The following is a 46,492-nucleotide window of genomic DNA, read 5'->3' as shown; positions in this document are numbered from 1 at the left end:
CGGACCAGCTACAAAGCCACCATCAGCATCGACATCCTCACCACAGACCCTTGACCCACAGCCAAGACTCTTAACTACACGGCATTGGATCTAGATCAGATGCTCTCTTGGTCTTCGTGGGCTATGTGCATGAGTTGCCGCCACAACAGCACCACGAACACTGCGGAGCCGGCGAAGGCGAACCAGAACGGTGCCGCGACGCCGAAGCGGGTGGCCAGGACGCCCCCGATCACCGAGCCGACCACCAGGCCGGCGTAGACGCAGATGGTGTTGACGCTGCCCACCCGGCCCTGTAGTTCGCGCGGGACCGCGCGCTGGCGGACGGTGACCGAGGTCGTGCCCCAGATGAACGCGTGCGCGCCGAAGATCAGGAAGATGCTCCCGGCGACCCATGGCGAATGGGTCAGGGCCAGCCCCAGGTGGGTGAACGTTTCGATGACGAGCCCGATCCGCATCAAGGCGCCGAGGCTCACCCTGCGGGTGATGGCTCCGTACAGGCCGGTGCCGATGAGGCCGCCGATCCCGCCGATGGTGGTCATCAGGCCGAAGCCGACGGCGCCGAGGCCGAGCTGCTCCTGGGTGTAGAGGACGAGAACCGACCAGGCCGCGCCGAACGTGAAGTTGAAGATCAGGATCGTGAGCGCCAGCGTGCGGACCGCCGCGTGCCGGACGGTCCAGCTGAACCCGGCGATGAGTTCCCGTACGGTGTCGGGCCTGGGATCTTCGGCCTGCCGGCCGTGCGGCGGCAACGTGATCCGGGAGACCAGCACGATTCCCGCCATCACCAGGAGCAGTTGGCCCGCGAACGGCCAGAGGAAGCCCAGGCCGAACAGCGCCGCGCCGATCGATGGCCCGGCGAGCTGGTTGAGCGTGATGAACCCCACGCCCAGGCGGGCGTTGGCGATGACGAGATCGTCCTTGCTGACCATCATGGGGGTCAGTGTCGCCGTCGCGTTGTCGGCGAACACCTCGGCGATGGACCGAAGCGTGAGCGCCACCAGCGCCGTCACCACGGTCACGCTGCCGGTCATCATGAGCGCGACAAGTGCCGCCAGCACCACGACCCGCACCGTGTTCGCGACGAGTACGATCCTGCGCCGGTCGTGCCGATCTGACAGCACTCCCGCGTACAGGCCGAACAGCAGCGGCGGCGCCCAACCCACCAGAGCTGACAGTGAGATCATCAGCGGATCGCGGGTCAACGTCGCGATCAGCAGCGGGCCTGCGGCCCCCGCGAGCCCGTCACCGAGATTCGTCAGCCAGCTTGAGGCCAGCAGCCATCGGAACCCTCTCCCGAGCCGGTCAGGCAGGACCTTCTCCACCAGTGTGATCACGAGCGCACAACCATAGGGTTTCGATGGGGCCAGCAGCAACGCGTTTTCGCGTCGATATCGACTGCCCCGCCCCCCCTGTGCCGAGGGCGGACGTCAGCATCGACGCACGGGCACGGTCCGCCTCATGATGATCAACGATCACACCTGGATGGCACGCGCCGTTCTCAATGGGCCCGAGCGCCGAGAAGGTCCTGTCGGCGCTCACGGCCGGCATCGCTGTCGCACATCTTCCCCTCGAGGCCGCGGCGATCTACTGCGGACGGTGTTTGCTGAACACGCGCCGGGTGCACGCTGGGGGTACTGCTGCGTCCGGTCCGGGCGTTCATTTTGCCGTTCATTTTCGGCTACGGCTCATCTACCTCGCACACTACGTTTGATGAACGGAAGGCGGCCGTCATGGCGCTCATCGGCCTGATCCGGGGTCAGCACCGATAAGGGCCCTCCACAACTTCCTCGACGCCGTCCGAAGGAAGTTGCCGTGTACAGGTCAATGTGGACCCCTTCTGGCAACTTCATCCGGAAGGGACATTAAGAGCGTCCGCCAGTAGGTCAGCGGATGCGTGGTGTGCGGGGTCGTGTGTCCCATCGGTAATGGGTCCAGGCCCGTCGGATCAGGCAGCGCACAGTGATGATCACGGAGGCCAGAGCGAGGAGAAGTGGACGGTGGCTCTGTGTCTTTCAGTGCAGCGACGCAGTCTCCCGAAGTTGCTCATCCAGGAATTCGTGCGCTCGACCACCCACCTCCCGCTGGTCTGGATCGGAACCTTCGCCCCGCGTAGGACGATGCGTGCGTCGATATTCCTAACGGTCAGGTCGTCGTGGACCACGCGATAGTCGTAGCCCGCATCCAGACTCAGGCGAGGGCGCTTCGGCAGCGGACCGAGGGCTTTCTCCAGGCCGGAGTAGCGCTCGAGGGCAGCCTGCAGCAGGGTGTGGTCACGCACATTCGCCGGCGCCGGTTCGGTGACCAGCGGTATGCCCTGCGTCTCGGTCAACTGCGAGCGTTTCATGCCCTGTTTGGCCCGGTCGACCGGGCTCTTGCCGGCGCACTCGCCACCGGAAGGTGCTTTGATGATGCAGCCGTCAGCGACCAGATGGTCCGGTTCGAGGCCGATCATGCGGTCGTAGGCGGTCAGGACCAGCAGCCGGAGATGCTCCATCACGCCCAAGGCGATCCACTCATCCCTCCGGCGGCGCAGAGTCGTGGCCGAGCAGTGCTCGTCCGCGACGCGCTCGTAGCCACAGCCGAAGACCAGCACCTGGACCAGCCGGTCGAAGACCACCGCGTCCGCGATCCGCGGGTTGTGGCAGCCCAGCGGATGCCTGTCCTCCCGCACGGGCAGCAGAGCGAGGAACCGGTCCCGGACGGGGCCGAGAATGGATGACGGAACGGCAGGCACGGATTCCCAATGATCACGAAGCGTGGACAACTCCATGATCGAGGATCCGCGCCTGCAAGCGCAGCCGCCTCCTACTGACAGGCACTCTGAACGATCATGTTACGAGTTCTCAGCACACATGCCCTGTCATGGTCGTGTCCCAGCGCATGCCGGCGACCATGTGTTCCAGGTAGCCCGCGTCGCTGACGGTCACCAGAATCTCTGCGTAAGGGATCTCAGTGAAGGAGTAGTCCTCCTCCAGCTCCAGCCCATCCCATACGTCCAGCTCCTCCGGATCTTCCAGCGCTGCGGCCTCGCTCAGGTGCGGGGCGTTCCGGTAGGGGCTGATGCCGTAGGAAGTCACGATGTCGGCGGCGCATTGTGAGAACTCCTCGGCGTTTCCGGAAGTAAACACGGAATAACCAGGGCGGCTGCCCCCGCTCAGCTTGTACACGTCTTCCGCTTTGCGCCTGGGTTCGAGGATGGTCTTACCGTCGTCCGCGAGTAGGTACCCATCTTTGGTAACCCTTATCTCCTTGCCGAGGATGAGTTCGTAGAGTTTCCGGAACTCGTCCTTCAGCCGCATGCCTGCTGTGATGGCCTTGCCCTGCTCGTCGGTGAAGGGGTATCGCTCTCCGCCGCGCTCCTCATCGTCTTCGTTGTGCAGAAACCCGTTATCCAGGTGCCACCAGGCGTCCACCAGGAGAGACAGGGGGAAGACGGTCTCTTGTGGCACAAATGGGACGTCAGGGTTGATAACGTGCACCCTCCCACGGAGGGTGCAGCCTTCGACCGAGTCTACGGACACGGTGAAGATACTGGTCATGCTGGGGCGGCCCTTCAGTCGGAAGTGGTGGTCACACTTTGATCACCAGTCAGTCCGGAGAGTAGACGGTCCCACTGACACTCGTTCCCGGGGTCATACGCACCCACGCATCCGATCACCTACTGGCGGACGCTCTAACTACGGAAGAGATGCCTTGGCGTGAAGGCCTACTGAGCGGTTGATCGATAGGTGCCTTGGGGGCGTGAATTGGAGGCGTGGGGCCGGTCCAGGAGTGCGAGCGAGCGCTCTGCGTGGGGCCGCGGGCTCGGTGGGCGGCGGACCGCGGCCCGCGCGTCGGCGCGGCTTGATCGACTCAGCCTCCGTACTGCAAGGTCACTCGTCGCTGGCGGCCGCAGGACTTACGCCTGTCGACGACACGTGAAAACTGACGCCCAGGCGACGCCTGACGCGCTCCCACATAGCTGACCCGCCGAGCCTCCCCAAAGGCCGAGCTGCCCGAACTTCGAAACCGTCACCACCCAGCGTGAACGCCCAAGATTCGAGTGACGGTGATCAAGCGCGCGGCCCGCTTCCGCTGTACTCCGGTGGCACCTCATCCAGGACCGTCCAGTGCTCGACCAACTCATCGTTACGGGTTCGGGGGAGTGTCATCATCGCGGGCCGGCCACGTCATCGACGGTGGCCCCGTCAAAGCTCTTTAAACACTCCGTTCAAAACATTAAGTTGACATCGATACGTGTGCTGCGGCATCGTGAGCCCATGCCCACGAATGCCGATCACCACCCCGATCCCTTCACTCCTCCGCATCCGGAGCAGGCGCGCGCGCAACGCGTGCACGCGTCCCTGTTCCGGATCGCCGAGCGGCACGCGGCCACCGACGAGCAGCGCCGCCGGCAGGCCCATGCGTCGGCCATCGGCCCGCACGAAGCCGTCAGGCTCGTGGCGTTCCTGCTCAGCGGAGCCGCACGGCTCGATGACGGCGAGCCGGAAGTCGATCAGGCCGACATCACCGCGGCGTTGAGCCTGCTCCCGCTGGTGCGCGGGGAACTGGACGCGCTGGAGGTCGGCCTGCTACAGATGGCGCGGGGCCGCGGCATGACCTGGCAGGAGATCGCGTTCGGGCTCGGGCTCGGCACCGCACAAGCCGCCAGGCAACGCCACGAACGCCTCGCCGACCGTGCCGAAGGCCTGGACTAGCACGGGCCTGGAGTGGCACGGGCCTGGAGTGGCACGGGCCTCCAGCCTCGTCGTCCGTGCTCGCCGAGGCCGTGCCCGCCCAGCTGCTCGTCTTCGGTCGCCTTGTGGGCCTGAGCCGTCTCGTCCCAGTGGCCGTACCAGAACGGGGCAGTGGCCTGGAAAGCGTCGCCGGCGGCCCGACCGGCCGTGATCGCTTCCAGCGCCGCGAACGCTGTTGAGAACCATGGCTCGTTCTTGCGTAGCTGGGCGGTCTGCCGCCGGACGTCTTCGGTGATCGTGATGCCGACGGCCATGACGCTCGGGGCGATCAGAGCGGGCTTGCTGACGCGTTCTGAATGGCGGGCCGCATACAGCGTGGCAAGATTCGTACCCCCGGAATGGGCAAGCAGGTCCATCCGGTCGAGTCCAAGGTGCTCGCGCAGTGCTTCCACGTCAGTGACAAGCCGGTCGCAGCGGTACGCGGCGGCGTCCTTCGGCACGGCGGACTGGCCGGTGCCCCGCAGGTCCAGCATGATCAGCTGCAGGGCGCGAACGGTTCGTGGCGCCGCGACGACGTCGACGTCTCCTGCCCCGATGTGAGGGCATCGCATGGCTGGTGTGCCGGTTGATGGGCGCGACGGGCTGGGCCGTGGGTGCCGCTGGCCTCGCCGGGGAGCTCCGCGTCGACGTCAGCAAAGCGATGTCCGTTCGATTTACCGCCGTTGCTACCGAAACCCCTTCGCGACGGCGGGCGTCACCCGCAGCGGGCCGGCGGCGTAGGCGGCGCCGGTGCTGGTGGTCCGCGGTGGTCTACACCGTGATCTCGGTGCTCAACGCGACGGCCATGACGATGAACGAGCGGGCCGAGGAGATCCGGCGCCGGGCTGGTGCTGGTCTGCGCCGTGAGCGGCCTGGCTGGAGGGCTGGCCGCCACGCGCGGGGCACGGCGCGGACCCCTGCTGTCCGGTTAGCCCAGGCTCCGGAAGAACGCCCGGAGGTCGGCGATCATCAGGTCGGGGGTCTCCAGGGCCGCGAAGTGGCCACCTCGCTCGAACTCCGACCAGCGCACCACGTTGTGCGCCTGGTCGGCCAGCGGGCGGACCGAGAAGTCCGTGGGGAACACCGCGACCGCGGTCGGCACCGTCCCGCGCTCCTTCGGCGCCCACATGGTGAAGTCGTTGAACCGCTCGTAGTAGGTGTGCGCCGCCGAGCCCGCGGTGCCGGTGTGTCCACCGTGGCCCTGATCGCGTCGACCGCCTACCGTGGACTGCGATGATCCACCAGCGCTGAATCCGATGACTGCGCAGCGATGATTTCCTGGCCGCGCCCGAGTCTGATTATCGAGATGGAGGCGGACCGAGGACTGAGCCAACTCACATCATCGACACGAATCGGACGAGCAGGAGGCGATATGAGCGGCATCAGGGTGTTGGTGGCGGGGGCGAGCATCGCGGGGCCAGCGCTGGCCCACTGGCTGCGCCAGCGGGGGGCCGAGGTGACCGTGGTGGAGCGCGCCCCCGAGCTGCGCCCCGGTGGGCAGGCGGTGGACGCGCGCGGGGTGGCCAAAGAGGTCATCCGGCGGATGGGGCTGGACGCGGCGGTGCGCGCGGCCCGCACCGATACCGCTGGCGCGAACATCGTGGACGCGGACGGGAACGTGCTGGAGACCCACCGCGCGGACGACCACGGCGGCGACGGGTTCATCGCGGATATCGAGATCCTGCGCGGGGACCTGTCCCGAGTGCTCTACGACGACACCCGGGACGGTGTCGAGTACGTCTTCGGTGACCGGATCGCCGAGCTCAGCCAGGACGCGGACGGGGTTGACGTGGTCTTCGCTGGCGGCGACCGGCGGCGCTTTGACCTGGTGATCGGGGCCGACGGGCTGCACTCGCAGTTGCGAGCGATGGTCTTCGGGCCGCGCGAGCACTTCATCCGCCATCTCGGGCTCGTGCTGGCCTTCTACAGCGTGCCCAACGAGTTCGGAGTGGACCGCTGGATGATCGACTATCAGGAGGCCGGACGGTCCGCCGGCCTGCGGCCCATCCCGGACGCCACCCGGGCGATGGCCATGTTCTCCTTCCCCGCGGCCGACTTCGACGTCGATTACCGCGACGTCGCGGCGCAGAAGCGCCTGCTGTGCGAGCGGATGGACGGTTTCGGCTGGTTGACCCAGCGCATCCTCGCACACGTGGACGACACCCCGGACTTCTATCTGGACCAGGTCGCTCAGGTGGTGATGGACCGCTGGTCGAGCGGACGGGTGGGGCTGCTCGGGGACGCGGCGTTCAGCGCGTCGCCGATGTCCGGGGCGGGCACCGGGCTGGCCCTGGTCGGCGCCTACCTGCTGGCCGGAGAGCTGGCCGCCGCCGGGTGGGACCCGGAGGCCGGGTTCGCCGGCTACGAGGCTCGGATGCGCTCGTTCGTGGAGGCCAACCAGGAGATCGGCCGGTTGCACGTACACAGCCTCGAGGTCCCGGGGCCGGACGCCGAGCCGAGCCCCGATTTCGCCAGCGAATGGTTCACCGAACTGGTAGAGCGTGCGATCAACGGCGTCGAGCTGCCCGACTACGCAGGGATGCCGGACTCCGGGGCGTCGGCCGGACTACCGATGACCTCGTCGGCCAAGCCGTAGGCCACCGCCTCGGCCGCGGTGAACCAGCGGTTCCGACCGAGTCGGTGGCGACCTGCTCCACCGGCTCGGCCGGTCCTCGGCGGCGAGTTCGGCAATGCGCCGCCGAGCACCTCGAACGCCTCCACATACGCGGCAAGATCCGCGAATACCTCCCGCTGTGAGCACCGCCGTCCGAGGCCGTTGGACGGCCCGAATCGCCAAACGCTAGTTTTCGGCCCGCTGCTCCTCACGCCCCGGCTCACAGCGCCACAGGCAGCGAGAAAAGTCATGATCATCGCTACCGCTAATTTCTGCACTCATCCTCCTCGGAGGCCCATCCGCGACGGGACATGCTGACCGTCCAGGGGTCGATCGCCTCGGCCGCAACCTGCTGGAGGGTTAGATCGTCCTCAACGGCCTGTTCCAGCGCGGCGTCGCAGTCAAGGTGCTGGAGGCATCGCGGCGGGCGGGCACACCGGGCGCTCGCTGATCCTTGACTTGGCCCTGGCCCTGTCGGAGGACCGGCGCCGCGACATCGCCCGCAAGACCAAGGACGGCCTGGAGACGGCATCCGCACCATCGCCGCCGGCGTCAAGGTCTCGGTCGGCGTCATCCACAAGATCCTGGGCGAAGCCCAGCGGGAGGACCGGGACGGCTAGCTGTATGAGGCCAGGACGTGGACGACGCGACGTCGGTTACGCCTGTGCGTAGTCGCCAGGCCGGCGGTTGGCCTCCTGCTGCACCGTGCGGTCGGTGGTCGGTTCGCCGCGAGTGAGGGTGACATCTTCTGCGGCAGGCTGATGCTGCGGAATGGCGCCGTTCCGGATGGCCTTGTGCAGGCCCTCGGCGGCTCCTGCCATCTCAGGGACGAACCGCAGGGGATCGGGCATCCGCGACCGCAGATCCTCCTCTTGCTTGGTCGTCCCTGTGATGCCGGCCATGAGGGAACCTCCTCACTCGATGTGCGAACAGATCCAGGCACTATGGCTCGCAAGTTATCTTGTCTATGATTAATATCGCTATAGTGCTATGCAGCTGGAGGCGTGATGGAGTTGAACTCGCTCAGGCAGTTCCTGGTGGTGGCGCGGCTGGAACACCTCAGTGGTGCGGCCGAGGAGCTTCGCGTCGCCCAGCCGTCGTTGAGCCGTACCATCGCCCGCCTGGAGAGCGAGCTGGGCACGCCGCTGTTCGACCGGAGCGGCCGGCTCCGGCTGAACGACACGGGCAGGCTCTTCCGCGATCACGTCGAGCGCGCACTGGGCGAGCTCGATGCGGGGCGGCGAGCCGTCGACGAGGCCGCCAGCGAGGGGGTGGGCAGCGTGCGGCTGGCGTCGGAGACCTTCCTCACGCTCACCGGGCCGTTGGCGGCCTACAAGCGCGCCCACCCCACCGTCGAGGTCGAGCTCCGCTGGGCGCCGGCCGAGGACATGGCCCGCCACCTGCGCTCTCAAGACGTCGATCTGTGTGTCGCCTCGCAGCCGATCCCCGCAGAGGGCCTGGAGTCGGTGGAGTTGCTCGACGAGGCGGTGGGGTTGGCCGTGCCGCTCGACCATCCGCTGGCGGGCCGTGCCTCCGTGAGCGTCGAGGAGCTCGTCGATCAGGCCTTCGTCAGCGCCGGCAGAGGGCACTGGCAGCGGCGGCTCCTGGACCGCCTCTTCGCCGCACGAGACCTGACCCCGAAGATCGTCTGTGAGGTCGATGAGCTCAGCGCCATCGCGGCCCTGATCAGCGCGGGGCTCGGCGTCGGTCTCGTCCCCGCCTTCGCCCGGAGTAGCTCCACGCAGGTCCCCGCCGCTTGGGTCCCCGTCGACAGCCCTGACTGCCGACGCGCGGTCACCCTGTACTGGGGCGCTGACAGCCACCTGTCCACCGCCGCCCGCCTGATGCGCACCACGATCGCCAACTGGAACTGGATCACCGGCGAACCACAGGAGAAGCGCTGAGGACGGCACTTCATGATCGTCGGTTGTCGGGTGTCCTGCCGGCGGCGTCGACGATGTAAGGCATGATCCGCTCGCCGCTTCGATCGGTCGATGCGCGGTGGTGACCAGAGCGCCGTCGGTAGCCGCTCGCGGGCTCGCAGCCGAGAGATCGACCTCCAGTCCCAGCCTGTCATGCAGTCAGGTGCACGACGACGGCGAGTTCGTCATTGCCCACCGTCGGCTCCCAGCCCTCAACGAGCTCGGGGTCGGTCGGGATGAGGGTGGAGACTCCAGTGGCCAGCGTCATGCGGGTGGTGCAGCCGCGGGCGTGCACATGATCGGCACACCTGCCGTGTCCCGCCTCAAGCATTGGCCGACCGGGGCGCGCGGGGTGCTCACGCTGCCCTGGCCCGGGTGTGGCCCCTTGGCCTGCCGTACGAAATGGTCTCATGATGTGCGGCTCGGCGCGTTCGGCAGGAGGTCCGACAGGGGTGTGTCGATGTCGGCGAGTTGTTGCGGGTCGGCGGGGTGTGCGGTGGCGATGAGGGTGCGCAGGGAGTCGGTGGCGTCCCGGTTGTCGATGGTCAGGGCGGCTACGGGGATGCTGTGGTCGAGCCAGAAGGCGGTGAATCCGGGCGTGGTGTGCTCCCCGCGGGTGATGATGCGATCCCAGGTGGTGGGGAGTCCGAGGTATTCGAGGGTGGAGCCGTACTGGGTGTTGTCCCAGTGTTCGATCCGTACTGGGTTCAGGTAGCGCGGGTGCTGGTGGCGGGCGACGTCGCGGGCGGGCCACGGCGGCCGGGTGTGAGGTGTGCAGGTGCTCGTCGGTGACGATGCCGCCGTCGACGCGTAGTCCGGCCGCCTGGGCGAGTTCGGTGTTGGGGGTGGCGCCGACGGCGACGATGACGAGGTCGGCAGGGATCGTCCGGCCGGTGATGGTCTGGACGGCTTCGACCGAGCGTGTGCCGAGGATGGCTTCGACTCCGTCGCCGAGGAGCAGGTTCACGCCGTGGTCGTGGTGGCGGTGGGCGATGAGGCCGCCGATCTGGTCGCCCAGTACGTGGTAGAGCGGTGTGGGCAGGGGGTCGATGACGGTGGTGTGGTTGCCGAGGGTACGGCTGGCGGCCGCGAGTTCGGAGCCGAGCCAGCCGGCGCCGATGATGACGATGCCGGGATCGGCACCCATGGGTCATACTCCTAAGCTCGACGATGCGCTGGACCAGAGTGGCGGGGTCCCGATCCCGCTCGGTCGAACCACGGAATCGGGACACCACACGATCGGTGGATGGAGGCCTCGCGGGCTGCCCGTCCGGGTCGGGTCACTTCTGGAGAACGGCCTGGATCTCGAGGCTGATCGACACCTTGTCGCCGACCACGACGCCGCCGGCCTCCATCGGGGTAGTGATGTCGATGCCGAAGTCGCCCCGGTTGATCTCCGTGGTCGCGGAGAAGCCGGCCCGCTGTCCACCCCACTGGTCCGGGCCGAACCCGCTCACCTCGACGGCCAGCGGCACCTGCCGTGTGACGCCGTGCAACGTCAGCTCACCGTCGATGGCCCAACCATCGCCGGTCTGGCGGATGCCGGTCGAGCGGTAGCTCATCTTCGGGTACTTGTCGATCTCGAGGTAGTCGGCGCTGCGAAGGTGGTTGTCACGCATTTCGTTGCCGGTGTCGATGGACGCGAGGTCGATCGTCGCGGTCACCGACGAGCCCAGCACGTCCTCGCTCGTGACGATCGTGACGTCGTAGCCGCTGAACCGGCCACGCGCCTTGCTGATCATGAGGTGACGGACACAGAAGGCGATCTCGGAGTGCACCGGGTCGGCTTTCCAGGTGCCGACCAGATAGCCCGGGATCTCGACGGCCGCGGGGGCGGATTTCATGGCTTCCTCCATGGATGTGGCGCCGCGGCGCGGGGGAGTGGGTGGCGGGATCAGGGCTCGAGGTCGACAACTCCTTTGCCGCTGGCGATGTCGAGCGGCACCGAGACCTGGTCGTGCACGATCAACCACGTGCCGTCGATCTTCTGGAGGCAGTACGTGACTCTGACCCACATACCGCTCGTCGCCGTCCCGTTCTTCAGCGTGCCGCTGAGACGAGCGAAGGCGTGCCCGAACGCCACGTCATCGCCCACGGTGAGCGTCAGGTCGCTAACCTCATAAGTCACACGCTCGAAGAACGTGAACACGGGCGCCCAGTTCTTGAGCTTCGCCTCGATCCCCACATGCTGGAGCGGCTGCTCGACGTCGAAGGACACGATGTCCGTTGCGTAAAGCCGCTTCAGCCCCTCGAGATCCTTGCCTTGGAGCCCTTCGACGATCTTGTCGACCAGTTGGCGGATCTTGGCTTCGTCAACCTCGCGTTGCGTAGGCATCGCTACCCCAACCTTTCCCTTTGCGGTGGAATCTTGGCTTCTCACACCCTCGACGCTATGGCTTAAGCGTTATCTCGTCCAAGATGAATATTGCTATGATGTTATGTCCTGGCCGGCATGATGGAGCTGAACGCAGGGCCGGGTCGAGCGGATGGTCGGCGCGGCCGTGGCGGCGTTCGAGCGGGACTTCACCGCCCGTACCGCCGGGCGGCTCGGGCCGGAGGCCGGCTTGCGGCTGGGCGAGCTGATCGCGGTGGCCGAGCCGGACCCGGAGCACGTGGAGGTCCCGGCGGGACGTGGGGTCCTGCAGGAGTTGACGGAGGACCCCGGGCCGCTGCAGTTGGACACGCTGCTGGCCGAGATCGTGAAGCTGGAGCGGGTGCGCGCGATCGGGTTGCCGGACGGGCTCTTCGAGGGCGTCAGCGAGAAGGTCGTGGAGGGGGGCGGGCCCGCGCGACGCGGGTGTACCCCTCCGACTTCGCCGCGGCGCCCGAGCCGGTCCGGCTGGCGCTGTTGGCGGCGTTGTGCTGGGTGCGCAAGACCGAGCTGACCGACGGCCTGGTGGCGCTGCTGATCCAGCTGGTGCACAAGATCAGCGTGCGGGCCGAGCGGAAGGTCGAAGGCGAGATCAGCGCCGAGTTCCGCCGCGTGCACGGCAAGAACGGCATCCTGGTCCGGCTCGCCCAGGCCGCCCTGGACCTGCCCGAACATGTGGTGCGGGAGGCGATCTACCCGGTGGTGGGGGCGCGGACGCCGCCCGCCTGGAAAGCAGGCAGCGGGGGAGCGAACCCGAGCGGTTCCCATGTTCACTGTTGTCCGATCGACGGGTTAGGCACCCGGCTCTACCCCCGCGGCCCGTAGTCCTTCGCCGTGGCCTCCCAGCCCAGACTGTCAATACCCGACCGGGAGTTCCCCGCCCGTGATGAGGGGCGGGTGCGCACCGCTGACCAGCCCATATCCACCGGGTTGGAGCTGGCAAGAACCCCGAGTCGGCGTGGGCCGCTTCGATCCCGAGCGGAGGGCCGGTTTGCCGGGCTTCGGTACGGCTGTGGCTCACTCCTGCGCCCGAGGCGGCTCCCTCTCGCGAGGGAGCTCCAGGACCGCTCTCACCGGCGATCCCCTCGGGGCCCGCGATCTCCAGGATTGGTTCCAGCAGACAGAACCGATCTGGAGGATGACCATGAGGATTCGCCGCACCGCGCTCGCCGGACTCGCCCTCGCCGCGATCACCGCAGGGACGGCCGCCCCGGCGATGGCCCAGACGGCCCGGACGGCCCCGGCCGCCCACGCCACCGCGCGGCAGGCCCTGCCGCCGGTGAACCCGGACGCGCTGCGCCGGGCGATCGCCGGGCTTCCCGACGCCGAGGGGACTGCCGCCCAGGTCCGGGTGGGCGGCTCCGGGGGGAGCTGGCAGGGCGTGTCCGGGGTGCGGGACCTGCACACCAGGCGGCCGGTGCCCGCCAACGCCCGCTTCCGGGCGGGAAGCGTGACGAAGGTCTTCACCGCGGCCGTGGTGCTTCAGCTCGTCGCCGAAGGCAGGCTGGACCTCGACCAGACCGTCCAGCACTACCTGCCCGGCCTGCTCCCCGAGAATTACCGGCCGGTCACGGTCGGCCAGCTGCTCAACCACACCAGCGGCCTGCCCCCGGCGGACCAGAGCAAGGGACTGCCGGCCGAGGAGACGGCCGACGGGTTCACCTGGCTCTACAAGCGCCGCTTCGAGCACTGGACACCGGAGCGGATCGTGGCGCTGGCCGTACAGGACAAGATGGAGTTCGAGCCGGGCACCGCGCAGCACTATCTCAACATCAACTACACCGTCGCGGGGATGCTGATCGAGAAGATCACCGGGTCGAGCTACGAGCGGCAGGTGCGCGAGCGGATCCTGCGCCCCCTGGGACTGCGCGACACCTCTCTGCCCACCGACGACCCGTTCCTCCACGGCCCGCACACGAACGGCTACCAGGTGCTGGACGGCAAGACGATCGACGTGACCGTCTGGGGGCACTCGATCGAGTGGGCGGCTGGCAACCTCGTGTCCACGACCGCCGACCTCGAACGCTTCACCAGGGCGCTCTTCCGGGGCGACGTCGTCCCGGCGGCCCAGTTGGAGCAGATGTTCACCGTTCCGCCCAAGGAGGTCAGGATGTACGGCGACGCGAAGAAGGAGGCGAACTACAGCATGGGGCTGACCCGGCTGGATCTGCCCGGCGGGATCGTCCTGTGGGGTAAGACCGGCGGCCGGTACGGCTATCTCACGGGCATCGGCGGGCTGCGCAACCCGGCGGGCGCTGGCGAGTCGCCCCGCACGCTCGTCTACTCCTACAACTCGGTGGACGCCAAGTCCGAGAGCGTGAAGCCGAGGATGATGAACATCATCATGACGGCGTTCTCCTGACGGGCTAGGAGGGAAGGGTGAAGCCTTCGGGCGGGGAGCCTTCGACGAAGAGCAGCCCGACCCGGGCCTTGCCGTCTCGGATCTCCCTGGCCCGCCGGTACTCAGGGGAGTCGTACCACTGCCGGACGCGGTCCATGTCGGGGAACTCGATGATCAGGAGCCGGGAGGAGTCCCAGGCGCCCTCGGCCGGTTCGGGCACAGGGCCCGCGACGAGGTAACGGCCGCCGTGGTCGAGGATCGACCGCTGGGCCACGGGAGCGTAGGCCCAGCCGGCCTCCTCGTCGAGCACATCGACGTTGGCGATGACGTACGCAGGCATGGAAACTCCGTTTCATTTGGACACGGCGTGTACCTTTGACTCGGTGGAGAGTAGCGCATCCCTGTAACCTGCTCAAGGTGGGCATCGATGAGGGCGAACGCGCCGACGGCATGATGAGCCGCCGGGAGCGGCTGCGGGTGGAGACGAGCCGGGAGATCAAGGCCATCGCGCTGCGGCAGATGGCCGAAGGCGGGCCGGGAGCGATCTCGCTGCGGGGCATCGCCCGCGAGATGGGGATGACCGCGCGCGCGATCTACAGCTACTTTCCCACCCGGGACGACCTGATCACGGCACTGATCAGCGAGATCGCCGCCTCGCTCGCGGATACGTTGGAGTCCGCCAGCAACGCGGTGCCCAACACCGACCCCGGTGGCAGGTTGATGGCCTGGGGCCAGGCGCTGAGGGAGTGGGCACTGGCCCATCCGGAGAGCTTCCGGCTCTTTTACGGACATCCCGTCCCGGGCTACCAGCCGCCCGAGGACGGGCCGGTCGACCAGACGGCCCGCCGCGTGTGCCGCGAACTCACCCGCCTGGTGGCGACCACATGGCCGCATGCCCGGCACCACCAACCCGAAGACACCTCCTGGTCCGACCTCCATCCGGACTACGTGGCGAAGATCCGAGAGGAGCTCCCCGACGTGCCGCCCGCCGCGGCGGCGCTCGCGCTACGCGTCTGGGGCCGGATGCACGGCCTGGTCGCCCTGGAGATCGACGGCCACATCCACCCCGTAGCAGGCAACCCGGCCGCCCTGCACCGCGCCGAGATGCTCGACCTGGTCAGGTCGCTGGGCCTGAGCTGAGCCGCATCTGACCACGCCACAATGAGTGACGGTCGCTACGCATGGCTACTTTGGCCCTGGGGCCACGTTCGGGTACCACCGGAATACAGCAGAAACGGGCCGCCGCGTGGCATCGGCCCTGGCCCGGGGCGGCCGGATGGCAGGAGCGTGCGGCCTTCATCGAACGAGGGTCGCCTTCCGCTCTGTCCGGTCAGCGCAGGGACGTGGCCTCTTTCCGCCGTATCCCGGTGGCACCCCACGTTCGGGAGAACACCGCCATTCATGTGAGCACACCGGTCGCCTTCGTTACACAGAGCTGCTTTGGGGCCGGTGACACGGACCCGAGTCCCGGACCTTCAACCACAGCGGCCCCGACCCCTGCTGAACGACACGGGCAAGCTCTTCTGCGTCGAACGCTCCTTGGGTGAGCTCTATGTGGGGCGGCGAGCTGGATGTGGGCCATCAGCGAGGAATTATGCCTTGCGGGTTATCCGGTCATGGCAAAACCGGTCTTGGAAGGCATAAGCGCCTGTCGTCTACGGTCACAACGGGCCCCACACCACACCACCGCATCAGGAAGGTCGCACCATGAGCGCTGCGGATCTGGCCCGACTCCAGTTCGCGGCCACCACCGGCATCCACTGGCTGTTCGTGATCCTCACGATGGGCCTCGTCCCCATCGTGGCGATCATGCACACCAGGGCCGCGTTCACCCGAGATCCCGCCAAAGCGGCCGTACGGGAGCGCATGACGCGCTTCTGGGGTCAGCTCTACCTCATCAACTACGCCGTCGGCATCGCCACCGGCATCGTCATGGAGTTCCAGTTCGGGCTCAGTTGGAGCGGGCTGAGCAAGTTCGCCGGCAACGTGTTCGGCGCCCCGCTAGCCCTGGAAACCCTCATCGCCTTCTTCGCCGAATCCACCTTCCTCGGCATGTGGACCTTCGGATGGGGGCGGCTGCGCCGCGGCGTGCACGTCACGCTGATCTGGCTGGTGGCCCTGACCGCCTACGCCTCCGGCTACTGGATCCTCGTCGCCAACGGCTTCATGCAACACCCGGTCGGCCACCAAGTACGCGACGGAGCCGCCTACCTCACCGACTTCGCCGCGCTGCTGACCAACCCGAGCGCGCTGATCGCGCTGGCCCACGTCACCCTGGCCGCGCTGACGACCGGCGGGGTGTTCGTCGCCGGCGTCAGCGCCTACCACTTCGCCCGCGGCACCAAGGAGACCGACCTGTTTCGCGGCTCGCTCCGCACGGGGGTGTGGGTGGCCATGCTGGCCTCCTTCTTCGTCATCATCGTCGGCGACATGCAGTTCCCCCTGCTGCGCCGTACCCAGCCGATGAAGATCGCCGCCATGGACGACAGCGGCGTCGCCCACGTGCAGGCCCAACTCGTCCAGCAGTACGGGCCGGGCGACTACACGCTGCCGGGCGAATGGCTCCGGGTCTCGATGGACGCCATGACGATCATCGGCAACACCATCTCCACCATCACCCTGATCGCCGTCATCCTGCTGTGGAAGGACTGGCTGGTGCGCTGGCGCCCCCTGGCCTGGCTGATGACCGCGATGATCCCCTTCCCGTTCATCGCCTCGGTGGGCGGCTGGGTCTTCCGCGAGGTGGGCCGCCAGCCGTGGCTGGTCTACGGCGAGCTGAAGGTCGCCGACGCCCTGTCCCATGTCAGTACGGCTGCGCTGGCCATCTCATGCGCGACCTTCATCGCCATCTTCGTGGCGTTGGCGGTGACGAATTGGACGCTCATCACCCGCCTGGCCAGACGCGGCCCGGACGCCACCCAGCTCGGCGCCCCCGAGCCTGCGCCCGAAGACAAGCAAACGGTTCCGGCTTTCTGAGAGCGAGACGACCATGCAGACGTTCTGGCTGGCCCTGCTCGGGCTGCTGCTGTCCGGGTACTTCGTGCTGGGCGGCTACGACCTCGGCGTGCAGTTGCTGCACCCGTTCATGAAAGACCGCGATGCGGCCCTGGGTGCGATGGCGCCGTTCTTCCTGGGCAACGAGGTGTGGTTGGTGGCCTTCACCGGCGTACTGTTCGGCGCCTTCCCGCACCTGGAGGGCGGCCTACTGTCAGGGCTGTACCCGCTGGTGGTGGCGATCTTGGCCGGGCTGGTGGTGGGCAGCACCGCGGTCCAGCTGCGCCGCCGTACCCGCCGTGGCCGCCGCTGGTGGCAGGCGCTCATCGTGGCAGGCGGCGCGTTGCCGGCCGTGTGCTGGGGGCTGATGGTGGGGCTGCTGCTGCACGGGGTGCCACGCCGTGCCGACGGCAGCTTCCACATCGGGGCCGGCCAGGTGCTCACGCCGTTCGTGCTGGCCTGCGGGGTGATCCTCGCGCTGCTGTTCGCCGCGCACGGGGCGGCCTTCCTGGCGCTGCGCTCGGCCCCTGACCTGGCCGCCAGGGCCCGCCGGGCGGGCACCACCCTGGTGGGCACGGCAGGCGCCGCCGCCGTCCTGGCGCTGGTGTTGACGCTGCTGGGCATGGGCGCTTCGATGACCAACCCGCTCACCTCGGCGCTCCTGACCGGGCTGCTGGTGACGGCGTTGATGGCCGCCTGGTGGTCGCTGTCGCGCGGGCACCGCATCCGCGCCTTCGCCGCCACCTGCTGTGCAACGGTCGCGCCGGTGCTGCTGGTGGGGGCAGGGCAGTACCCGTACGTGCTGGCCACCGAAGCCGGCGCAGGCCTGAGCGTCGCCGAGGCCGCGGCCGACGGCGCCACGCTGCAGATCCTGACCGCGTTCGGAGTGGTGCTGATCCCGGTGATCCTCGCCTACCAGGCGTGGAGCTGGTGGGCCTTCCGCGCACGCACCGCCAGCAGCTACTTCTGAGCGTCGGCGGCGGAATCGAACATCCTGCTACACCCCATCGTGGAGGCCGGCAATCTGCCTCGCCTGCTCGCCGTCGTCTGGGGAGGCCTGTCACCCTTGCCCACCTCACCATCATCGGTGAGATCCACGCTGAGGTCGGCCACCGTCAAAGTCACTGTCTGAAAGATCCTGTTCTCGCCCTGCTTCGTTTCACTCCGCCAAACAGCTCAGCGCTTGCATAGCCTCGCGCTCTATACGTGAAAGATCACAGAGGACGGTGCCTGCGTGTACGAGGTACTGCGCATCGTCTGATTCACCGGCTTTTGTGATCAGTGCTGCGGCCTCCGTCCATAGGGTGGCTGCCTCGGCGTACAACCTGTGACCGGTGCGCAGGTGGCTGCTGTCGACCAGTTGGGTGCATTCGGCGAGGAAGTCGCGGTAGAGGTTACGAAACAGGGCGCCGCCGGTGCCGGCCTTCTCCATCAAGAGGGCGGCCTGCGGCAGGTCCCGTTGCGGGTTGTCAGTGCGCTGGAACCATGTGCGTAGCAACTTGCCGGCCTTCTCGATGCCTCGGTGGCCGAGGTTGGCGATGGGCGGGTTGAGGAAGGCGTCGGCGCAGGCGGTGATGGCGGGAATGACCTGGCCTTGTGGGGAGGGCGGGTTCCTTGGAGCGGTGAGGGTGAAGGACCGGTGCTTGGCGGTCATCGGGCCGCGCGCGGCCCTGGCCTGGGCGAGGCTGGTCAGGCTGGTGGACACTCTTCCGCCTTGCTGGTCGGTGTCCGCCAGGTAGGCGTCGTGGTCGTCGTAGCCGTACATGGCGACGACATGGCCGCCGAAATGCACCTTCGACCCGAAGTAGTCCAGGTAGTAGCTGTCAAGCTGCAGCCCGACGGGGTGACCGGCGTCGATGGACGCCACCACGTTCTCCCATGCCCTGCGGGGCGAGGTGGTCTCCTGGACCAGGAGCTCCAGCTTGAGTCTGGTGGCCAGGTTTCTGGTGAGGTCGAAAGGCTTGACTCGTCCCCCGAGGAAGGGAAAGTCCATGTTCTTGCCGTCCCAGTAGATGAAGGACAGACCGGAGCCGAGGCCGAAGAGCATGGGCTCGGACAGATCGAGCCCTTGGTGCCGCAGCAGCACCCCCAGAGCCGTCGTCTCGCAGTGCTGCGTAGCGCGGGCATCGATGTCTATCACCGTGGTCATGCCATGCCCTCCTGGATGGGGATGATCAGCCTGGTCATCAGTTCTTCTTGCGGGGCCTCTGCCGGTCCGACGAGATACGCCTCACGTACGGGTGCTTGCGGGCGCAGTCCGCGCTCGTGGATGGCGGCGAAGAGAGCGTTGTAGGCCAAGGGCAGCTGGGCGTAGGGCCCGATGTGCACGGTCTCGGCAACGGATCCGCCGGGCAGTACCTCGAACTCCAGGCCAGGCGCCCCTTCCCCCTGCAGCGTCTGCGCTCCGATGGCGATCTCCATCCGCTCTTCCAGATCCAGCGGGTACAGCCCCCACAGCGGCGGCTCCCATCCGATTCCCGCCTTGCCGAGCACGGGCAGCAGCCGGCCTGCGCACTCCTCGACCTTCTCCCCGATCTCCGCAGGGGTGCAGGCCGCTCGCACCACTGCCAGCCGTCGCTCCGGCTCCCTGCTCATCGTCACCTCATAGCCGGGCAGGCCGCCCTCCGCCAGCCGCTCCAGCATCTCCACCCGTGCCTGGTCCCTGCTGATCCGCTCAGCCAGCCGGTCCCGCTCGCCGCGCAGGATCTGTGCCCTGCGCTCAGGCTCGGCAGCCAGCGCCTGAGCGATCACAGACAGGGGAAGATCCATCTCACGGAGCAGGGCGATGGTCAGGGCATCACGCGCCTGTTCGGATGCGTAATAGCGGTAGCCGGAGCTGGCGTCCACGCGGATCGGAGCCAGCAGCCCCATATCGTCGTAATGCCGTAGCTGCTTGACGCTGAGCCGGCACAGGCGGGCGAAGCGCCCGATGGTGAGAAGTTCGTCTTGCACGCCACCATGGTGGACTCTCCCATGGTGGGAGAGTCCACCGCTGTCCCCATGTCGTCGTCCTTGATCTTGTGGTGTTCGACGCGGAGCTGGGCGACGGCGGCGTCGGGGGAGCGGGTGTTCCACAGGACGCCGGCGTTCAGGACGAGCCTGAGGCTGGCGAGCTCGTCTTCCGGCCCGTCGCGGTATGCCTGCCGGTCGCGACCGTCTCGGGGCGCACGCCGCCGTCGAGGTTGAGGAGGGTGTCCAGCGTGTTGAAGCTGTCGCGTGGGGTGCCGCGCACGACCATCGCCCCGACTCCAGCCGCCTGGTCGTTGACGGCGTTCTAGCGGCTCTCCGCCGACGGTGAGCGGAAGGCAAGGTTCCATCGAGGCTTGAGGCTTTCCCAGCCATCGGCCCCGCACCGTCCACGACAGGCGGCGGAGAAGTCTCCGGGGACAGTTCAACGACAGCCTTGAAGTCATGAGTTCTGACGACCACGAACAGCCCGGCGGCGCGGAGCCCGCCAACGAGACATTCGTCCCGCTGCTGCGCCGCGGACCGGCCGACGCGCAAACGGCTACCCGGCCCTGGCCCAGCGGCTCCGAACCAGGGGAGGCCCAAGGCGGCCCTCAACGACTCGTGGAGGTGAGCGCGTGAGCCTCACCCCGCCCTCCGCCCCGCCCGCGTGGCGGGAGTTGCTGGGCCGGGAGCATCTCGGCGCGGCGATCGTGCTGGCCGGCGGAGTGCTCGTCGGCGCGATCAACATCTACCTGGCGGCGAGCCTGCTGCCGACCGCGGTGGCCGAGCTCGGCGGCGCGAGTTTCTACGCCTGGAACATGACGATCTACCTCGTCGCCATGGTGATCGCGACGATGCTCACCGGCCGGTTCCCGTCCCGATGGGGGAACGTCGGCGCCTACCTCCTCGGCTTCGCCACGTTCACTGCGGGCTCGCTGGCCTGCGCGGTGAGCCCGGCGATGGCGGTGCTCCTGGTCTCCCGGGGCGTCCAGGGACTGGGCGCCGGGCTGCTGTCCGGGCTGGGGTTCGCCGTCATCCGAGCGGCGCTGCCGGCCCGGCTCTGGACACGCGGCACCGCACTGATGTCGGCGATGTACGGCGTCGGCAACTTCGCCGGACCGGCGATTGGCGGCCTGTTCGCCCAGGTCGGCTCGTGGCGGCTGGCGTTCGCGGCGATGGCGCTGATCGGGGCTGTGTGCGGCGCGATCGTGCCCCGTGTGCTGCCTCGCAGCGAACGCAGCACCAGGCGGGTGCCGATCCCGGCCGTGTCGCTGCTGCTGTTGACGGCCGCGGCTGGGGCAGTGAGCGTGGCGGGGGTCGTGGCCGGCACGCCGGCGAAGGCCGCCGGTATCGGGGTGGCGCTGCTGCTGATGGCCGGGTTCGTCGTCCATGAGCGGCGCAGCGAGCTGCGGGTCTTCCCGCGTACGACCTACCAAAGCGGGTCGTCGTTGAAGTGGGTCTACCTGACGCTCGGGCTGCTGGCCTTCGGCGTCGCGGCCGAGTCGTTTCTGCCTCTGTTCGGCCAGCAGCTGGCCGGGCTGCCACCCCTCGTGGCGGGGTTCTTCGCCGCGGCCATCTCGCTCGGCTGGTCGGTGACCCAGATCGGCAGCTCGTCGGTGACAGGGCACCGTGCGATGCGCCGGCTGCGCATGCTCGGCCCGGTGCTGCTCGCCGCCGGCCTCCTCGTTCAGGGGCTGCTGCAGCGCGAAGACACGCCGATCTGGCTGGTGCTCGTGTGGGTGCCGGTGCTGTTCGTCGCCGGGGCGGGAATCGGTCTCGCCTATCCGCACCTGTCCGTGGCCGCCATGTCCAGCACCCAGGATCCAGAGGAAGGCGGACGGGCGGCGGCGGCGATCGCCACCGTGACGAGCCTGTCGATCGCGTTCGGCACGGCGGTGGCCGGGGTCCTGGTCAACCTGGGCGGCGCCTCGATGCTCGACGCGGCCCGGAACATGCTGCTCGGACTCGCGGTCATCTGCGCGATCGGCGCCCTCAGCGCCCACGCCGCCAATCGTAGGAGCCTGAGGGAACCGGCCGATCAGGCCCCGCCGCCCCGAGGGTCGTGACCGGTTGTCCGGCTCAGGACCTCGCCCCTGTTCAGCACACGCCTGACATCGTCGCTGACCGCATTCGAGACGTGGAGATCCCTTGACTGACGCCCCATCAGAGCCGCAGCTGTTCCCCATGGCCCGTGCGCCGAAGTGCCCGTTTGATCCGGCGCCGGAGCTGGCCCGCCGGATCGAAGAAGCGCCGATCTCGCGAGTGAGACTGTGGGACGGCAGCACCCCGTGGATGGTCACCCGTTACGCGGATGCTCGCGCGGTGCTCGCCGATCCGCGCATCAGCGTCGACGTCGCACAACCTGGCTTTCCGCATACCAACGCGGTGAGCAAGGCACGCGACGCGCAGATGAAGACGCTGATGCAGATGGATCCGCCGGAGCACACCGCGCAGCGGCGGCTCCTGACCGCGGACTTCATGATCAAAAAAATGGAGGCGCTGAGGCCCAGGATCCAGCAGATCGTCGATGATCTCATCGACGAGATGCTCGCCGGCCCGAAGCCGGCCGACCTGGTAGAGGCGATCGCGCTACCGGTCCCCACGCTGGTGATCTGCGAGTTACTGGGAGTGCCCTACGCCGACCGCGCCTTCTTCCAGCGCGTGGCGGGCGCGCTCGTCATGGATGAGGGCGATCCCGCTCAGGCCATGGCCGCCAGCGAGGAGCTCAACGTCTACCTGGACGGCCTGGTGGACCGGAAGAACGCAGAGCCGGGCGACGACGTCCTCAGCAGGCTGGCCGTCGAGCAGTATCGGAGCGGCGCGATGACCCGGCGGGAGATCTCCACGATGGGTCAGCTCCTGCTGGTGGCCGGGCACGACACCACCGCGAACATGATCGCGCTGGGCACGGCCGCGTTGCTGGCGCACCCGGACCAGCTCAGGGCGGTCCGTGACGGTGACCCCGCGGTGGTGGCCAACGCCGTCGAAGAACTCCTGCGCTACCTGTCCATCACCCACACCGAGGCCCGCCGCGTCGCGCGAGAGGATCTCGAGATCGGCGGCCGGCTGATCCGCAAGGGCGAAGGTGTCATCGTCGTCAAGAGCATCGCCAACCGGGACGAGTCGGCCTTCCCCGACCCCGACGCCCTCGACGTCCGCCGCAGGGCCCGCCACCACGTCGCCTTCGGCTACGGCGCCCACCAGTGTCTGGGCCGGCCACTGGCCCGAGTTGAACTGCAGGTCGTCTACGGCACCCTCTACCGGCGCATCCCCACGCTGGCCCTGGCCGTACCGCTGCAACACCTGACTTTCAAACACCACGCCGTCTTCTACGGAGTTCGCGAACTGCCCGTCACCTGGTAAATCACAGAAGGAGAAAGCGCATGAAAGTCATCGTCGATCAAGACGCCTGCACCGGCTCGGGGCAATGCGTCCTCATCGCACCCGGCGTGTTCGACCAGCGCGACGAGGACGGCATCGTCACGCTCCTCCACGACACCCCAGAACCCGGGCTGCAAGAGGACGTCCGCGAGGCCGCCCGCATCTGCCCGGCCCTGGCGATCACGCTGACCACGTCGTGAACCGGCTCTCCCGCATCGTGGTCGTCGGCGTTTCGGTGGCGGGCCTGACCGTCGCCGAAACCCTGCGCCAGCACGGGTTCACCGATTCGTTGACTCTGGTCGGCGAGGAGCGGCGGCCCCCCTATGATCGGCCGCCGCTGTCCAAGCAGATCCTGCGCGGCACGTGGGAGCCCGACCGCGTGGCGCTGCGTAGCCACGACACCCTCAGCACGCTGGGCGCGGACTGGCTGCTGGGCATCGCCGCCATCGCCCTCGACACCAGCGCACGCAAGCTCACCCTCTCCGACGGCAGCGTGCTGGCCTACGACGGGCTGGTGATCGCCACAGGGGTCACCCCGCGTCGCCTGCCCGCCGGACACGAGCTCAGCGGCGTACATGTGGCCGCCACCGGACGGTTCGCCGGCCTGTACGGCACCGACGGCCATGTCACCGGTGCTGTGACCTGGAACCTTCCACGGCAAGCACGCAACCTCCGCCGCTACGTCGCCGAACGAACCCCCTGGCGACAAGCGCTCCAACAAGCCTCATGCGGAGGGCGTGTCGATCCGCCTTACGGCAAGAGCTTGGTGAGCAGAGTGCGAAGTTCTTGAGCGCCGTCCGGGCCGAGGACGTCGTCGACGTCGCGCTCCATGCTCTCCAGGGCTTCACGCACCACAGGGATGCGGGCGCGGCCGAGCTCGGTGAGCTGTAGGGCATAGCGGCGTCGGTCGTGCGGGTCTTGGCCGCGGGACACGATGCCGGCCTGCACCAGTTCCTCGATGAGTGATGCGGTCGCCGGTTCGGTCAGGTGCAGGTATCGGGCCAGTTGCTCTTGCGGGCAGGGGCCGAGCCGATCCAGGGCGGGCAGCAAGGCGAAGTGGCGGGTGCGCAGGCCGTACGCCGCGAGCCGATGATCCCCAAGACGGCGCAGCCGGTAGTGGGCCTGGGCGATCAAGTGTTCGATGCTGTGGATGGCGGATGGCCCGTCGTCGGCGACGAGCTTGGTCAGTAATGCGGCGAGGCGCCGCCGTTCGGGCCTGGTGAGCGCGCCGGTGAGCCGGGCGTCGCGGTCGGCGACGGCCTGGCGCATGCCGTCCAGAGCGGTACGGCCCGCCTCGGTCAGCGACAGCACGTAGGTGCGGCGGTTGGCCGGGTTGCGGGTGCGGACGACATAGCCCGCCTCCTGGAGCCGATCGAGCACCCTGACCATGATCGTGCGATTGATGCCGAGCCGGTGGGCGAGGTCCTGCTGTGAGGGGGCGTCTTCGTCGGCGAGGATGTCGAGCACCACGAACTCGCGCGACTGTGGCCCGTCCTGCACAGCATGAGTGGTGACGGCGGTGAACACGCGGCGCATCAGGTGGCCGGTGGTCGCATGCAGCGGCCCGGATTCGTCGTCGACGACGTTCCTTACCTGGTCGGGCACGGGCCTCACCTCCTGGCGTGATGCTAGCAGATTGACGGTTCTGTCGGTGACGGTTGCATCGGCATTAGTTGGAATGTTGACAGTTGGGAGAGTGTGAACCTAGAGTCCAGGCACAAGCTCAAAGAAGGGTCTAACGATCATGCAAACCGTCGCCGTCATGGACTCCTATCTCGCTTACACAGAGACCGGGCAGGGGGAGTCGCCGGTGGTGTTCCTGCACGGCAGCCCCACCTCGTCCTACATCTGGCGCAACGTCATCCCGCACGTCGCCGATCGCGCCAGGGTCCTGGCCCCGGACCTGATCGGGATGGGCGCCTCCGGAAAGCCCGACATCGGTTACCGCTTCGCCGACCACGCCCGCTACCTGGATGCGTGGTTCGAAGCCATGGGGCTGGAGGAGGCCGTCCTTGTCGGCCACGACTGGGGCGGCGCACTGGCCATGGACCGTGCCGCTCGCCACCCTGGCCAGGTGCGCGGCGTCGCCCTTCTGGAGACGTTCCTGCGGCCGCAGATGTGGGCGGAGCTGCCGCAGGACGTGATCGACCATTCTCGAGCGCTGCGCACCCCAGGGCTCGGCGAGCGGCTACTGCTGGAGGAGAATGCCGCCATCGAGTACGCCCTGCCCCACCCATTCGCCATCAAGAAGGGCCTCAGCCCGGAGGACCACAACGTCTACCGCGCGCCCTACACCGACCCGGCGTCCCGCCGTCCGCTACTCCAGTGGCCGCGCGAGATTCCCTTCGACCGCGAACCGGCCGATGTGGCCGAGCGCATGGACGCCTACGGCGTATGGCTCGCCACCAGCCCCGAGGTACCCAAACTGCTCCTCACGGTTGAGGACGGTGTCGGTATCGCCTCCTCCGAGATCGTGGACTGGGCCCGCCAGAACATCGCCGCCCTCGAAATTGAAGGGATTGGACCCGCCGGCCATCAGGCCCCCGAGGACCAGCCGCGCGCCATCGGCCAGGCCATCGCCGGCTGGCTGAACCGGCACCGCCTCCTCTCGCCGGCGTCGTCCTCCCAGGCATGACCTCAGCCCGCACTACCTCACGTGAACGATGTCGCCCTTCAGTTCTCATCATGAGGAGTGCTGACACACCCGCTGATCGTCCGGGCGGCGTCCGCTTTGTCGTTGACCGTCGTTCTCAGAACCTCGGGGCAGAGGAACCCAGGAACAGCCGTTGAGGATGTCTTGTTGATGGATGGCGTCAGCGCGAATCAGCTCTCGCGTGATGTCATGGAGGCGTTGTGCGTCATGCCAGTCGAATGCGCTGCCGTCCAGCGGCAGTCGACGCTTCTGCCGGTGCGCGGTGAAGGGCTCGGCCAGCGGATCGTCCAGGAGCACGGTCATGGGCGCTATCGCCCTCGGTGCTGATGTGGCGAACAGGGTGAAGAACGCCTTTGTCGCAGCACGTAGCGGTTGCGGCAGGCTCGCGGGCGTGCCGGTGGAGACCGCGCCGGGGTTGTAGCCGATATAGGAGACGCCGCTGCCGGCCTGCATGATGCCGAAGGCGACCCCGAGGAGGTCGTTGGCCGGGAAGGACTGCAGGCCGGCCTTGGCCCCGCTGTAGGTACGCGTCAGCTCGCTGAGGCCGTCTACGCCGGCAAGCTCGACGACATCCGCGCCACGGCACAGGCCGCGCCGGCAGGGCGGGACGCCTACGAAGCACTGAGAGCCTTCCTCGAGCATGCCTTGGAACAAGCCGCGACCGACCGCGGGCTCCGGGAGCTGATACGGCAGGGCGCGAGCGACAGCAAGCAGATCGCGCGCAGCCGGGACGGCATCATGGAGTCCTGTGGCCACCTCATCGCCCGCGCCCAGGAACAGGGCACGATGCGCGACGACATCACAGTGGACGACATCGCGCCCATCGTTGCGATGATCGACTCCGTAGTGGACCTGCCGTCCGTCGGCGCCTCACAACCATGGCGGCGCTACCTCGCGTTCATCCTCGACGGCCTACGGACCAGGCCGGACCACCGAGGCCAGCGCTCGTCATAGCGCGCGAACGTACCGGCAGACCGGCTGGGCCGCCCGCCTTGCCGGACACCGAACCCGCCCCGCAGCGGCCTGACGCCAACCGCTACTGCTCCGTCACCCCGCTACTCACTCGGCCGAGGTCTTCGCCGTTGTGGTGGGCCGGTACCGTACGTTCACGACCGACGAGGGGTCGCCTCCACCGAGCCGGTGGAGGGGGATTGGTTCACTGCCGGGGTTGTCGTACAGCCGGATGCCCTCGCCGAGCAGGATCGGTGCGATGTGCAGGTCGATCTCGTCGATCAGTCCCAGCTCGAGAAGCTGACGGCCGATGGTGGGCGAGAACACTTCGAGGTTCTTGCCGCCGGCCGCCTCCAGCCCGATCAGCACCGCCTCGGTCAGGTCACAGCTCAGGATCGTGACTCCGTCGGCGGGCGTCGCGTCCTCGGGATGGTGGGTGAGCACGAAGACCGGCCCGTTCCAGGCGCTGCCGTACACGCGGCCGGCGTCCGGGGAGTGGTCCCAGCCATCTCGACCCCCCAGCACGGCGCCCGTGGTCTTGACGTACTCGTCGATCAGGCCCGGACGGAACGAGAACCCGGTCATCCAGTCCATCGCGTGGTTCGGCCCCGCCACGAAGCCGTCCAGCGACATCGTGAAGTGCCAGAGCACCTTCCCGCCTGCGGTCTGCGGCTCAATGTCGCTCATTCGTCGCCTCCTGCGATCTGCTTGCGATGTGCAATCGGTAGTCGCACGCTAGGCCACCCGGTAGTAGATTGCAACCAGATTGGAAGCGAGGTTCGAGTTGGTGGAGTCGCCGCGTTCGGGTTGTCCGATCAATGCCGCGGTCGAGGCGTTCGGTGACAGCTGGAGCCTGCTCGTGCTGCGGGACGTGATGTTCGGGAATCGGCGCTACTTCAGGGAGCTGCTCGCCGGCTCCGAGGAGGGGATCGCCTCCAACATCCTGGCCGACCGGCTGAAGCGGCTGGTGAAGGCCGGTCTGTTGACTCGTGAGGACGCGGGGCCGGGACGGCGGGCTGCCTACAGCCTGACCGAGGCGTCGATTCAGCTGGTGCCCGTCTTCGCGCAGCTCGGCGAGTGGGGTCTGCGCCACCGGCCGACCACGAGGCGGCTGCGGGTGCGAGGAGAACTGCTCGCAGCCGGCGGGCTGGAGCTGTGGGGTGAGTTCATGGCCGAGCTGCGGACCGTCCATCTCGGCGAACCGGCCCCGGAACGGGAGGGTCCGAGCGTCATGGAACGCCTGGCCGAGGCGTACACCGCCGCGCTCTGACGTCCTACGCGGGGTCCGGGTAATGCCCCTCCGGCGAGACGCAGGCAAGGTCGAGGTGCTGGGTTGACCTGACCTACGAGCCGAGATCGAACGCCTGCGAGCCCAGGTAGCACCCGACTGCACCGCCCCCTTCCGGTCAGGCAGCCCGCATCGTCGCGGTCTTCCTACCCCTCTCGGTGCGCCGACATCGGAGGCTCGGCCGTTGACGGGAGGGCCGCGGCGATGCAGTCGAGGACGCGCTGGAGCCCGTGCCGGAACTGGTCGTCGCGGCTCAGGTGCGGCTGGCGCGCCTCCATCACGATCTTGGTGAAGATCGGGTACTCCCCGCTCTTGACCAGCCGGTCGACGTATGGGTAGCTCCGCGCCATCCACTCCGACTCACTGAGCCCGCTGCGGCGGAATTCCTTGGCCGAGCTGATCTCCTCGCGGACGGTGCCCTCGATGTAGCCGTTCAGCATGGCCATGAGGCCGAGGTTCTCGTCGATGGAGACGAAGGCGTCGAGCACTCCCATCAGCCGTTCGATCAAGAGCAGCTGGTTGGGGCCGAAGCTGGGGAGCGACCGCTGCACGGTGGCGATCCACGGGTGCCTCAGCCACATGGCCCGCAGCCCGTCGGCGTAGCGGGTCAGGTCGGCGCGCCAGTCGCCCGAGGGCATGCCCGTGACGTCGATCTCGCCCATCAGCCGGTCGGCCATGAGCTCGACCAGGTTGTCGCGGCTCGGGACGTACCGGTAGAGGGACATCGCGCCGGCGCCGATCTCGGCGGCGATCCGCCGCATGGTGGCGGCCTCCAGCCCTTCGGCGTCGGCGATCCGGACGGCCGCCTCGGTGATCTGCGCGCGGCTGTAGACCGGCTTCGGCCCGCGGGCCGGGCGCTCGGGTCGCATCCAGATGTTCACGTATTCGGCATCGGTCACCGGCTCCACCCCCTAGTTGCGTACATAGTACTCGGTGGCTTAGCCTGGCTGCCATGACCGCGTACAGCGTACCCAGTAGAGGGATCATGCCTGATCCGATCGTGGTCGCCGAGGGGCTGCACAAGTCCTTCGGCGGCACCCATGCGCTACGGGGCCTGGACCTGAGCGTCCCGAGAGGAAGGGTCTGCGGCGTGCTCGGGCCGAACGGCGCGGGGAAGACGACCGCGGTGCGCATCCTGGCGACCCTGTCTGACCCCGATGCCGGGCACGCCCGCATCGCCGGATACGACGTCGTCCGCGAGGCCGGCAAAGTGCGCGAGCAGATCGGGCTCGCGGGCCAGTACGCCGCCGTGGACGAGAAGCTCACCGGCCGTGGCAACCTGCGCATGTTCGGGCGCCTCTACCACCTACCCCGCCGCCAGGCCCACCGGCGGGCCGACGAGCTGCTGGAGCGCTTCGGCCTGATGGACGCAGCCGACCGCCCGGTTCTCGGCTACTCCGGCGGCATGCGCCGCCGACTCGACCTGATCACCTGCCTCATCCTGCGCCCCAAGGTGCTCTTCCTGGACGAGCCCACCACCGGCCTGGACCCGCGCAGCCGCGGCGAAATCTGGGACAGCGTCCGCGAGCTGGTGGCCGATGGCACCACGGTGCTGCTCACCACGCAGTACCTGGACGAGGCCGACCACCTGGCCGACGACATCGCCGTCATCGACCATGGGCAGGTGATCGCCACCGGCACGCCCGACGAGCTGAAGGCCACGATCGGGGACCGCCTCGACGTCACCCTCGAAGACCCCGCCGCGCTGCCTGCGGCGATGACCGTCCTGAACACCCTCGCCAGCACCGATCCCACGCCGACGGGCGCCGACGGGCTCAGCGTCGTCCTGCCCGTCGGCGGCCTCCGGCTCGCCGACATCGTGCGCGAGCTTGACCACGCAGGGGTCGCCGCGGCCGACGTGCGGCTGCGCCGCCCCACCCTCGACGAGGTGTTCCTGCGCCTCACCGACCGCAAGGAGCCCGTCCGATGACCGCCCTCACCTCACCACTGCGTCGCCTGGGCTGGACGTTCACCGACGGGCTGACCCTGGTCGGCCGCGAGCTGGGACGGCTGCGGCAAGAACCTGGGCAGATTGTCGCCGCGCTGGTCTTCCCGGTCATCATGGTGGTGCTGTTCGGGTACGTCTTCGGCAGCGCGATCCAGGTGCCGGACGGCGGCGACTACCGCGAGTACCTCATGCCCGGCCTGTTCGCGATGGTGACCTTCTCCGCGTGGTTGGGGGTCATGACGCGGATGGCCACCGACGCCTCCCGCGGCGTGATGGACCGGTTCCGCTCCATGCCGATGGCGCGCTTGGCGGTGCCGTTCGGGCAGACCGGCGCCGACCTGCTGACCGGCCTGCTGATGCTCGCCATCATGGTGGGCACGGGCCTGCTGGTGGGCTGGCAGCCGCACCGTGGCCTGATCCCCACGGGCCAGGCGTTCCTACTGATGATCGTGCTGCGGTACGCGCTGAGCTGGGTGGGCGTCTATGTGGGCCTGGCGGTGAAGAACGACCAGGTCGCCGACGCAATGGTGCCGCTGGGCCTGCCGTTCACGATGCTGTCGAACGCGTTCGTCCCGACCGACGGCATGCCGGGCTGGCTGCGTTTCCTGGCCGACTGGAACCCGGTGAGCGCGCTCACCGCCGCCTCACGGGAGCTGTTCGGCAACCCGGGCGCCCCGTCCGGAAACGTGGCCTGGCCACTCGCGCACCCGGGCGCCGCCGTCCTGCTCTGGTCGGGCGCGCTGCTGGTGGTGTTCGTCCCGCTGTCAGTCCGCACCTACAAGCGCAAGGGACGGTGAAGGCCCGGGCCGGTGGGTCGGACCACCGGCCGCCACTGATCAGCGAGGACGACCGCGACACGGTCGTGCAGCGCCTGCAGGGGGCGTACGCCGAAGGGCGCATCTCGCACGAGGAGACGGACGAATCGACATCGAGCTGCAACTCGGCACCGGCAGGGCCAAGATCACGGTGCCTCGCGACGCGATCGTCGACGTCGAGGGTCTGCGCGTTGTGGCCACCGGCATCAGCCCGGACAATTGTTGCCACCGCGCCCGCGCCCAGCATCGGTGTGGGCAAGGCCATGACCGTGAACGTGACCGTGCTGTCGGACGGTTACTCGTCCCCCGCGAGCCCGGTGGACGAGTTCACCGACAAGATGTGACCCCGGGCCGACGTCCGTGGTCCGTTCGGCTGGCCGTTCAGCATCTCGAACAGCAGCCGCAGTGGTGTTCGGCGGGTTCCTACGCGCCGGCGACGATTCAGCGGCAGATGCCGGGGCGCCGTTTTTTGAGGCGGGGGTTCACTGATGCCGGCGGCGGAGTGCTCGTTGCTCGGCGGCGTCGAGTGCGGGTGTGAGGGGTGCGAGAGTGGTGCGAAGGAGGTCCGGTAGCGAGCCGGACGGCACGACGAGCCCACTGGTCGTGGAGGACGAGACAGTCGTCTGCAGCCACTGCTCGAGCGCCACGCGAACTGCGGCGGCCACGCTCGCCGCGAGCACCCGTGCGGTGTGCGGGTCGCCATCGCCGAGACGTTCGGCGATCGCATCGGTGAGGGGATGTTCGATCGCGGTGGTGGTTTCGACGAATGCGTCGCGCAGCGCGGGGCGGGTGGTGATCAGCAGCAGCGCGTCCCGGCCGGATGCGTCCGGGGCGGTGTACTGATCCACGATCGCCTCGATGACGGCGTCGGCGAGGCCGACGCCGTCGGGCCGGTCGGCCACCGCCGCCGCGACTCGCGCTTCCCGTTCGCCGGCGACGGCGGCGACGATCGCCTGTTCGCGGCTGGAGAAGTAGTTGTTGTACGTCCTCGGTGAGACGCCGGCGGCCTCGGCGATGTCATCGACGCGCACGTTGTCCGGCCCACGCTCAAGAGCCAGCCGCAGGGCCGCCGCGCGCAATGCCTCTCGGGTGGCCTGCTTCTTCTGCTCGCGCAGCCCCGTCCGTCTCGTCGTCACCGTCTCAGCATAGCTTGGATGCGTGCACGCAAATTTGCGTGCACGCATTATTTTTGTCTAGCCTGGCGTCCTCACTCCATCAGGAAGGACCAGAACGATGAGGGCCAAGGGCATCAGCTATGACACCGGCTTCGTCAAGAACGGAGCGATCTCCCGGAAGCGCTTCGACCCGGACATGGTCGAGCGCGAGCTGCGCATCATCCGCGATGACCTGCACTGCACCGCGATTCGTGTCATGGGCGGCGACCCGGAGCGGATTGAGCTGGCGGCGGCGCACGCCGCCGATCTGGGCGTGGAGGTCTGGTTCTCCCCGTACCCCCTCGAACTGACCGCCGAGGAGATGCTGTCGCTGTTCGCGGACTGCGCCGAACGCGCGGAGCGGCTGAGGCGGCGGGGAGCCGAGGTGGTGTTCGTCGTCGGTGCCGAGTTGAGCCTGATGAATCCTGGGTTCCTACCCGGTGACAGCACCGACGAGCGGGTCGCGTTGCTGAGCCGGCCGGATCGCGTGCGGGAGCAGATCGGCGAGGTCAGCGCACGTGTCAACGATTTCCTCGGCACGGCCGTGGCACTGGTCCGCGAGCGCTTCGGCGGCAAGGTGACCTACGCCTCCGTGCCGCTTGAGCGCGTCGACTGGGCACTCTTCGACATCGTGTCCATTGATCTCTATCGGTCGGCCGAAATCGCCGACCGTTTCGCCGAGGGGGTCCGTGGCCTGGTCGCGCAGGAAAAGCCGGTCGCGATCACCGAGTTCGGTGCGGCCGGCTACCAGGGTGCCGGCGAGCGGGGCGCTCTCGGTTTGGAGATCGTCGAGTACGACAAGGACGGGCCTGTTCGGTTGAACGGTGAGTATGCCCGGGACGAGCCTGGTCAGGCCGCGTATGTGCGTGAGCTGCTAGAGGCATTCGAAGCCGGCGGCGTCGACAGCACGTTCGTGTTCACCTTCGCGCTGTACGACCATGTGCACCGGCCCGACGGCGATCCCCGCGACGACCTCGACCTGGCCAGTTACGGCATCGTCAAGGTCTACGAGGACCGGCTCGGAGCCACCTACCCCGACATGCCCTGGGAACCCAAGGCTGCCTTCACCACCCTCGCCGAGTACTACCGCGGCTGACCACGTCCCAAAGACCGCAACCCGAAGCGAGCCGGACCGGCACCGCCCACGACCCTGCGCTTCAGCGCTCCATCCGTCCCGCCCTATTCCGTACGAATCAAGGAGAACACGTGATCACAGATGTCGTCATCGCCGGCGGTGGCCCGAACGGGCTGATGCTGGCCTGCGAACTGAGCCTGGCAGGGGCCCGGCCGGTCGTGCTGGAGCGGCTGATTGAGCCCAGCGAGGAACCGAAAGCGAACGGATTGCTCGGCCAAGTCGTGAAAATGCTCGACCACCGGGGGCTGCATGAACGTCTCAGTGGTAGCCCACAACCTCCGCAGCCGAACTCCAGATACTTCATGTTCGGCGCGATGAGCCTAGACCTGAGCCTGCTGCAGGACAGCCCTGTCTATGCCCTGCCGGTGCCGCAGCGACGCATAGTGCAGGTCCTGCAGGAGCGCGCCATCGAACTTGGCGTGGAAATCCGGCGAGGACACGAGGTCGTCGGCCTATCGCAGGACGACGACGCGGTGACCATCGACGTCGCGAGCCCGGGCGAGGCCTACCAATTGCGGGCCCGGTACCTCATCGGCGCGGATGGAGCTCACAGCACCACGCGCAAGCTCTCCGGCATCGAATTCCCCGGCATCACCTACGACCGGATGACCGTGCGCTCAGCGCATGCGACGGTCCCGGCGGGCTGGGTCGATCCTGCGACCGGTGCGCTGAACGTGCCCGGCTACGGCGCCGTCATGCCGTTCATGCCCCACCGCACCGAGCGCGGAGGGTTCTCCTACGCGCCGATGCCTGGCCACCCGCCGCTGGTCAGCACCACAGAGTGGGACCAGCCCACGACCGACGCTCCGATGAGCCTGGAGGAGTTGCGGACGAGCATCCGCCGCGTGCTCGGCGTCGACGTGCCGCTTGGTCCGCCCGACGGCCAAGGACCGCACGCGCTGCGTCGGCTGACCGGCGGTAACACCCGGGTCGCCGAACGGTTCGCCGACGGCCGGGTTTTCCTGATCGGTGACGCCGCCCACGTGTACGCCGCCACGGGGGGCGGTCCAGGGCTCAACCTCGGCCTGCAGGACGCGGTCAATCTCGGCTGGAAACTCGCCGCCGAGATCCGGGGAAGCGCCCCGTCCGGACTGCTGAACAGTTACGAGACAGAGCGGCGATCAGCCGCCCGGCGCATGGTGCTGAACGCGCAGGCACAGGCGGCCCTGATCGCCCCCGGCAGCGATGTCACCGGGCTGCGCGAGGTGTTCACCGAACTGCTCCGCGACCCGGACACCGTGCAGCGCCTAGCCGAACTCGCTGCAGGCGCCGACGTCCGCTACGACATGGGCGGACGCGAGGCGCACCCGCTGACCGGCCGGTTCGCCCCGGACATGGACCTGCACACCCCGACCGGGCCGGTCCGGCTGGCCGAGCTGACCAGAACCGCACGTCCTCTGCTGCTCGACCTGACCGAAGAAGCATCACTGGCGGAGACGCTTGCCCTACGGCACGACCAGGTCGATATCGTCACGGCGCGCTCCCAGACCCCCGCGCCCACCGCCCTGCTCCTTCGACCGGACTGCTATGTGGCCTGGGCATCTGCATCACCCCGGCCCGATCCCATGGAGATCGAAACACTCCGGGCAGCCTTGCAGCGGTGGTTCGGAGTCATCAAACCCGCCCACACCTAAAGTCGTACGCGTTGGCTCGGGCACGTACGTGGGCAGTCCAACACTTATCTTCCTGCTCACACAGACCGAGCCGTGAGCTTGGTGGTGGTCCGCGCCGTACGCGGGCACCCCCGCCCACGTCTCCTCCCCATAGCGGCGCAGGGCCTGTCAGGGCGTCAGCCCCAGCTCGCGCAGTTGCGCCGGCCGCAGCGGCCGCGATCCGCTGGTGTCGAGCTTGGCCAGCTCCGCCTCCACGTCCATGTTCATGACACCGAAGAAGTTGATGTTGTCGCTGTGGCCGGGCGAGATGTGCGACAGGATCTCGTCGCCCACTTCCCGGCCCTGGGAGCGCAGCTCCAGCACCGCTCTGGATGTGGGTTTCGGGCTTATGTGGGCCGCCCCCACCAGGCCGACGGTGGCAACGTCGTGCGCGGTGAAGGCACCCCGCCGAGCGCTTCCGGATGCCAGCGCGCTCACCAGGGCACGGGTGTTCCGTCCCAGGAGAAGAAGCCGCCGGTGGGGCCGTCATCCGGCAGCAGGGCCAGGCGGAGGGCACCCTGGGCGGCCTCGGCCGGGTCGCCGCCGGCAGCGGCGGCCCGGAGGTTGAGGTCGGTGGCCCGCAGGCCGGGGGCGAGCGCGTTGACCTTGAAGCCCTCGGCGGCGAGCAGCCGGGCGACATGCTTGCCGATGCCCTTGTTGGCAACGGTGACCAGAGCTGTGCGTTCGTTCATGGCAACTACGGTTCCCTGGTTGTGGGCGCCCTGCCAGGGACAGCCTGTACCAGGCAGCGGGAGGAGGCGGCATGGCGGGGCAGGAGCTGGCCCACTATCGGTCGGCTACTACACGCGGCTGGAGCAGGCCCGGGGACCACGGCCATCGGCTCGGATCCTAGACGCGCTGGCCCAGGCGCTGCGGCTCACGCCGGCCGAGCGCAGCCACCTGTTCCGCCTGGCGGGATCGAGCGCACCGCCCGGCATCAGCGCCGTGCGGCGGGTACGCCCGCACGTGGCCCGGATGCTGGAGCGGCTGCCGGAGACCGGTGCCATCGTCACTGACGCGGCGTACGGCGTCGTCGCCTGGAACCCCCTGGCCCAGGCACTGCTCGGCGGCGGGACGACGAACCTGGCCCGGCGCCGCTTCCTGGGGCAAGGGCGGATGTACGAGAGCTCCAGCGCTGAGGAGTTCGGGCACATCGTGGTGGCGCGATCACCTGCCGCGCGGACCCTGCACAGGCTGGCCAGGCAGGCCGCCTGAGACAAAGGACTGGCGCAGGTCTCGCCAGTGGTCATAGAGCGTCGCAACTACATGATCACTGGGGTTTGTGCCCACCTTGTTGCCCCGGCGCGGGCTCTAAGCCGGAAACGGCTAACAGGGCTGCCAGAGCCGTTGTGGAAGAGGAGGGGGCTAGGGGCTGGACCGCTGGTCAACGGGCGTTTCAGGCTCTAGGGATCCCTCTAGGTCTAGAGGGGGCTGCCTCTAGACCTAGAGGGTGATCGGTCACGGTTGGGCGGCCCCCGGCCCCCGGCGCCGGGTCGCTACGGTGGCGCGGTGAGTGCCATCCACCAGCTCAAGGCCCTCCACCCGGGTCCGTGCGATGAGCCCCAAAGGAGGAGCGTCGTCCCAGGGCACAGCATTTTTCCCAGGTCGCGTTGCTTGCTAAGTGTCTTACGTCAAGCCCTCCGGGGATCCCGGTCACTCAGAGTTACTTTGCGGCTGGTCGCACGGACCCGAGTGGAGGGCCTTTACGCGTAGCAGTACTTGTTTTTCGACGGTACGTTGTCGAACCTGAGGGCCTTGGCGATCGCCGGCGGGAAGGCGCCTGCCGCCGCGAGAGCCGCCATGTTGATTCTCACGACGAAGCACCCCTTCCGGTTGGCGGCGGCGGTGATCTGATAAGCGGCAGAGGCGCCGACGATGGCTACGCCTGCGGCGCAGGCAGCGACACCGGCGGGATGGGGAATCTGCCCGCAGATCTGGGCTGCGGCAAGGGAGGTCATCGTGCCCCCCACGCCCATCATGTCCTTGAGGCTCCTGGTGGTCCTCCGCGACATGTACCAGGAGCAGGTGACGATCCCGCAGTTGCGCTTGACGCTGGGGCCGGCGACGAGCCCGTTGAAGTCGGACGCGCCCGAGGCGTTCTCCACAATCTGCCCGACACTGGCCGCTTGAGCGTCGGCGGCCTGCGCGGACCCAAGCGCCCCCAGCCCTAAGACGAGTGTGAGCACCGCCACCCTCTTCGAGGCATTCATTTTCCGTTACTCTCCTTCTCCGTCTCTCGCGTGATGACGAAGCGAAGGTAGGCAGGGGCGTGTTGAGGATTCGTTGAGGATTCGTTGGGGCCTCACTCACGGAGGTCCCGGTAGTAATGGCGCAGGATCCAACGGATACGTCTCTGACCTGCCCTTATGCAGAGGTCTCGGGCTGGTGGGCCAGACCTGAGCCCTGCCTATCAATGCAGGTCAGAGACGTATCCGTTGGATTCTCGGCCGAAGCTACGGGGACCATGAGACACACCCAGGCGGCTGAGCCGCGCAGCTCTACCTCGAAGCAAGCGCCGCCTGCGATCTCGCCGGCAGCTATCGCACGCTGCAACACCCCGCCTTGAGGCGCTCGTGCCGCCTGGTTCCCGACCAGCACGGCGTGTCCTCACCGACCACGACCGCGTTCCAGGTGCGGGCCGGGTCCTTCATGGCGTCGCACCTCCTCGTGAACCGCGGTCAGAATGTGGCGATCGGGTTGACCGGGCTGCCGGACGTACCGGCGAAGCGGACCGGCGCGACTGTGAGGTGGAAGTCCCACTGGCCGAGCTCGGCAGCCGTCGTCGCGCACGCCTCCAGGTCGCAGTTGTCGAGCATCCACAGACCCATAGCGACGAGGCTCACGGCGTGAACCGGCATCAACACGTCTTCGTACCCCGATGGCTGAACGTCCTGTGGGGTGTCAGCGCCGATCAGCGCGACCTCCCGTTCATGCAGCCATGGCAGGCAGGACGCGTGCCACCCGGCCTGCGTGAAACCGCTGACCGCACCGGTCTCGTGCCGGACGCGGCCATAGCCGGTCCGCAGGAGTACCGCGTCGCCGGGTCGCACCCGCACACCCTGGCGACGCTCGGCCTCCTCGAGATCGTCGGGAAACACACCCTGCCCCGGTTCCAACCACGGCACATCCCGCACGCTCGCAATGTCCAGCAGGACACCACGCGTGATGATCCCGTTCGCCGCCGCCGTGACGGACGCCCACGCCGATCCCGTTGCGGCGTCGACCAGCGAGTGCGACCGCCCGTTGTACATCGTGCCGTCCCAGAAGATGTGGCACGGCGAGTCGACGTGGGTGAGGGTGTTGCCGTGGAACGTGACGCCGAGCCGCTCGGACGAAAAGCCCCAGCGCCGGTCGTTGCGGAATCCGGGCACCGGCATGTCCTCGGCACCCGGCATGTCGGCGGCGCACGGGCACGCCGTCGTCGACCGCTCCATGTCTTCCGGTACGGCAACCTCCCATGCGCACGACACGCTCCTGCCGTGGCGCACGGCCCGCGCCGCCGCCAGCCGGACGTCGTCGGTGATGTGGTTCAGAGTGCCGAGCTCGTCGTCGTCGCCCCACCGTCCCCAGTTCGACAGCGTGTCGAAGTACTCGAGCACGTCGTCCTGTGTGGGCATCGGTCGCCCTGCCGTCATCCCAGCATCGACTCCTCCGGTCACGTGGTTCGAGGCACCGCAGGCAGGGTATCCTGCCCTCTCCTTTGATATGACCTCGCCGGGGCCGGAGAGACGGTGTGAGCAACCTCGATCCAACCCCGGCGAGGCCCATGTCAATCCCCATCCGCCTCAGCAGCTGACCAGCGATAACAACATGGGTAGATCGACGGCCTATCGGCTGCTGCATGAGGGCATCGGTCCTGGCCGCGCAGGCGCCAGATCTGCAGACCGCGCTGGAGCGCGCGGCCAAGGATGGGCTGACGCATCTCAATCTTGACGGCACACTGATCCACACCGACAGAATCTCCACCCCCGGGCCCAACGGCGCCGACCAGTACTGGTCGGGCAAGCACAAACACCACGGCGGCAACGTCCCAGGGCGTCTCCGCGCCGGACGGCTGGCCGATCTGGGTGTCGGCGGTCCGGCCGGGGCGTGAGCACGACCTGACCTGCGCCCGTACCCATGGCCTGGTGGAAGCCCTGTCGCTCGCCACCACCCAGACCGCTCTGATCACGCTCACCGACCTGGGATATGAGGGTGCCCGGGAGATGGTCAGGATGCCGTTCAAGAAGCCCAAGGGCGGCCGGCTCATCGAGCCGCAGCGCGCGTTCAACCAGCTCCTGCGAGGCATCCATGGAATCGGCGAACGGGCGAACACCCTGCTCAAGACCACATTCAAAGCCCTGCGCCGAGTCAGCCTCGACCCGAACCGGACCACCCAGATCGCCGCCGCAGCCCTCGTCCTGCTTCAACTGGAGTACGGACGGATCGTGTAAGGCAATCACGTACCGCCACGAGCAGTTACCGGGAAAGGTTCACTGACCGGCGAACTGCCGAATTGTTCTTATGGGTACCAAGCCGCACCCCGCGCCGAAGCGCGGGGTGCGGGCCCGGCGGACCGACGGCCAGGCGTGCGGCTCTCCGGCCGGTCCCGGCCGCCGCCCGCCAGGCCCGCACCCCACAGAGTGCCCGCACTCCTGGGGCATTCAGGCCCCCGTGCCCCGTTCAGGGGAACCTGTCGGGTGCCCATCGCGGCTGATCTGCCGTCCGACAAGTTGATGTGGACGGGGCTCACCCATGTTGTTCGCCTCAACCTGGCGGACGTCGTGGCGAAGCAGCCGGGCGCGGGACGGTCCTGGCAGAAGATCGCGATCAACGTGCAGCTAGTCGCTACTGGCCGTTCCGATCATCCTCACGGGCCTTTTAGGTTGCTCAGCGAAATCAGTTCGCGGGCTTGCCGAACCAGCGGGAGAGGTGGTCGTCCAGGTCCTGCTGATCGTCGCCGATCCAGGCGACGTGGCCGTCGGGGCGTAGCAGGACGCACGGAACATCCAGTACCGCAGTGGGATCCGCGAGGTAATCGACCCGGTCTGACCAGCCGCCGACGGTCAGGCGTTCGGTGCGGTCCAGCAGCAGGCCGCGGCCGCGATGCAGCAGACCGTAGAGGTGGCCCTGTTTCACGTCGATGTCGCGCAGGCGGCGGCCGAGCAGGTCGGGGCCTTCGCCGAAGTCGTAGCGGATGCCGATCGCGGTGATCTTCTCGATCAGATAGCGGTTCACCTCGTCGAAGTCCATCAGTTCGGTGAGCAGCCTGCGCACGGCCAGCGGGCCCGGTTCGGTGGACAGCAGTTCCATCTGGGCGCGGGTGTTGTCCAGCACGTCTTCGGCGACCGGATGACGTTCGGCCTGGTAGGTGTCCAGCAGTGTTTCCGGGGCCCAGCCGCGGATCTGTGCGGCCAGTTTCCAGCCGAGGTTGAATGCGTCCTGAACGCCCAGGTTGAGGCCCTGTCCGCCGATGGGTGGATGGATGTGTGCCGCATCGCCGGCCAGTAGCACCCGCCCGACCCGATAACGTTCGGCTAGCCGGGTGGCATCCCCGAAGCGGGACATCCAGCGCGGGGAGTGCACGCCGAAATCGGTTCCAGCGATGGTGCGCAACTGTTGTTTGAAATCCTCGAGGGTGGGCGGTTCCGCGCGGTTGCTGACTCCCGCGGCGGGGACTACGACGCTATAGACCCCTTCGCCGAAAGGCCGGAGCCAGAATGGCTGATGGGTCTCGCGGATCTCGGTCACCTTGGCGGCGATCTCCTCCTGCGGCACGCCCACTTCCATCTCGCCCATCAGCGTCTCGGTCCGTGAGGGCTCGCCGGGGAAGCCGACACCGAGCAGTTTGCGCACCGTACTGCGCCCGCCATCACAGCCGACGAGGTAGCGCGAACGCAGCTGTTCCCCGTCGGCCAGTTCGACGGTCACACCCTCGTCGTCCTGCTCGAAACCGGCGATCGCGCAACCGTGCCGGACCTGCGCACCCAGTTCGATCGCATGTTCTTCGAGCAGGCGTTCGATGACCGGCTGCGGGATGCCCAGCAGATAGGCGTGCGCGGAATCCAGGCCCTTGGGCGCGGGTTTGGTGATGGCGGCGAAGAAGCCGCCGGCCGGACGCTGTCTTCCATGCTGGAGAATGCGCTCCAGCAGTCCGCGCATCGCCATCAGCTCGAGACTGCGAATATGCAGACCGACTATGCGGACGAACGACTTGGGCTCGGTCTCCTTCTCCAGAACGAGTACCCGCACATCATGCAGCCGCAGTTCGGCGGCCAGCATCGCACCAGTCGGCCCGCACCCGGCAATGATCACATCGAAGATGAGGGACGCGCGATCGGCGCCGGAGGCCGGCGACCAGAGCCCGGGGACGTCGCCCACCGAGGAGTCACGCTCGCCCCTGTCGTTCGACGGCGGCTCGGCGGTGAACTGCAGAGAGTGCATAGGTGTTGCCTTTCGGGAGTGCCTTGTTGGCGAGGCGCTCCCGGCGACACCTACGTCAATCGCCCGACCGTGACGGGAAGGGGGAGCACCCACATCGATACAGCGTTCATGGGTCTCACCTCCTCGGGCGGTGTCATGGTCAACTGCAAGCTACAAGCCCGAGCATCATCCCGTCCAATCCTTTTCCCAGCCACGTGATCACGACTCCAAACGGGCCCGTGCGGTTGCCAGGCGAATCCGGCGTGGCGGCCCGGCTGGTCCCGGCCGACGGTCTGATCCTGGCTGCCCCCGAGGCGGACCGGATCTCGGAAGGGGCTGCCCTGATGAGGTTCGCTCGTGGCCACTACACGAACTGGTCGTAGGCGAGCTTGACGACCAGCGCGATGACGACGCACAGCAAGACGACCCGAATGAATCGACTTCCGCGTTTGAGCGCGAAGTGGACGCCAAGCCGGGCACCCGTGAGGTTGCATGCGGTCATACCGAGCCCGAGCAGCCACAGGACTCTGCCCTCCGCGGCCAACGCAAACGCAAGATCCGCATCCCCGAAACTTGGCCCTGAGCCCACCAACTCGCCACCTGCATCGAGCTCGGCCTCACCCTCGACCCCACCGGCTAACCCAGCCGCACCGACCCCACACCCCGAAAGACATAAGCACGTCCCGGTCCTGCCCGTTGAAGGACGAACCCCTGCCTGCTCGCATCGCTGGCCGAAGGCTATCGAGGTGTTGCGACGACCAGTTGAATCCGCCGTGCCACCAGCTCAGTCCGCATATGGTCGGCCATCGCCCAGCCGGCGATCCGCCTGGAGAACACGTCCAAGACCACAGCGAGGTAGACGAAACCCTGCCAGGTCGGCACGTACGTGATGTCGGCCGTCCAGATCCGGTTCGGCTCGTCCGCTTCGAACTTCCGCTTCACCAGGTCCGACGCGGCAGCAACCCGCCGATCCGCGATCGTCGTGCGACAGCCCTAACGCCGGGAGACACCGGCCAGCCCGGCCGCGCGCATCAGCCGGGCCACTCGCTTGCGGCCTACCTTCTCCCCGTCGATCTCGCGCAGGTCGGCGTGGATGCGCGGCGCCCCATACACCTCATCGGAGGCCGCATGGTGCCGGTGGATCTTCTCGGTCAGCTCGGCACCACGACGAGCGCGAGTGGACGCGCCGCGCTTGGCCCAGGCGTAGCAGCCCTGGCGCGACACACCCAGCACCCAGGCCAGCAGGCAGACATCGTGGTGGTCTTTCTCCGCATCGATCAGCCGGTACTTCATCTCGGCCGATCCGTCTCCCGCGCGAAGAAAACCGCGGCCTTACGCAAGATCTCCTTCTCCTCGCGGAGGATCTTATTCTCACGGCGCAGCCGGGCCAGCTCGCCCTTCTCGGCGCTGGTCAGGCCGTCTTGGCGGCGGCCGTCATCGAGGTCGGCCCGGCGCTGCGCCAAGCTCGCCGAGCAGATCGCGGCGATGCTGCCCGAGCACACCCACTACATTGAGCCGTTCTGCGGATCGCTCGCAGTTTTACTGGCCAAGCTGCCCGCCAGACTGGAGACGGTCAACGACCTGGACCGCGACCCCATAGTGTTCTGGAGTGCTGCGGGACCGCCCGGCTGAGCTGGTGCGGGCCTGCGCACTCCCGCACTCCCGCACCGCACGAGTCCACCTACGGCGACCTGTCCGGCCTTGACGATCTGGAGCGCGTGCGCCGGGTCTGGGAAGTGGGCTGCCGAGCCGGGTTTCGAGATCCGGGGTCTGGAGCGGTGCCTGCCGCTGTTCGGCCTGTAGGCGGGCAGCCCAGGCGGCGGTATTTGCCGGGCGCCATGCCGCGCTCGCGCTTGAAGGCGTTGGCGAAGGCGAACTCCGAGCCGTAGCCGACCTCGGCGGCGATCTCGCTCAGTGCGGCGTCGGAGTCGCGCAGCATGCGCGCGGCCGTGCCCAGCCGCCACCAGGTGAGATAGGTCAGCGGCGGCTGCCCGACGAACTGGGTGAACCGGCGGGAGAACGCCGCGCGGGACAGCCCGGCGCGGCGGCCGAGCGACTCGACCGTCCACGGGTGGGCAGGGTCGCGGTGGATGGCGTCGAGCGCGGCGCTGATGGCCGGATCGGCCAGCGCGGCGGCCCAGCTGTCAACCTTGCAGTCCTCCATCGAGACGTCGAACCAGGCACGCAGGATGTACAGCAGCAGCATGTCCAGCAGCGCCGACACCACCATGTCCGCGCCTGGCCGCGGGTCGTCGATCTCCTTACCGAGCAGCTCGACGGCGGCGCGCAGCTCGGTGTTATGCCCCAGCCTGGCGGGCAGGTGGATCATCTCGGGCAGCCCTCTGAGCAGCGGATGCGCCCGGCTGGAGTCGAGCTGGTAGCCGCCGCAGAGCGTCACGGTGACGGGCGTGGTGCCCTCCATAGAGGCCGAGGCGAATAGCTCGGCGTGGGCATAGGGGTCACAGTCGGGCTCAGCGATGGGGCTGGTGGGCGAGTCGGCCAGCGCGTAGCCGTGCCCGTGGGGGAAGAACAGCACGTCGCCCGTCCCGACCGGGATCGGCTCGCCCTCTGGCGGGATCGCCCAGCACGAGCCCTGCAGCACCACCTGGAAGCCCGCCGAACCAGGCGCTGACGGAAACCGCTGCCCCCACGGCGCCGGCCACTCGACACGCGCCGAGCGCGGCACGCCCATGCGCATGGAGGCGATCACGTCGCTCAGTACGTCCATGACGTAAGTCTAATGCGGGAGACGATCGCGTATGAATTACAGACAGAAGAGCATTGGATGCCTCACTAAGGGCTCCTATGGTTGACGGCATGACAAAAGTCCTGGTCAGCGGGGCGACCGGCACGATCGGCCGCCCTCTGGTGAACCAACTTGAAGACGCGGGCGCCGACGTGCGCACGGTGACGAGGGAGCTGACCGACCCGGTCGCGCTGGAGGCGGCTCTCGACGGTGTCGACGCGGTGTTCCTGCTGTGGCCGTTCGCCTCGGCTGAGGGCGCCCGCGAGGTGCTGGAGCTGATCGGGGCGCGGCGGGTGGTCTACCTGTCCTCGGCCGCCGTCCGCCCGCACGAGGTCGAGATCGAGCGCCTGATCGCTGGGACCGCCCGGGAGTGGACGGTGCTGCGCCCGCACGCGTTCGCGGCCAACACCTTGCGGTGGGCCGAGCAGGTCCGCGCGGGCGTCGTGCGGCAGCCGTACGGCGACGCGGCCTTTTCCCCCATCCACGAGCGGGACATCGCAGCCGTCGCGGTGCGCGCGCTGCTCGACGAAGGGCACCATGGTGCGGTCTACACGCTGACCGGACCCCGGCCGCTGACCCAGCGGGAGCAGGCGCGGGCGATCGGCGCCGCGATCGGCCGGCCGGTGTGCTGGGAGGAGGAGCCTCTGGAGGAGGCCAGGCTACGGCTGCTCGGGCTGGGGTGGCCCGCGCCGGCCGTGGACGGGATGCTGCGCGGTCTCGCCGAGCCCGGCCCGGCCACCGGGACCGTGGAGGAGGTCACCGGAGCGCCCGCGAGCACGTTCGAGACGTGGGCTAGCGAGCACGCCGCGGACTTCCTCGGCACCATGCGGGCCGCCCGCATCCACGAGTACGGCGACGCCTCGGTGATCTCGCTGGACGAGGTGCCGGTGCCGAAGCCTGGGCCGGGCGAGGTGCTCATCAGGGTGGCCGCGACGTCGTTCAACCCGTCGGAGGTCGGCCTACGGATGGGCCTGCTGCAGGACGTGCTCGGCGTCACGCTGCCGTACACGCTCGGCTGGGACGTCGCAGGCACCGTGGTCACCGGGGCGGGTGACCTCGCCCCGGGCGACCAAGTGATCGGGCTCATCGACGGGGCGGCGGCCGAGTTCGCGGTCGCGAAGGCGAGCGTGCTGGCCAGGGCGCCGGAGCGGATCCCGCTGGCGGACGCGGCTGCCGTGCCGGTGGCCGGGCTCACCGCGTGGCAGGCGGTCTTTGAGCATGCCCGCATCGGCCGCGGCAGCCAGGTGCTGATCAACGGGGCCGGCGGCGGCGTCGGGCTGTTTGCCGTGCAGCTGGCCAAGCATGCGGGCGCGCACGTGGTGGCGACCGCCAGCCCGCGCAGCGCCGCTGCCGTGCGGGCGCTGGGCGCCGACGAGGTCGTCGACTACACCACCGCTCCGCTGCCGGGCGGCAACGACGTGCTGATCAATCTGGTGGCCGACGTGCCCGCCTCGGTGACGCGGCTGGCCAAGGAGTTCGTTTCGATCACCCAGCGGATCGAGCATCCGCGCGCGGTCCAGTTCGTGGCCCGCAACGACCCAGGCCAGCTGACCGAGCTCGTGGCGCTGATCGACAAGGGCGTGGTGGGCGTCAAGGCGGACGCTCGCCTGCTGGAGTCCCTGGCAGACCTGCACCGCGCCGCCGAGCGCGGCGTTATCCGCGGAAAAGTCATACTAAAGGTGGAGAAATGATCAAAATTGGCATCATTGTCGGCAGTACGCGGCCGGGACGCAACGGCGAGGCCGTCGCCCGCTGGGTCCATGACCACGCGGTCAGTCGCGGCGACGCGCACTACGAGCTGGTCGACCTGAAGGACTACGACCTGCCCCACCTCGACGAACCGCTCGCCGCGGCCACCGGGGTCTACGAGCACCCGCACACCAAGGCGTGGTCCGACACCATCGCCGACTTCGACGGCTTCGTCTTCGTGACGCCCGAGTACAACCACTCGACCACCGGCGCGCTCAAAACCGCCATCGACTTCCTGTTCGCCGAGTGGCACGACAAGGCCGCAGGCGTGGTCGGCTACGGCGTCAGCGGCGGCGTGCGGGCGGCCGAGCACCTGCGCCAGGTGCTCGGCCAGGTCAAGGTGGCCGACGTCCAGGCGGCCGTGGAGCTGCTGATGCACGCCGACTTCGAGGACTTCACCACCTTCAAGCCCGCCGCGCACCAGGAGGACATGCTGAGCAAGCTGCTCGACCAGGTCGTCTCTTGGAGCAAGGCGCTGCGACCGCTCAGAATGTGAAGTGCCACAGCGCCTCGGGGTTGGCCATGGCGTCGGGGTTGGCGGCCTGCGACGTGTCCATCGTGGTGTCGCTGCCGACCGGCAAGGCGCTCACCGTCGTCGCAACCGCCGACACCTTCCATTGACGTGCTCCTCCACATGAATGTGGAGGATTCCTGTGCTGCTTACGCAGCAGCTCGCAGCGCGGGCGCGGGCGAGACTGTGGGACAGGATGCT

General features: G+C 68.2%; 52 protein-coding genes and 6 pseudogenes. 28 read left to right on the top strand and 30 right to left on the bottom strand.

Annotated elements, in window-relative coordinates; genetic code table 11:
* Window positions 1-95: 95 nt before the first annotated feature.
* The 3 genes and pseudogenes from ABZ297_RS26570 to ABZ297_RS26560 all read right to left on the bottom strand — a co-directional run bounded on the left by ABZ297_RS26570 (window position 96) and on the right by ABZ297_RS26560 (window position 3,539).
* Window positions 96-1,334, bottom strand: a complete 1,239-nt coding sequence (locus ABZ297_RS26570) for an MFS transporter (RefSeq protein WP_355351135.1) — start codon at window positions 1,332-1,334, stop codon at window positions 96-98.
* Window positions 1,335-1,883: 549 nt separating this feature from the next.
* A pseudogene (locus ABZ297_RS26565) lies at window positions 1,884-2,734 on the bottom strand (IS5 family transposase).
* A 109-nt stretch (window positions 2,735-2,843) separates the two neighbouring features.
* Window positions 2,844-3,539, bottom strand: a complete 696-nt coding sequence (locus ABZ297_RS26560; RefSeq protein WP_355351133.1) for a hypothetical protein — start codon at window positions 3,537-3,539, stop codon at window positions 2,844-2,846.
* Window positions 3,540-4,259: 720 nt separating this feature from the next.
* Between ABZ297_RS26560 and ABZ297_RS26555 the strand changes: the two genes are divergently transcribed.
* The gene (locus ABZ297_RS26555; RefSeq protein ID WP_355351131.1) at window positions 4,260-4,697 is read left to right on the top strand and encodes a DNA-binding protein; all 438 of its coding nucleotides are present in this window, start codon (window positions 4,260-4,262) and stop codon (window positions 4,695-4,697) included.
* Here ABZ297_RS26555 and ABZ297_RS26550 read toward each other — a convergent pair.
* Together ABZ297_RS26550 and ABZ297_RS26545 are read right to left on the bottom strand one after the other, a co-directional pair.
* Complete coding sequence (locus ABZ297_RS26550; RefSeq protein WP_355351129.1) at window positions 4,694-5,209, bottom strand: alpha/beta fold hydrolase; 516 nt, start codon at window positions 5,207-5,209, stop codon at window positions 4,694-4,696. The two genes, ABZ297_RS26555 and ABZ297_RS26550, sit on opposite strands and share 4 nt — an antisense overlap.
* A 434-nt stretch (window positions 5,210-5,643) precedes the next feature.
* Complete coding sequence (locus tag ABZ297_RS26545; RefSeq protein WP_355351127.1) at window positions 5,644-5,817, bottom strand: hypothetical protein; 174 nt, start codon at window positions 5,815-5,817, stop codon at window positions 5,644-5,646.
* 270 nt (window positions 5,818-6,087) lie between these two features.
* Between ABZ297_RS26545 and ABZ297_RS26540 the strand changes: the two genes are divergently transcribed.
* Entirely contained in the window at window positions 6,088-7,311 is a 1,224-nt protein-coding gene (locus ABZ297_RS26540; protein ID WP_355351125.1) for an FAD-dependent monooxygenase, read from the top strand.
* A gap of 674 nt (window positions 7,312-7,985) precedes the next feature.
* On the opposite strand, the gene ABZ297_RS26535 is transcribed toward ABZ297_RS26540, so the two are convergent.
* The gene (locus ABZ297_RS26535) at window positions 7,986-8,231 is read right to left on the bottom strand and encodes a hypothetical protein (protein WP_355351124.1); all 246 of its coding nucleotides are present in this window, start codon (window positions 8,229-8,231) and stop codon (window positions 7,986-7,988) included.
* A gap of 105 nt (window positions 8,232-8,336) precedes the next feature.
* On the opposite strand from ABZ297_RS26535, the gene ABZ297_RS26530 reads away from it, so the two are divergent.
* On the top strand, window positions 8,337-9,233 hold the full coding sequence (locus tag ABZ297_RS26530; protein WP_355351122.1) for a LysR substrate-binding domain-containing protein: 897 nt from the start codon (window positions 8,337-8,339) through the stop codon (window positions 9,231-9,233).
* 426 nt (window positions 9,234-9,659) lie between these two features.
* Here ABZ297_RS26530 and ABZ297_RS26525 read toward each other — a convergent pair whose 3' ends face one another.
* From ABZ297_RS26525 to ABZ297_RS26510, 4 genes and pseudogenes are all read right to left on the bottom strand, one after another.
* A complete protein-coding gene (locus ABZ297_RS26525; protein WP_355351141.1) occupies window positions 9,660-9,947 on the bottom strand; it encodes an oxidoreductase C-terminal domain-containing protein in 288 nt (95 codons plus the stop codon).
* Window positions 9,948-10,023: 76 nt separating this feature from the next.
* Window positions 10,024-10,398: pseudogene (locus ABZ297_RS26520) on the bottom strand (FAD-dependent oxidoreductase); the annotation flags it as partial.
* A gap of 133 nt (window positions 10,399-10,531) precedes the next feature.
* Complete coding sequence (locus ABZ297_RS26515) at window positions 10,532-11,095, bottom strand: YceI family protein (RefSeq protein WP_355351120.1); 564 nt, start codon at window positions 11,093-11,095, stop codon at window positions 10,532-10,534.
* A gap of 50 nt (window positions 11,096-11,145) precedes the next feature.
* Window positions 11,146-11,586 carry a nuclear transport factor 2 family protein gene (locus ABZ297_RS26510; RefSeq protein WP_355351119.1) on the bottom strand — a complete coding sequence of 147 codons (441 nt, stop codon included), beginning with the start codon at window positions 11,584-11,586 and terminating at the stop codon, window positions 11,146-11,148.
* Window positions 11,587-11,737: 151 nt separating this feature from the next.
* On the opposite strand from ABZ297_RS26510, the gene ABZ297_RS26505 reads away from it, so the two are divergent.
* The 3 genes from ABZ297_RS26505 (at window position 11,738) to ABZ297_RS26495 (ending at window position 13,984) form a co-directional block, all read left to right on the top strand.
* The gene (locus ABZ297_RS26505) at window positions 11,738-12,136 is read left to right on the top strand and encodes a hypothetical protein (RefSeq protein ID WP_355351117.1); all 399 of its coding nucleotides are present in this window, start codon (window positions 11,738-11,740) and stop codon (window positions 12,134-12,136) included.
* Window positions 12,118-12,447 carry a hypothetical protein gene (locus ABZ297_RS26500; protein WP_355351115.1) on the top strand — a complete coding sequence of 110 codons (330 nt, stop codon included), beginning with the start codon at window positions 12,118-12,120 and terminating at the stop codon, window positions 12,445-12,447. Before ABZ297_RS26505 ends, ABZ297_RS26500 begins: the two co-directional genes overlap by 19 nt.
* 319 nt (window positions 12,448-12,766) lie before the next feature.
* Entirely contained in the window at window positions 12,767-13,984 is a 1,218-nt protein-coding gene (locus ABZ297_RS26495; protein WP_355351113.1) for a serine hydrolase domain-containing protein, read from the top strand.
* A gap of 4 nt (window positions 13,985-13,988) precedes the next feature.
* Here the strand turns inward: ABZ297_RS26495 and ABZ297_RS26490 are convergent, their stop codons facing one another.
* Complete coding sequence (locus ABZ297_RS26490) at window positions 13,989-14,303, bottom strand: DUF1330 domain-containing protein (RefSeq protein WP_355351111.1); 315 nt, start codon at window positions 14,301-14,303, stop codon at window positions 13,989-13,991.
* A gap of 77 nt (window positions 14,304-14,380) precedes the next feature.
* Between ABZ297_RS26490 and ABZ297_RS26485 the strand changes: the two genes are divergently transcribed.
* The 3 genes from ABZ297_RS26485 (at window position 14,381) to ABZ297_RS26475 (ending at window position 17,927) form a co-directional block, all read left to right on the top strand.
* Window positions 14,381-15,103 carry a TetR/AcrR family transcriptional regulator gene (locus ABZ297_RS26485; RefSeq protein ID WP_355351109.1) on the top strand — a complete coding sequence of 241 codons (723 nt, stop codon included), beginning with the start codon at window positions 14,381-14,383 and terminating at the stop codon, window positions 15,101-15,103.
* 567 nt (window positions 15,104-15,670) lie between these two features.
* Entirely contained in the window at window positions 15,671-16,939 is a 1,269-nt protein-coding gene (locus ABZ297_RS26480; protein ID WP_355351107.1) for a cytochrome ubiquinol oxidase subunit I, read from the top strand.
* Window positions 16,940-16,952: 13 nt separating this feature from the next.
* Window positions 16,953-17,927: a cytochrome d ubiquinol oxidase subunit II gene (locus ABZ297_RS26475; protein WP_355351105.1), complete on the top strand. Its 975-nt coding sequence runs from the start codon at window positions 16,953-16,955 to the stop codon at window positions 17,925-17,927.
* A 189-nt stretch (window positions 17,928-18,116) separates the two neighbouring features.
* Here ABZ297_RS26475 and ABZ297_RS26470 read toward each other — a convergent pair whose 3' ends face one another.
* From ABZ297_RS26470 to ABZ297_RS26460, 3 genes and pseudogenes are all read right to left on the bottom strand, one after another.
* Window positions 18,117-19,106, bottom strand: coding sequence for a BtrH N-terminal domain-containing protein (locus ABZ297_RS26470; protein WP_355351103.1), 990 nt, complete (start codon window positions 19,104-19,106; stop codon window positions 18,117-18,119).
* A complete protein-coding gene (locus tag ABZ297_RS26465) occupies window positions 19,103-19,909 on the bottom strand; it encodes a MerR family transcriptional regulator (protein WP_355351101.1) in 807 nt (268 codons plus the stop codon). Before ABZ297_RS26465 ends, ABZ297_RS26470 begins: the two co-directional genes overlap by 4 nt.
* Before the next feature lie 101 nt (window positions 19,910-20,010).
* Window positions 20,011-20,274: pseudogene (locus tag ABZ297_RS26460) on the bottom strand (hypothetical protein); the annotation flags it as partial.
* 94 nt (window positions 20,275-20,368) lie between these two features.
* Here ABZ297_RS26460 and ABZ297_RS26455 point away from each other — a divergent pair.
* The 5 genes from ABZ297_RS26455 (at window position 20,369) to ABZ297_RS26435 (ending at window position 24,077) form a co-directional block, all read left to right on the top strand.
* Window positions 20,369-20,545, top strand: a complete 177-nt coding sequence (locus tag ABZ297_RS26455) for a hypothetical protein (protein ID WP_355351099.1) — start codon at window positions 20,369-20,371, stop codon at window positions 20,543-20,545.
* Window positions 20,542-21,972 (top strand): MFS transporter, encoded by a 1,431-nt coding sequence (locus ABZ297_RS26450; RefSeq protein ID WP_355351095.1) that lies wholly within the window; start codon window positions 20,542-20,544, stop codon window positions 21,970-21,972. Before ABZ297_RS26455 ends, ABZ297_RS26450 begins: the two co-directional genes overlap by 4 nt.
* Before the next feature lie 196 nt (window positions 21,973-22,168).
* The gene (locus tag ABZ297_RS26445) at window positions 22,169-23,269 is read left to right on the top strand and encodes a cytochrome P450 (protein WP_355351093.1); all 1,101 of its coding nucleotides are present in this window, start codon (window positions 22,169-22,171) and stop codon (window positions 23,267-23,269) included.
* 20 nt (window positions 23,270-23,289) lie between these two features.
* Window positions 23,290-23,487, top strand: coding sequence for a ferredoxin (locus ABZ297_RS26440; protein WP_355351091.1), 198 nt, complete (start codon window positions 23,290-23,292; stop codon window positions 23,485-23,487).
* Window positions 23,484-24,077 carry an FAD-dependent oxidoreductase gene (locus ABZ297_RS26435; protein ID WP_355351089.1) on the top strand — a complete coding sequence of 198 codons (594 nt, stop codon included), beginning with the start codon at window positions 23,484-23,486 and terminating at the stop codon, window positions 24,075-24,077. Before ABZ297_RS26440 ends, ABZ297_RS26435 begins: the two co-directional genes overlap by 4 nt.
* On the opposite strand, the gene ABZ297_RS26430 is transcribed toward ABZ297_RS26435, so the two are convergent.
* The gene (locus ABZ297_RS26430) at window positions 24,038-24,892 is read right to left on the bottom strand and encodes a MarR family transcriptional regulator (protein WP_355351087.1); all 855 of its coding nucleotides are present in this window, start codon (window positions 24,890-24,892) and stop codon (window positions 24,038-24,040) included. The genes ABZ297_RS26435 and ABZ297_RS26430 overlap by 40 nt on opposite strands.
* 139 nt (window positions 24,893-25,031) lie before the next feature.
* Between ABZ297_RS26430 and ABZ297_RS26425 the strand changes: the two genes are divergently transcribed.
* Window positions 25,032-25,922, top strand: coding sequence for a haloalkane dehalogenase (locus ABZ297_RS26425; RefSeq protein WP_355351085.1), 891 nt, complete (start codon window positions 25,032-25,034; stop codon window positions 25,920-25,922).
* Window positions 25,923-25,970: 48 nt separating this feature from the next.
* Here the strand turns inward: ABZ297_RS26425 and ABZ297_RS26420 are convergent, their stop codons facing one another.
* A complete protein-coding gene (locus ABZ297_RS26420) occupies window positions 25,971-26,582 on the bottom strand; it encodes a hypothetical protein (protein ID WP_355351083.1) in 612 nt (203 codons plus the stop codon).
* A 3-nt stretch (window positions 26,583-26,585) separates the two neighbouring features.
* Here ABZ297_RS26420 and ABZ297_RS26415 point away from each other — a divergent pair, with 3 nt between their 5' ends.
* Window positions 26,586-26,894 carry a hypothetical protein gene (locus tag ABZ297_RS26415; RefSeq protein WP_355351081.1) on the top strand — a complete coding sequence of 103 codons (309 nt, stop codon included), beginning with the start codon at window positions 26,586-26,588 and terminating at the stop codon, window positions 26,892-26,894.
* 105 nt (window positions 26,895-26,999) lie between these two features.
* Here the strand turns inward: ABZ297_RS26415 and ABZ297_RS26410 are convergent, their stop codons facing one another.
* Window positions 27,000-27,578, bottom strand: coding sequence for a dihydrofolate reductase family protein (locus ABZ297_RS26410; protein ID WP_355351079.1), 579 nt, complete (start codon window positions 27,576-27,578; stop codon window positions 27,000-27,002).
* Between the two features lie 100 nt (window positions 27,579-27,678).
* On the opposite strand from ABZ297_RS26410, the gene ABZ297_RS26405 reads away from it, so the two are divergent.
* Window positions 27,679-28,161 carry a helix-turn-helix domain-containing protein gene (locus ABZ297_RS26405; RefSeq protein WP_355351077.1) on the top strand — a complete coding sequence of 161 codons (483 nt, stop codon included), beginning with the start codon at window positions 27,679-27,681 and terminating at the stop codon, window positions 28,159-28,161.
* A 164-nt stretch (window positions 28,162-28,325) separates the two neighbouring features.
* Here ABZ297_RS26405 and ABZ297_RS26400 read toward each other — a convergent pair whose 3' ends face one another.
* Window positions 28,326-29,078: a TetR/AcrR family transcriptional regulator gene (locus ABZ297_RS26400; protein ID WP_355351075.1), complete on the bottom strand. Its 753-nt coding sequence runs from the start codon at window positions 29,076-29,078 to the stop codon at window positions 28,326-28,328.
* 86 nt (window positions 29,079-29,164) lie between these two features.
* On the opposite strand from ABZ297_RS26400, the gene ABZ297_RS26395 reads away from it, so the two are divergent.
* The 3 genes and pseudogenes from ABZ297_RS26395 to ABZ297_RS26385 form a co-directional block, all read left to right on the top strand.
* Window positions 29,165-30,109 (top strand): ATP-binding cassette domain-containing protein, encoded by a 945-nt coding sequence (locus tag ABZ297_RS26395; RefSeq protein WP_355351073.1) that lies wholly within the window; start codon window positions 29,165-29,167, stop codon window positions 30,107-30,109.
* Window positions 30,106-30,924 (top strand): ABC transporter permease, encoded by an 819-nt coding sequence (locus ABZ297_RS26390; RefSeq protein WP_355351071.1) that lies wholly within the window; start codon window positions 30,106-30,108, stop codon window positions 30,922-30,924. The genes ABZ297_RS26395 and ABZ297_RS26390 overlap by 4 nt, the downstream gene beginning before the upstream one ends.
* A pseudogene (locus ABZ297_RS26385) lies at window positions 30,921-31,061 on the top strand (DUF1707 domain-containing protein); the annotation flags it as partial. The gene ABZ297_RS26390 and the pseudogene ABZ297_RS26385, both read left to right, overlap by 4 nt.
* Before the next feature lie 363 nt (window positions 31,062-31,424).
* Here the strand turns inward: ABZ297_RS26385 and ABZ297_RS26380 are convergent.
* Window positions 31,425-32,126 (bottom strand): helix-turn-helix domain-containing protein, encoded by a 702-nt coding sequence (locus ABZ297_RS26380; protein WP_355351069.1) that lies wholly within the window; start codon window positions 32,124-32,126, stop codon window positions 31,425-31,427.
* A 49-nt stretch (window positions 32,127-32,175) separates the two neighbouring features.
* Here ABZ297_RS26380 and ABZ297_RS26375 point away from each other — a divergent pair, with 49 nt between their 5' ends.
* Together ABZ297_RS26375 and ABZ297_RS26370 are read left to right on the top strand one after the other, a co-directional pair.
* Window positions 32,176-33,192, top strand: coding sequence for a hypothetical protein (locus ABZ297_RS26375; protein WP_355351067.1), 1,017 nt, complete (start codon window positions 32,176-32,178; stop codon window positions 33,190-33,192).
* A 110-nt stretch (window positions 33,193-33,302) separates the two neighbouring features.
* The gene (locus tag ABZ297_RS26370; protein ID WP_355351065.1) at window positions 33,303-34,865 is read left to right on the top strand and encodes an FAD-dependent oxidoreductase; all 1,563 of its coding nucleotides are present in this window, start codon (window positions 33,303-33,305) and stop codon (window positions 34,863-34,865) included.
* 147 nt (window positions 34,866-35,012) lie between these two features.
* On the opposite strand, the gene ABZ297_RS26365 is transcribed toward ABZ297_RS26370, so the two are convergent.
* Together ABZ297_RS26365 and ABZ297_RS26360 are read right to left on the bottom strand one after the other, a co-directional pair.
* The gene (locus tag ABZ297_RS26365; RefSeq protein ID WP_355351063.1) at window positions 35,013-35,321 is read right to left on the bottom strand and encodes a hypothetical protein; all 309 of its coding nucleotides are present in this window, start codon (window positions 35,319-35,321) and stop codon (window positions 35,013-35,015) included.
* Window positions 35,318-35,575 (bottom strand): hypothetical protein, encoded by a 258-nt coding sequence (locus tag ABZ297_RS26360; RefSeq protein ID WP_355351061.1) that lies wholly within the window; start codon window positions 35,573-35,575, stop codon window positions 35,318-35,320. Before ABZ297_RS26360 ends, ABZ297_RS26365 begins: the two co-directional genes overlap by 4 nt.
* On the opposite strand from ABZ297_RS26360, the pseudogene ABZ297_RS26355 reads away from it, so the two are divergent.
* A pseudogene (locus ABZ297_RS26355) lies at window positions 35,532-35,774 on the top strand (helix-turn-helix transcriptional regulator); the annotation flags it as partial. The gene ABZ297_RS26360 and the pseudogene ABZ297_RS26355 overlap by 44 nt on opposite strands.
* Window positions 35,775-35,828: 54 nt before the next feature.
* Complete coding sequence (locus ABZ297_RS26350; RefSeq protein ID WP_355351139.1) at window positions 35,829-36,098, top strand: hypothetical protein; 270 nt, start codon at window positions 35,829-35,831, stop codon at window positions 36,096-36,098.
* Between the two features lie 488 nt (window positions 36,099-36,586).
* On the opposite strand, the gene ABZ297_RS26345 is transcribed toward ABZ297_RS26350, so the two are convergent.
* Together ABZ297_RS26345 and ABZ297_RS26340 are read right to left on the bottom strand one after the other, a co-directional pair.
* Window positions 36,587-37,093, bottom strand: a complete 507-nt coding sequence (locus ABZ297_RS26345) for a hypothetical protein (RefSeq protein WP_355351059.1) — start codon at window positions 37,091-37,093, stop codon at window positions 36,587-36,589.
* A 468-nt stretch (window positions 37,094-37,561) separates the two neighbouring features.
* Window positions 37,562-38,482 carry a cyclase family protein gene (locus ABZ297_RS26340; protein WP_355351057.1) on the bottom strand — a complete coding sequence of 307 codons (921 nt, stop codon included), beginning with the start codon at window positions 38,480-38,482 and terminating at the stop codon, window positions 37,562-37,564.
* Window positions 38,483-38,672: 190 nt separating this feature from the next.
* Here ABZ297_RS26340 and ABZ297_RS26335 point away from each other — a divergent pair.
* A pseudogene (locus ABZ297_RS26335) lies at window positions 38,673-39,316 on the top strand (transposase family protein); the annotation flags it as partial.
* A gap of 445 nt (window positions 39,317-39,761) precedes the next feature.
* Here ABZ297_RS26335 and rox read toward each other — a convergent pair.
* The 5 genes from rox to ABZ297_RS26310 form a co-directional block, all read right to left on the bottom strand.
* A complete protein-coding gene (gene rox, locus ABZ297_RS26330) occupies window positions 39,762-41,186 on the bottom strand; it encodes a rifampin monooxygenase (protein WP_355351137.1) in 1,425 nt (474 codons plus the stop codon).
* Between the two features lie 463 nt (window positions 41,187-41,649).
* Window positions 41,650-41,787 (bottom strand): hypothetical protein, encoded by a 138-nt coding sequence (locus tag ABZ297_RS26325; protein ID WP_355351055.1) that lies wholly within the window; start codon window positions 41,785-41,787, stop codon window positions 41,650-41,652.
* A gap of 236 nt (window positions 41,788-42,023) precedes the next feature.
* Complete coding sequence (locus ABZ297_RS26320) at window positions 42,024-42,227, bottom strand: DDE-type integrase/transposase/recombinase (protein ID WP_355351054.1); 204 nt, start codon at window positions 42,225-42,227, stop codon at window positions 42,024-42,026.
* Window positions 42,228-42,278: 51 nt separating this feature from the next.
* Window positions 42,279-42,578: an IS3 family transposase gene (locus tag ABZ297_RS26315; protein ID WP_355351052.1), complete on the bottom strand. Its 300-nt coding sequence runs from the start codon at window positions 42,576-42,578 to the stop codon at window positions 42,279-42,281.
* Entirely contained in the window at window positions 42,575-42,748 is a 174-nt protein-coding gene (locus ABZ297_RS26310; RefSeq protein ID WP_355351050.1) for a hypothetical protein, read from the bottom strand. Before ABZ297_RS26310 ends, ABZ297_RS26315 begins: the two co-directional genes overlap by 4 nt.
* A 22-nt stretch (window positions 42,749-42,770) precedes the next feature.
* On the opposite strand from ABZ297_RS26310, the gene ABZ297_RS26305 reads away from it, so the two are divergent.
* Window positions 42,771-42,917, top strand: coding sequence for a hypothetical protein (locus ABZ297_RS26305; protein ID WP_355351048.1), 147 nt, complete (start codon window positions 42,771-42,773; stop codon window positions 42,915-42,917).
* A gap of 49 nt (window positions 42,918-42,966) precedes the next feature.
* Here the strand turns inward: ABZ297_RS26305 and ABZ297_RS26300 are convergent, their stop codons facing one another.
* Window positions 42,967-44,013 carry an AraC family transcriptional regulator gene (locus ABZ297_RS26300; protein ID WP_355351046.1) on the bottom strand — a complete coding sequence of 349 codons (1,047 nt, stop codon included), beginning with the start codon at window positions 44,011-44,013 and terminating at the stop codon, window positions 42,967-42,969.
* A gap of 89 nt (window positions 44,014-44,102) precedes the next feature.
* On the opposite strand from ABZ297_RS26300, the gene ABZ297_RS26295 reads away from it, so the two are divergent.
* Together ABZ297_RS26295 and ABZ297_RS26290 are read left to right on the top strand one after the other, a co-directional pair.
* On the top strand, window positions 44,103-45,722 hold the full coding sequence (locus tag ABZ297_RS26295; RefSeq protein WP_355351044.1) for a zinc-binding dehydrogenase: 1,620 nt from the start codon (window positions 44,103-44,105) through the stop codon (window positions 45,720-45,722).
* Window positions 45,719-46,276: an NAD(P)H-dependent oxidoreductase gene (locus ABZ297_RS26290; RefSeq protein ID WP_355351042.1), complete on the top strand. Its 558-nt coding sequence runs from the start codon at window positions 45,719-45,721 to the stop codon at window positions 46,274-46,276. The genes ABZ297_RS26295 and ABZ297_RS26290 overlap by 4 nt, the downstream gene beginning before the upstream one ends.
* Here the strand turns inward: ABZ297_RS26290 and ABZ297_RS26285 are convergent.
* Window positions 46,266-46,391 (bottom strand): hypothetical protein, encoded by a 126-nt coding sequence (locus ABZ297_RS26285; protein WP_355351040.1) that lies wholly within the window; start codon window positions 46,389-46,391, stop codon window positions 46,266-46,268. The two genes, ABZ297_RS26290 and ABZ297_RS26285, sit on opposite strands and share 11 nt — an antisense overlap.
* Window positions 46,392-46,492 lie beyond the last annotated feature (101 nt).

This window comes from Nonomuraea sp. NPDC005983, from assembly GCF_040614375.1.
Lineage (GTDB): Bacteria > Actinomycetota > Actinomycetes > Streptosporangiales > Streptosporangiaceae > Nonomuraea.
This window is presented reverse-complemented; position numbering and strand designations above follow the sequence as displayed.

Bases quoted from the DNA above. Each gene is read 5' to 3' on its own strand.
- ABZ297_RS26560 (WP_355351133.1), bottom strand. From the start codon at position 3,539: ATGACCAGTATCTTCACCGTGTCCGTAGACTCGGTCGAAGGCTGCACC.
- ABZ297_RS26555 (WP_355351131.1), top strand. From the start codon at position 4,260: ATGCCCACGAATGCCGATCACCACCCCGATCCCTTCACTCCTCCGCAT.
- ABZ297_RS26550 (WP_355351129.1), bottom strand. From the start codon at position 5,209: ATGCTGGACCTGCGGGGCACCGGCCAGTCCGCCGTGCCGAAGGACGCC.
- ABZ297_RS26540 (WP_355351125.1), top strand. From the start codon at position 6,088: ATGAGCGGCATCAGGGTGTTGGTGGCGGGGGCGAGCATCGCGGGGCCA.
- ABZ297_RS26535 (WP_355351124.1), bottom strand. From the start codon at position 8,231: ATGGCCGGCATCACAGGGACGACCAAGCAAGAGGAGGATCTGCGGTCG.
- ABZ297_RS26530 (WP_355351122.1), top strand. From the start codon at position 8,337: ATGGAGTTGAACTCGCTCAGGCAGTTCCTGGTGGTGGCGCGGCTGGAA.
- ABZ297_RS26515 (WP_355351120.1), bottom strand. From the start codon at position 11,095: ATGAAATCCGCCCCCGCGGCCGTCGAGATCCCGGGCTATCTGGTCGGC.
- ABZ297_RS26510 (WP_355351119.1), bottom strand. From the start codon at position 11,586: ATGCCTACGCAACGCGAGGTTGACGAAGCCAAGATCCGCCAACTGGTC.
- ABZ297_RS26505 (WP_355351117.1), top strand. From the start codon at position 11,738: ATGGTCGGCGCGGCCGTGGCGGCGTTCGAGCGGGACTTCACCGCCCGT.
- ABZ297_RS26495 (WP_355351113.1), top strand. From the start codon at position 12,767: ATGAGGATTCGCCGCACCGCGCTCGCCGGACTCGCCCTCGCCGCGATC.
- ABZ297_RS26490 (WP_355351111.1), bottom strand. From the start codon at position 14,303: ATGCCTGCGTACGTCATCGCCAACGTCGATGTGCTCGACGAGGAGGCC.
- ABZ297_RS26480 (WP_355351107.1), top strand. From the start codon at position 15,671: ATGAGCGCTGCGGATCTGGCCCGACTCCAGTTCGCGGCCACCACCGGC.
- ABZ297_RS26475 (WP_355351105.1), top strand. From the start codon at position 16,953: ATGCAGACGTTCTGGCTGGCCCTGCTCGGGCTGCTGCTGTCCGGGTAC.
- ABZ297_RS26470 (WP_355351103.1), bottom strand. From the start codon at position 19,106: ATGACCACGGTGATAGACATCGATGCCCGCGCTACGCAGCACTGCGAG.
- ABZ297_RS26455 (WP_355351099.1), top strand. From the start codon at position 20,369: ATGAGTTCTGACGACCACGAACAGCCCGGCGGCGCGGAGCCCGCCAAC.
- ABZ297_RS26440 (WP_355351091.1), top strand. From the start codon at position 23,290: ATGAAAGTCATCGTCGATCAAGACGCCTGCACCGGCTCGGGGCAATGC.
- ABZ297_RS26425 (WP_355351085.1), top strand. From the start codon at position 25,032: ATGCAAACCGTCGCCGTCATGGACTCCTATCTCGCTTACACAGAGACC.
- ABZ297_RS26420 (WP_355351083.1), bottom strand. From the start codon at position 26,582: ATGCTCGAGGAAGGCTCTCAGTGCTTCGTAGGCGTCCCGCCCTGCCGG.
- ABZ297_RS26410 (WP_355351079.1), bottom strand. From the start codon at position 27,578: ATGAGCGACATTGAGCCGCAGACCGCAGGCGGGAAGGTGCTCTGGCAC.
- ABZ297_RS26395 (WP_355351073.1), top strand. From the start codon at position 29,165: ATGCCTGATCCGATCGTGGTCGCCGAGGGGCTGCACAAGTCCTTCGGC.
- ABZ297_RS26390 (WP_355351071.1), top strand. From the start codon at position 30,106: ATGACCGCCCTCACCTCACCACTGCGTCGCCTGGGCTGGACGTTCACC.
- ABZ297_RS26380 (WP_355351069.1), bottom strand. From the start codon at position 32,126: ATGCGTGCACGCAAATTTGCGTGCACGCATCCAAGCTATGCTGAGACG.
- ABZ297_RS26375 (WP_355351067.1), top strand. From the start codon at position 32,176: ATGAGGGCCAAGGGCATCAGCTATGACACCGGCTTCGTCAAGAACGGA.
- ABZ297_RS26360 (WP_355351061.1), bottom strand. From the start codon at position 35,575: ATGAACGAACGCACAGCTCTGGTCACCGTTGCCAACAAGGGCATCGGC.
- ABZ297_RS26345 (WP_355351059.1), bottom strand. From the start codon at position 37,093: ATGAATGCCTCGAAGAGGGTGGCGGTGCTCACACTCGTCTTAGGGCTG.
- ABZ297_RS26325 (WP_355351055.1), bottom strand. From the start codon at position 41,787: ATGACCGCATGCAACCTCACGGGTGCCCGGCTTGGCGTCCACTTCGCG.
- ABZ297_RS26315 (WP_355351052.1), bottom strand. From the start codon at position 42,578: ATGAAGTACCGGCTGATCGATGCGGAGAAAGACCACCACGATGTCTGC.
- ABZ297_RS26305 (WP_355351048.1), top strand. From the start codon at position 42,771: ATGCTGCCCGAGCACACCCACTACATTGAGCCGTTCTGCGGATCGCTC.
- ABZ297_RS26300 (WP_355351046.1), bottom strand. From the start codon at position 44,013: ATGGACGTACTGAGCGACGTGATCGCCTCCATGCGCATGGGCGTGCCG.
- ABZ297_RS26295 (WP_355351044.1), top strand. From the start codon at position 44,103: ATGACAAAAGTCCTGGTCAGCGGGGCGACCGGCACGATCGGCCGCCCT.
- ABZ297_RS26290 (WP_355351042.1), top strand. From the start codon at position 45,719: ATGATCAAAATTGGCATCATTGTCGGCAGTACGCGGCCGGGACGCAAC.